44 protein-coding genes and 8 pseudogenes (2 of these 52 cut by a window edge) are annotated in these 57,671 nt (G+C 70.6%); 30 read left to right on the plus strand and 22 right to left on the minus strand.

Going from position 1 to position 57,671, the window contains the following annotated elements; all coding sequences use genetic code 11:
* The 5 genes from lanL to V4Y03_RS33530 all read left to right on the plus strand — a co-directional run.
* Positions 1–2,505, plus strand: partial view of a class IV lanthionine synthetase LanL gene (lanL, locus tag V4Y03_RS33510; RefSeq protein ID WP_332437708.1) — the 3' portion only. Its footprint begins 216 nt before the window's first position; only the last 2,505 of its 2,721 coding nucleotides appear in the window; its start codon lies off the left edge, out of view; the stop codon is at positions 2,503–2,505.
* A gap of 49 nt (positions 2,506–2,554) precedes the next feature.
* Positions 2,555–2,710, plus strand: coding sequence for a VenA family class IV lanthipeptide (locus V4Y03_RS33515; RefSeq protein ID WP_165962041.1), 156 nt, complete (start codon positions 2,555–2,557; stop codon positions 2,708–2,710).
* Positions 2,711–2,824: 114 nt separating this feature from the next.
* The gene (locus V4Y03_RS33520) at positions 2,825–3,913 is read left to right on the plus strand and encodes an ABC transporter ATP-binding protein (RefSeq protein WP_332437709.1); all 1,089 of its coding nucleotides are present in this window, start codon (positions 2,825–2,827) and stop codon (positions 3,911–3,913) included.
* Entirely contained in the window at positions 3,910–4,764 is an 855-nt protein-coding gene (locus tag V4Y03_RS33525) for an ABC transporter permease (RefSeq protein WP_332437710.1), read from the plus strand. Before V4Y03_RS33520 ends, V4Y03_RS33525 begins: the two co-directional genes overlap by 4 nt.
* A gap of 325 nt (positions 4,765–5,089) precedes the next feature.
* On the plus strand, positions 5,090–6,487 hold the full coding sequence (locus tag V4Y03_RS33530) for an APC family permease (protein ID WP_332437711.1): 1,398 nt from the start codon (positions 5,090–5,092) through the stop codon (positions 6,485–6,487).
* Between the two features lie 69 nt (positions 6,488–6,556).
* Here V4Y03_RS33530 and V4Y03_RS33535 read toward each other — a convergent pair whose 3' ends face one another.
* On the minus strand, positions 6,557–6,733 hold the full coding sequence (locus tag V4Y03_RS33535) for a hypothetical protein (RefSeq protein WP_332437712.1): 177 nt from the start codon (positions 6,731–6,733) through the stop codon (positions 6,557–6,559).
* A gap of 146 nt (positions 6,734–6,879) precedes the next feature.
* Between V4Y03_RS33535 and V4Y03_RS33540 the strand changes: the two genes are divergently transcribed.
* The 3 genes from V4Y03_RS33540 to V4Y03_RS33550 all read left to right on the plus strand — a co-directional run bounded on the left by V4Y03_RS33540 (position 6,880) and on the right by V4Y03_RS33550 (position 10,449).
* A complete protein-coding gene (locus V4Y03_RS33540) occupies positions 6,880–7,731 on the plus strand; it encodes a S1 family peptidase (RefSeq protein ID WP_332437713.1) in 852 nt (283 codons plus the stop codon).
* A gap of 538 nt (positions 7,732–8,269) precedes the next feature.
* Entirely contained in the window at positions 8,270–8,980 is a 711-nt protein-coding gene (uppS, locus tag V4Y03_RS33545; protein ID WP_332437784.1) for a polyprenyl diphosphate synthase, read from the plus strand.
* Positions 8,977–10,449, plus strand: a complete 1,473-nt coding sequence (locus V4Y03_RS33550) for an oxygenase MpaB family protein (RefSeq protein WP_332437714.1) — start codon at positions 8,977–8,979, stop codon at positions 10,447–10,449. Before uppS ends, V4Y03_RS33550 begins: the two co-directional genes overlap by 4 nt.
* Positions 10,450–10,887: 438 nt before the next feature.
* Here V4Y03_RS33550 and V4Y03_RS33555 read toward each other — a convergent pair whose 3' ends face one another.
* From V4Y03_RS33555 to V4Y03_RS34050, 4 genes and pseudogenes are all read right to left on the minus strand, one after another.
* Positions 10,888–11,547: a pentapeptide repeat-containing protein gene (locus tag V4Y03_RS33555; RefSeq protein ID WP_332437715.1), complete on the minus strand. Its 660-nt coding sequence runs from the start codon at positions 11,545–11,547 to the stop codon at positions 10,888–10,890.
* Between the two features lie 444 nt (positions 11,548–11,991).
* A pseudogene (locus V4Y03_RS33560) lies at positions 11,992–12,216 on the minus strand (IS5/IS1182 family transposase); the annotation flags it as partial.
* On the minus strand, positions 12,213–13,724 hold the full coding sequence (locus V4Y03_RS33565; protein ID WP_332437716.1) for an oxidoreductase: 1,512 nt from the start codon (positions 13,722–13,724) through the stop codon (positions 12,213–12,215). The pseudogene V4Y03_RS33560 and the gene V4Y03_RS33565, both read right to left, overlap by 4 nt.
* Positions 13,725–13,823: 99 nt before the next feature.
* Positions 13,824–13,963: pseudogene (locus tag V4Y03_RS34050) on the minus strand (IS5/IS1182 family transposase); the annotation flags it as partial.
* A 124-nt stretch (positions 13,964–14,087) separates the two neighbouring features.
* Between V4Y03_RS34050 and V4Y03_RS33575 the strand changes: the two are divergent.
* Together V4Y03_RS33575 and V4Y03_RS33580 are read left to right on the plus strand one after the other, a co-directional pair.
* Positions 14,088–14,171: pseudogene (locus V4Y03_RS33575) on the plus strand (RidA family protein); the annotation flags it as partial.
* Between the two features lie 181 nt (positions 14,172–14,352).
* Positions 14,353–15,000, plus strand: a complete 648-nt coding sequence (locus tag V4Y03_RS33580) for a hydrolase (protein ID WP_332437717.1) — start codon at positions 14,353–14,355, stop codon at positions 14,998–15,000.
* Between the two features lie 18 nt (positions 15,001–15,018).
* Here V4Y03_RS33580 and V4Y03_RS33585 read toward each other — a convergent pair whose 3' ends face one another.
* Entirely contained in the window at positions 15,019–17,781 is a 2,763-nt protein-coding gene (locus V4Y03_RS33585) for an ATP-binding protein (protein WP_443079920.1), read from the minus strand.
* Positions 17,782–18,201: 420 nt separating this feature from the next.
* On the opposite strand from V4Y03_RS33585, the gene V4Y03_RS33590 reads away from it, so the two are divergent.
* From V4Y03_RS33590 to V4Y03_RS33600, 3 genes are all read left to right on the plus strand, one after another.
* Positions 18,202–18,666 carry a MarR family winged helix-turn-helix transcriptional regulator gene (locus V4Y03_RS33590; protein WP_332437719.1) on the plus strand — a complete coding sequence of 155 codons (465 nt, stop codon included), beginning with the start codon at positions 18,202–18,204 and terminating at the stop codon, positions 18,664–18,666.
* A 187-nt stretch (positions 18,667–18,853) separates the two neighbouring features.
* Positions 18,854–19,402, plus strand: coding sequence for a dinucleotide-binding protein (locus tag V4Y03_RS33595; RefSeq protein ID WP_332437720.1), 549 nt, complete (start codon positions 18,854–18,856; stop codon positions 19,400–19,402).
* A 34-nt stretch (positions 19,403–19,436) separates the two neighbouring features.
* The gene (locus V4Y03_RS33600; RefSeq protein WP_332437721.1) at positions 19,437–19,871 is read left to right on the plus strand and encodes an ester cyclase; all 435 of its coding nucleotides are present in this window, start codon (positions 19,437–19,439) and stop codon (positions 19,869–19,871) included.
* Between the two features lie 68 nt (positions 19,872–19,939).
* On the opposite strand, the pseudogene V4Y03_RS33605 reads toward V4Y03_RS33600, so the two are convergent.
* Together V4Y03_RS33605 and V4Y03_RS33610 are read right to left on the minus strand one after the other, a co-directional pair.
* Positions 19,940–20,161 (minus strand): annotated as a pseudogene (locus V4Y03_RS33605) (FAD-dependent oxidoreductase); the annotation flags it as partial.
* Positions 20,162–20,591: 430 nt separating this feature from the next.
* Positions 20,592–20,801, minus strand: a complete 210-nt coding sequence (locus V4Y03_RS33610; protein WP_332437722.1) for a three-helix bundle dimerization domain-containing protein — start codon at positions 20,799–20,801, stop codon at positions 20,592–20,594.
* Positions 20,802–21,013: 212 nt separating this feature from the next.
* On the opposite strand from V4Y03_RS33610, the gene V4Y03_RS33615 reads away from it, so the two are divergent.
* The 3 genes from V4Y03_RS33615 (at position 21,014) to V4Y03_RS33625 (ending at position 22,872) form a co-directional block, all read left to right on the plus strand.
* Complete coding sequence (locus V4Y03_RS33615; protein WP_332437723.1) at positions 21,014–21,637, plus strand: TetR/AcrR family transcriptional regulator; 624 nt, start codon at positions 21,014–21,016, stop codon at positions 21,635–21,637.
* A gap of 134 nt (positions 21,638–21,771) precedes the next feature.
* Positions 21,772–22,239 carry an ester cyclase gene (locus tag V4Y03_RS33620; protein WP_332437724.1) on the plus strand — a complete coding sequence of 156 codons (468 nt, stop codon included), beginning with the start codon at positions 21,772–21,774 and terminating at the stop codon, positions 22,237–22,239.
* A gap of 57 nt (positions 22,240–22,296) precedes the next feature.
* Entirely contained in the window at positions 22,297–22,872 is a 576-nt protein-coding gene (locus tag V4Y03_RS33625; protein ID WP_332437725.1) for an NADPH-dependent FMN reductase, read from the plus strand.
* A 32-nt stretch (positions 22,873–22,904) separates the two neighbouring features.
* On the opposite strand, the gene V4Y03_RS34055 is transcribed toward V4Y03_RS33625, so the two are convergent.
* Positions 22,905–23,501, minus strand: a complete 597-nt coding sequence (locus V4Y03_RS34055; protein ID WP_443079921.1) for a molybdopterin cofactor-binding domain-containing protein — start codon at positions 23,499–23,501, stop codon at positions 22,905–22,907.
* Between the two features lie 178 nt (positions 23,502–23,679).
* On the opposite strand from V4Y03_RS34055, the pseudogene V4Y03_RS33635 reads away from it, so the two are divergent.
* Positions 23,680–23,754: pseudogene (locus tag V4Y03_RS33635) on the plus strand (TetR/AcrR family transcriptional regulator); the annotation flags it as partial.
* Positions 23,755–24,482: 728 nt separating this feature from the next.
* Here the strand turns inward: V4Y03_RS33635 and V4Y03_RS33640 are convergent.
* Positions 24,483–27,011, minus strand: coding sequence for a sensor histidine kinase (locus V4Y03_RS33640; protein WP_332437726.1), 2,529 nt, complete (start codon positions 27,009–27,011; stop codon positions 24,483–24,485).
* A gap of 171 nt (positions 27,012–27,182) precedes the next feature.
* Here V4Y03_RS33640 and V4Y03_RS33645 point away from each other — a divergent pair.
* A pseudogene (locus V4Y03_RS33645) lies at positions 27,183–27,318 on the plus strand (slipin family protein); the annotation flags it as partial.
* Positions 27,319–27,359: 41 nt separating this feature from the next.
* On the opposite strand, the gene V4Y03_RS33650 reads toward V4Y03_RS33645, so the two are convergent.
* The 9 genes from V4Y03_RS33650 to kdpF (V4Y03_RS33690) all read right to left on the minus strand — a co-directional run bounded on the left by V4Y03_RS33650 (position 27,360) and on the right by kdpF (V4Y03_RS33690) (position 39,547).
* Positions 27,360–28,382, minus strand: coding sequence for a hypothetical protein (locus V4Y03_RS33650; protein WP_332437727.1), 1,023 nt, complete (start codon positions 28,380–28,382; stop codon positions 27,360–27,362).
* 145 nt (positions 28,383–28,527) lie between these two features.
* A complete protein-coding gene (locus tag V4Y03_RS33655) occupies positions 28,528–31,071 on the minus strand; it encodes a sensor histidine kinase KdpD (protein WP_332437728.1) in 2,544 nt (847 codons plus the stop codon).
* Between the two features lie 47 nt (positions 31,072–31,118).
* The gene (locus tag V4Y03_RS33660) at positions 31,119–31,823 is read right to left on the minus strand and encodes a response regulator (protein ID WP_332437729.1); all 705 of its coding nucleotides are present in this window, start codon (positions 31,821–31,823) and stop codon (positions 31,119–31,121) included.
* Between the two features lie 104 nt (positions 31,824–31,927).
* Positions 31,928–32,611: a potassium-transporting ATPase subunit C gene (locus tag V4Y03_RS33665; RefSeq protein ID WP_332437730.1), complete on the minus strand. Its 684-nt coding sequence runs from the start codon at positions 32,609–32,611 to the stop codon at positions 31,928–31,930.
* 5 nt (positions 32,612–32,616) lie between these two features.
* On the minus strand, positions 32,617–34,761 hold the full coding sequence (kdpB, locus tag V4Y03_RS33670; protein ID WP_332437731.1) for a potassium-transporting ATPase subunit KdpB: 2,145 nt from the start codon (positions 34,759–34,761) through the stop codon (positions 32,617–32,619).
* Positions 34,758–36,422, minus strand: a complete 1,665-nt coding sequence (kdpA, locus tag V4Y03_RS33675; protein ID WP_332437732.1) for a potassium-transporting ATPase subunit KdpA — start codon at positions 36,420–36,422, stop codon at positions 34,758–34,760. Before kdpA ends, kdpB (V4Y03_RS33670) begins: the two co-directional genes overlap by 4 nt.
* Before the next feature lie 8 nt (positions 36,423–36,430).
* Complete coding sequence (gene kdpF, locus V4Y03_RS33680; RefSeq protein WP_317873036.1) at positions 36,431–36,520, minus strand: K(+)-transporting ATPase subunit F; 90 nt, start codon at positions 36,518–36,520, stop codon at positions 36,431–36,433.
* A gap of 409 nt (positions 36,521–36,929) precedes the next feature.
* Positions 36,930–39,461 (minus strand): ATP-binding protein, encoded by a 2,532-nt coding sequence (locus tag V4Y03_RS33685; protein ID WP_317873034.1) that lies wholly within the window; start codon positions 39,459–39,461, stop codon positions 36,930–36,932.
* Positions 39,458–39,547 (minus strand): K(+)-transporting ATPase subunit F, encoded by a 90-nt coding sequence (gene kdpF, locus V4Y03_RS33690; protein WP_317873033.1) that lies wholly within the window; start codon positions 39,545–39,547, stop codon positions 39,458–39,460. Before kdpF (V4Y03_RS33690) ends, V4Y03_RS33685 begins: the two co-directional genes overlap by 4 nt.
* A 949-nt stretch (positions 39,548–40,496) precedes the next feature.
* Between kdpF (V4Y03_RS33690) and kdpB (V4Y03_RS33695) the strand changes: the two genes are divergently transcribed.
* From kdpB (V4Y03_RS33695) to V4Y03_RS33705, 3 genes are read left to right on the plus strand one after another with little or no spacing between them, the layout of a single operon-like run.
* Positions 40,497–42,638 carry a potassium-transporting ATPase subunit KdpB gene (gene kdpB, locus V4Y03_RS33695; RefSeq protein WP_443079914.1) on the plus strand — a complete coding sequence of 714 codons (2,142 nt, stop codon included), beginning with the start codon at positions 40,497–40,499 and terminating at the stop codon, positions 42,636–42,638.
* The gene (locus tag V4Y03_RS33700; protein WP_332437733.1) at positions 42,635–43,180 is read left to right on the plus strand and encodes a GNAT family N-acetyltransferase; all 546 of its coding nucleotides are present in this window, start codon (positions 42,635–42,637) and stop codon (positions 43,178–43,180) included. The genes kdpB (V4Y03_RS33695) and V4Y03_RS33700 overlap by 4 nt, the downstream gene beginning before the upstream one ends.
* A 53-nt stretch (positions 43,181–43,233) precedes the next feature.
* Positions 43,234–43,782 (plus strand): hypothetical protein, encoded by a 549-nt coding sequence (locus V4Y03_RS33705; RefSeq protein WP_332437734.1) that lies wholly within the window; start codon positions 43,234–43,236, stop codon positions 43,780–43,782.
* Between the two features lie 15 nt (positions 43,783–43,797).
* On the opposite strand, the pseudogene V4Y03_RS33710 reads toward V4Y03_RS33705, so the two are convergent.
* Positions 43,798–44,571 (minus strand): annotated as a pseudogene (locus V4Y03_RS33710) (IS5 family transposase).
* A gap of 260 nt (positions 44,572–44,831) precedes the next feature.
* Here V4Y03_RS33710 and V4Y03_RS33715 point away from each other — a divergent pair.
* A complete protein-coding gene (locus tag V4Y03_RS33715) occupies positions 44,832–45,863 on the plus strand; it encodes an FUSC family protein (RefSeq protein WP_332437735.1) in 1,032 nt (343 codons plus the stop codon).
* A gap of 574 nt (positions 45,864–46,437) precedes the next feature.
* Positions 46,438–48,393 (plus strand): amino acid transporter, encoded by a 1,956-nt coding sequence (locus V4Y03_RS33720; protein WP_332437736.1) that lies wholly within the window; start codon positions 46,438–46,440, stop codon positions 48,391–48,393.
* Here the strand turns inward: V4Y03_RS33720 and V4Y03_RS33725 are convergent.
* Positions 48,326–48,592, minus strand: a pseudogene (locus V4Y03_RS33725) (amino acid permease); the annotation flags it as partial. The gene V4Y03_RS33720 and the pseudogene V4Y03_RS33725 overlap by 68 nt on opposite strands.
* A gap of 453 nt (positions 48,593–49,045) precedes the next feature.
* Between V4Y03_RS33725 and V4Y03_RS33730 the strand changes: the two are divergent.
* The 4 genes from V4Y03_RS33730 (at position 49,046) to V4Y03_RS33745 (ending at position 54,427) form a co-directional block, all read left to right on the plus strand.
* Positions 49,046–51,835 carry a cation-translocating P-type ATPase gene (locus V4Y03_RS33730; protein ID WP_332437737.1) on the plus strand — a complete coding sequence of 930 codons (2,790 nt, stop codon included), beginning with the start codon at positions 49,046–49,048 and terminating at the stop codon, positions 51,833–51,835.
* A gap of 475 nt (positions 51,836–52,310) precedes the next feature.
* Positions 52,311–52,502, plus strand: a complete 192-nt coding sequence (locus tag V4Y03_RS33735) for a hypothetical protein (protein WP_317873026.1) — start codon at positions 52,311–52,313, stop codon at positions 52,500–52,502.
* A 97-nt stretch (positions 52,503–52,599) separates the two neighbouring features.
* Entirely contained in the window at positions 52,600–53,469 is an 870-nt protein-coding gene (locus V4Y03_RS33740) for a JmjC domain-containing protein (RefSeq protein ID WP_332437738.1), read from the plus strand.
* Positions 53,470–53,524: 55 nt separating this feature from the next.
* Entirely contained in the window at positions 53,525–54,427 is a 903-nt protein-coding gene (locus V4Y03_RS33745; RefSeq protein WP_332437739.1) for a JmjC domain-containing protein, read from the plus strand.
* 786 nt (positions 54,428–55,213) lie between these two features.
* Here V4Y03_RS33745 and V4Y03_RS33750 read toward each other — a convergent pair.
* Entirely contained in the window at positions 55,214–55,363 is a 150-nt protein-coding gene (locus V4Y03_RS33750; RefSeq protein WP_443079915.1) for a pirin, read from the minus strand.
* Positions 55,364–55,797: 434 nt separating this feature from the next.
* Here V4Y03_RS33750 and V4Y03_RS33755 point away from each other — a divergent pair, with 434 nt between their 5' ends.
* The 3 genes from V4Y03_RS33755 to V4Y03_RS33765 form a co-directional block, all read left to right on the plus strand.
* Complete coding sequence (locus V4Y03_RS33755; protein ID WP_332437740.1) at positions 55,798–56,292, plus strand: Pycsar system effector family protein; 495 nt, start codon at positions 55,798–55,800, stop codon at positions 56,290–56,292.
* Positions 56,293–56,310: 18 nt separating this feature from the next.
* Positions 56,311–57,015: a Crp/Fnr family transcriptional regulator gene (locus tag V4Y03_RS33760; RefSeq protein WP_332437741.1), complete on the plus strand. Its 705-nt coding sequence runs from the start codon at positions 56,311–56,313 to the stop codon at positions 57,013–57,015.
* A gap of 110 nt (positions 57,016–57,125) precedes the next feature.
* On the plus strand, positions 57,126–57,671 hold the 5' portion of the coding sequence (locus V4Y03_RS33765) for a hypothetical protein (RefSeq protein ID WP_332437742.1). The gene runs 237 nt beyond the window's last position; 546 of the gene's 783 nt are visible here — the first part of the coding sequence; it begins with the start codon at positions 57,126–57,128; the stop codon falls past the right edge of the window.

The following is a 57,671-nucleotide window of genomic DNA, read 5'->3' on the forward strand; positions in this document are numbered from 1 at the left end:
CTCAAGGACGGCTCGGCGTTCAAGTTCGCCCGCTCGCTGGAGCAGGTGAGCGCCCTCAACACCCGTGCCACGCCCCGCGGAAGCTCGGGCAAGTTCATCACGGTCTACCCGGCCTCCGACGCCGACGCGGCCCGCCTCGCGCAGGACCTCCACGCGGTGACCGAGGGGATGGCGGGACCCCGCATCCTGTCCGACCAGCCGTACGCCCCCAACAGCCTGGTGCACTACCGCTACGGCGCCTTCGTCGGGCGGCGGCGCCTCTCGGACGAGGGGCTGATGGTCTGGTACATCGAGGACCCCGACGGCAACCCCGTGGAGGACAAGCGGACCGGCCGGTACGCGCCGCCGGCGTGGGCGGTCAGCCCCTTCCCCGACTCCGTGCCCGTCGCACCGCCGAAGACGGAGACGCCGCGGCGCCCGGTCGTGCTCGGCGGCCGGTTCTCGGTGCGGGAGGCGATCCGGCACACCAACAAGGGTGGCGTCTACCGAGGCACCGACGTCGGGACCGGCGCCCCCGTCGTCATCAAGGAGACCCGGCCCCACGTGGAGGCCGACGCCTCCGGCAACGACGTCCGCGACTGGCTGCGCACCGAGGCCCGGACCCTGGAGAAGCTCAAGGGCACGGGGCTCGCACCGGAGCCGCTCGCGATGTTCGAGCACGGCGGACACCTGTTCCTGGCCCAGGAGGAAGTGCCGGGGATCCCCCTGCGCAACTGGGTCGCCGAGCACTTCCGCGACACCGGCGCCGCACGCTACCGCACCGACGCGCTGGCCCAGGCCGGACGCCTGGTGGACCTCGTCGAGGCGGCCCACGCCCGAGGCTGCGTGCTGCGCGACTTCACCCCCGCCAACGTGATGGTCCGCCCCGACGGCGCACTGCGCCTCATCGACCTGGAGCTCGCCGTCCTCGCCGACGACGCCGCCCTCCCGACCCGCGTCGGCACGCCCGGCTTCAGTCCCCCCGAGCGCCTGGTGGACGCGCCCGTCTCCCCGACCGGCGACTACTACAGCCTCGGCGCGACGCTGTGCTTCGTCCTGACCGGCAAGGTACCGGCCCTGCTGGAGGAGAAGCCCGCCACCCGGCCCGCGGAGGACCGGCTCGGTGAGTGGCTGGACGCCTGCGCCGCCCCCCTGGAGCTGCCCGACGGCCTGCGCACGATGATCCTCGGACTGATGAAGGACGACCCCGCCGCGCGCTGGGACCCGGCCCGGGCGCGGGACGCGCTCCGGGAGAGCGGTACGAGGAGTGGCACCGAGAGGGGACGTGGCGAGACTGGTCGTACGGCCGCGGCTCGCAGCGGCCCGACGGGCACCGAAGCCACCGACACGGACACCGGCACCGACCCGGTCGACGTCGCCGTGGCCGGCATCGTGGAGCACCTCGTCGACTCCATGACACCCGACGACGACCTGCGGCTGTGGCCCGTGTCCGTCAAGGCCGGGGAGACCGACGCCTGCATCGTGCAGCAGGGCGCGGCCGGTGTGCTGTCCGTCCTGACACGCTACTTCGAGCTCACCGAAGACCCCCGCCTCCCGGAGCTGATCGCCACCGCGGGCCGCTGGATCGCGGACCGCACCGACACCCGCTCCACACGGCCCGGCCTGCACTTCGGCGGCCGCGGCACGGCCTGGGCGCTGTACGAGGCCGGGCGCGCCGTCGACGACCGGGCGCTCATCGACCACGCCCTGGCCCTGGCCCTCGCGCCGCAGGAGTCGACGCCCAGCCACGACATCACCCATGGCTCGGCGGGCAGCGGAATGGCCGCTGCCCACCTGTGGCACCGCACCGGCGATCCACGCTTCGCCGAGCGGGTCGCCGATGCCGCCGACCGGCTGGCCGCCGCGGCCCGGCGCGAGCCGTCCGGGGTGAGCTGGCCGGTGCCCGCCGAGGCCGTGGTCGAGGAGGCCGGCAAGCGCTACCTGGGCTTCGCCCACGGCACCGCCGGCATCGGCTGCTTCCTCTTGGAGGCCGCCGCCGTCACCAGGAACCCGGAGCACCGGGAACTGGCCCTGGCGGCGGGCGAGCTCCTCGTGACGCACGCCGTCACCGTCGGCGAGGCGGCCCAGTGGCCGGCCCAGGCCACGGACGTACCGACGGCACCGTACTGGTGCCACGGCTCCGCCGGCATCGGCTCGTTCCTCGTCCGGCTGTGGCGGGCGACCGGCGACGAACGGTTCCGTGACCTCGCCGTCGGTGGCACCCGAGCCGTGGTCGAGCGCGCCTCCCGCGCCGCCGTCACGCAATGCCATGGACTGGCGGGCAACGGCGACTTCCTCCTCGACATGGCCGAGGCCACCGGCGACCCCGCCCACCGGGCGCGGGCCGAGGAGCTGGCCCGCCTCATCGTCTCCGAACGGTCCCACCGCGGCAGCCACGTCGTCTTCCCCAACGAGTACGGGGACGTCTCGACGAGCTGGAGCGACGGATCGGCGGGAATCCTGGCGTTCCTCCTGAGGGTCCGCCACACACAGCCCCGGCACTGGATGGTTCAGCGACCGGTCTGAGCGGCAGGAGCCCCTGCCGCCACGTGTCACACAAGAGAAGGAGATTGTCATGGAGAACCAGGACCTCGAGCTGCTGGCCCACCTGCACGCCCTTCCGGAGACCGACCCGGTCGGCGTCGACGGCGACTCGTTCAGCGGAACGTGCGCGTGCGTCGGCCTGCTGACGCTCCTCAACACCATCTGTATCGGTATCAGCTGCGCGTAACACCGAAGCACCCCCCGGCCGGTGGTTGCCACGAGGCAGCCGCCGGCCGGAGCGGGCTCCGGCTCCGTGCGGACGACGCGGAAGAGGACGAGGAAGAGGACGAGGACGAGACCCATGCAGCCATCCGCAGGTGACGACGCACTCGCCGCAGCCGCCCTCCTGACCGCCGAGGTCACCGGCCCCCGCCCGGGGGAGTCTCCGCACGACCCCGGCCCCGACCCCGACCCCGGATACGCGATCAGCACGCGCGGTCTGGTGAAGAGCTACCCGGGCCCGGACGGGACCACCGTCGACGCGGTCCGCGGCCTCGACCTCGACGTGCGCCGGGGCGAGACCTTCGCCTTCCTCGGCCCCAACGGCGCGGGCAAGTCCACCACCATCGCCCTGCTGTGCGCCCTCGCCCGCCCCACCTCCGGTCACGCCACCGTGGCCGGCTTCGACGTGGCCACCCGGCCGCACGACGTGCGGCGCCAGGTCGGCATCCTGTTCCAGCACAGTGCCCTCGACCCGGACCTGACCGTCGAGCAGAACCTGCGCATCCACGCCCGGCTGTACGGGCTGCCCCGCCGCGACGTGCGCAGGCGGACCGCCGAGGTGCTCGAACCCGCCGGGCTGACCGACCGGCGGCGGTTCCCCGTACGCGCCCTGTCGGGCGGCATGCGGCGACGCCTGGAGATCGCCCGCCAGTTGCTGCACTCCCCGAGCGTGCTGTTCCTGGACGAGCCGACGACCGGGCTCGACCCGCACGCGCGCGCCGAGATCTGGGAGCACCTGCGGGCCCTGCGCGACCGGCTCGGCAGCACCCTCTTCGTCACCACCCACTACCTGGAGGAGGCGGAGAACTGCGACCGGATCGCGATCATCGACGGGGGCCGTCTGGTCGCGCAGGGCACGCCGCACGGACTCAAGGCGGAGATCGGAGACGACCGGGTGGTGTTGCGCACCAGTGACGACGGGCGGGCGCGGAAGGTCGTCGCCCAGGCGGCGCCGCCGGACCACCCCGTCACGGTGGACGCCGACGGCACGTGGCTGCGGGTGCCCGACGGCAGCGCGTGGATCCCGCGCCTGTGCGCGGCGCTGGAGGCGCACGGCATCGCGGTGCACGCCGCCTCCGCCACCCCGCCCACGCTCGACGACGTCTTCTTCCACCACACCGGCCGCAGCATCACCACCGCCCCCGCCGCGATCGGAGGCGGCCGATGACCGCCCTCACCCTCCAGGCGCCCGAGGCCACCGAGCGGGGGCGGTCGCCCCGGCTGCGTCACGAACTGCGGGCGATCCACGCCCTGGTCCACCGCGATCTGCTGCGCCTGGCCTGCCAGCGCTCCCACACCGCGCTGGTCCTGCTGCAGCCGGTGCTCTACCTCTTCGCGCTCGGCGGCGGGCTCGCCACCCTCATCCCCGCCGCCTCACTGGGCACCGGCTACCAGACGTACCTCTTCCCCGGCGTGCTCATGATGACGGTGCAGACCCCGGCCATCATGGTGGGGATCCGGCTGATCACCGACCGGCAGAGCGGCTACCTGCGTGAGCTCCTTATGGCCCCCGTCAGCCGCTCCACCCTGCTCCTGGGCAGCTGCGCCGGCGGCACCCTCGTCGCCGCGGTGCAGGGCGCCGTCCTGCTCAGCCTGGCCGGCGCGGTCGGCCTGCCGTACGACCCGGCGCTCCTGCTGCTGCTCCTCGGCGGCATGCTCCTGGCCTCGTTCGCCCTCACCAGCATGACCCTGGCGCTGTCGGTGACGCTGCGCAGCCCCGAGCTGTTCCACACGCTCCTCAGCCTGCTGATGATGCCCCTGCTGTTCCTCTCCGGCGCCTTCTTCCCGCTGGAGTCCATGCCGGGCTGGGCCCGCGGCCTGGCGACCGTCAATCCGCTCGCGTACGGGGTGGACCTGCTGCGGCGCTGCATCGCCCTGCGGGTCCCGGACCAGGCGGCCGTCGGCGGCATCGAATGGGCGGGTCGGCAGCCCCCGCTGCTCCTGGAGGCCGGGCTGCTCCTCGCCGTCGGAGGCCTGACCCTGCTGTGGGCCGCCCGCCGCTTCAGCCGTCCGGAGTGACCAGCACCCTCTCCCCGCACGCCCGCGCGGCCCGCCCGACCGGCGGGCCGCGCGGGCGTGCGGGGGTAAAGCGCGGGAAAAGTCCTGGTCGGACCGCTGCGGTTCCCGCACGGAGTGTTTACGGCGTCTTATCGCGTTCCTAGCGCCCTCGGGCCTCGTTCCGGCATCCTGGAACGACGGATTCCGCAGCGGGAGGGGCATTGACCTGCGGTTCCGCCCGAGCTTCCATTCAGGCCGGGAGCCACGGACCCCACTGACACCGGACGCCTCGGAGGCGATACCGCTCCCGTTCAGATACACCGCTCGCACCGATCGGAACCGCCTGATGACGGACACCCTCAGCGCACCGCACGCGTTGGCCCCCCAGACCGGCCCCGTGCCGCAGAAACTCAAGCGCTCCATCGGTGTCGTGGGCGGCACCCTGCTCACGCTGTCGTGCGTGACACCCGCCTCGACCCTCTTCGTGGTCGTCCCGGACCTGTTCGACGGCGTCGGCACGTACGCGGCCCTGACCATCGCCATCGGCTCTCAGCTCTGTATCGGCGTGGCGTTCTGCTACTCCGAGCTCGGCACCCTGATCCCGAGCGCGGGCGGCGAGTACGCCATCGTCTCCACCCTCGCGGGCCGCCTGGCCGGCTGGCTGGTCTTCGTACTGTCCCTGCTGGTCGTGATGATCGTGCCACCGGTGATCGCCATGGGGACCGCCGACTACCTCGCGCCGCTCGTGCACATCCCGGCCCCGCTGGCCGGCGCCGGCGTCATGGTCCTCGCCACCCTCGCCGGTCTGCTCGACCTGCGGGCCAACGCCTGGATCACCGGCATCTTCCTCGTCCTGGAGGTCGTCGCCGCCGGCATCGTCGCGATCCTCGGCTTCTCCCACTCCCAGCGGGGCGTCGGCGCCCTCGTCCACGGCCAGGTCGCGTCCGCCGGCGGCGGACACTCGCTCGTCACCGGCGCCATGGTCGTGTCCGGCCTCGCCATCGCCCTCTTCGTCACCCAGGGCTTCTCGACGGCCGTCTACCTCTCCGAGGAGCTGGAGAACCCGCGCCGCACGGTGGCCCGCACCGTGCTCGCCACGCTCGCCATCTCCACCGCCGTGATCCTGGTGCCCGTCGTCGCGATCACCCTCGGCGCCGGCGACCTGGAGACCCTCACCGGCGGAGACATCAGCGGCATGATCGCCGCGTGGTCCAACTCGGCCGTCGGTACCTTCATCAGTCTCTGCGTCGCCCTGGCGATCATCAACGCAGGCATCGTCATGGTCATCCAGAACTCCCGCGTCCTGTTCGCCTCCGCCCGCGACAAGGCCTGGCCGGAGCCCGTCAACAACGCCCTGTCCCGGCTCGGCCGCTTCGGCTCCCCGTGGGTGGCCACCCTGGCCGTCGGCGTGCCGGGCGCGGCCCTGTGCTTCGTGAACCTCGACACCCTGTACGGCGTCACCGGCGTCTCCGTCACCGGCATGTACCTGCTGGTCGCGGTGGCCGCCCTGTTCAGCCGCCGGGGCGCGCACCGCGAGATCGCGGCCTGGCGCATGCCGCTGTGGCCGGCCGTGCCGCTCCTGCTCATCGGCGTCCTCGCGTACGTCCTGTACATGCAGGACACCAAGTACCTGGTATGGACCGGCGGCATCACGGCCGCCGCCACCCTCTACTGGGCCCTGTACCTGCGCCCCCGGCGGGACACCCGCTGGCTGGTCAGCATCCCGGAGGACGAGCAGCTCTGACCTCCCCGAGGTCCCCGAAGGCCGGGACGGCACCAGCCGCCCCGGCCTTCGGCGTCAACCGGTCCGGCCTCATGGCTCGGACGGGCCGCCTCGCCGGCCGAAGCGACCCAGGGTGGCGGTGAGGGTGCCGGCGACGACAGCGGGCTGAGCGGGGGCGCGCGGGACGGGCCGCTGGTGCGCGGCCGTCATCAGCCGCACGCGCTGGGGTTCACAGGAGAGCAGGAGGCCGACCGTGAATTCCGCCACCGCATCGATGAGTCGTCTGACGGACGGGGCTGAGGTGATGGTGACTCATTTCCGTACGCCCTCTTGTGGGTTGGTGCCGAGCTTCCAAGAATGCACATGACAACCGGAGGATCTTCGGTTGCATGTCATCAGAGGGGAACCCCCACATGAAGAAGCCTCTCGTCGGCGCCCTGCTCGCGCTGTTCCTGACCGGAGCGACCGCGGCCCCGGCCATGGCGGCCGCGCCGCAGGCTCCCGCGGCCAAGGACCGGGCCACGGCGGCCGTCGCCGTCGACTTCGCCGGCACGGTCGCGCTCAGCAACTGCTCCGGCTCGCTCGTCCGCATGCCGAGCTCCCAGCCGAACGACCCCGCGCTCGTCCTCTCCAACGGGCACTGTCTGGAGACCGGCATGCCGGGGGCCGGCGAGGTCGTCAAGGACGTGCGCTCCACCCGCTCGTTCTCGCTGCTCAACTCGGCCGGCACCAAAGTCGCGACGCTGCGCGCCAGCAAGATCGCGTACGGCACGATGACCGACACGGACATCTCGATCTACCAGGTGACCAAGACCTACGAGCAGATCCAGAGCCTGTACGGCATAGGCGCCCTCACCCTCAACGACGTCCGCCCGACGCAGGGTTCGTCGATCAAGGTGGTGTCCGGGTACTGGAAGCGGATCTACAGCTGCAACGTCGACGGCTTCGTCTACCGCATGAAGGAGGGCGACTGGACCTGGAAGGACTCGGTCCGCTACACCTCCTCCTGCAACACCATCGGCGGCACCTCCGGCTCGCCGGTCATCGACACGACCACCGGCAAGGTCGTCGCCGTCAACAACACGGGCAACGAGAGCGGTGAGAGCTGCACCGTGAACAACCCGTGCGAGATCGACGAGAACGGCGCCGTGACCGTCCGCCAGGGCATCAACTACGCCCAGGAGACGTACACGATCGTCCCGTGCGTCGGCGCGGGCAACGTGATCGACCTGAACCGCCCGGGCTGCACCCTGCCGAAGCCGTAACGCGGTAACGCCGTACCGCGCGTCACGGCACCGCCCGCCCGGTCACTCGGAGACCGGGCGGGCGAACGCGTCACCGCTCTCCGGCCTCAGCCGAACATCCACATGCGGGTCCCGCGGATACAGGCCGGACATGCCAGATCGCCTGTCCCTCCGGACATCGCCCACGTGCAGGAATCCCCGGTGCCGCATCGGACGTAAGCCCCAAGGGTGACAGCCACCCGATTCCGCCGGCCAGGCCCCTTTCACATCGTCAGACTCGCGGGAGAGAACGCGCCGGTGGGGCGTGGGCAAGGCAGGGGCGGCGAGACGGGTGGGCGTGACCGAGCGCGGTATGACTGGTCGGGCCGCTCCGGACGGGGCGGGGCCGGGCGGGACGGACCACAGCGTTCCGCGCGCACGCGCGGTGACGGAGGGCCGGCTGGGCGGGCGACAGCACGGTGAGGAGCCCGGCGGGCAGCGGCAGGGCGACCAGCTGGGCCGGGAGCGGTGGGTCGAAGGGCCGGGCGAGGAGCGTCGGGGCGACGGGCCGGCGTGTGCGGTGCCGCGGCACGTGGCCTGTGTGATGGACGGCAACGGCCGTTGGGCGCAGCGGCGTTCGCTTCCCCGTACGGCGGGCCATCGGGCGGCGGAGGCCACCGTCATCGACATCATCGAAGCCGCGCGGACGGCCGGCGTGGAGTGGCTCAGCCTGTACGCCTTCTCCACCGAGAACTGGAACCGTCCGGGCACCGAGGTCGACTACCTGATGCGTCTGGTCCGCCGGGTCGTGCGCAAGCACGCGCCGCTGCTCCTCGCCCGCGGCATCCGCTGCCGTTTCCTCGGGGTCTCCGACTTCCGCATCCCCCGTGAACTGGCCCGGGACTTCGACGACCTGACGACGCTGACGGACGACAACCGGGGGATGACGCTGACCGTCGCGTTCGACCACGGCGGGCGCCGGGACATCGTCGAGGCCGCACGGTCGCTGATCCGCAGCGGGACGCCCGCCGACGAGGTGACCGAGCGGCTCTTCGCGGACCACCTGCCGTTCCCCGACACCCCCGACGTGGACCTCGTCATCCGCACCTCCGGTGAGCAGCGCATTTCCAACTTCATGCTCTGGCAGGTCGCCTACGCCGAGTGGGTCTTCCCCGAGGCGCTCTGGCCGGACTTCCGGGCCCCCGACTTCCTCGCCTGCCTGCACGCCTACCGGCGCCGCGACCGCCGCTTCGGCGGCGTGCCGCCCCAGACCAACGGAGAACCATCATGACGACCGGAACCACGCAAACAGCGCCTGACGAGGCAAACCTGTCCGGCCCGGAATCACAGTTCCATGCCCTCTTCGACGACCCGCGCTGGGCGCTGGCCATGATCCGCGCCACCGTTCTGGAGGCCGCTCACCCGCAGATCGGCGCCGCCCTCGTCGACAACTCCACCTTCATCGCCCACCCCTGGCGCCGGCTCCGCAACACCTTCCTCAGCATGCGGCGCATGTTCGACGCCGACCCCGCGGTACGCGAACGGGAGGCCGCGCGGCTCAACCGGCTGCACACCCGCATGAGCGGCTCCGACTCCCGCGGTCGCGCCTACGACGCCATGGACCGCTCGACCCGCGCCTGGGTGATCGCCACCCTCTTCGAGAGCGGCGTCACCATGTGCCGGCTGAGCGGCCAGCCACTCGACCAGGACACCATGGAACGCATGTACGCCGAGTACCGCTCGTTCCTCGCCGCGCTCGACGGCGACGCCTCGGAGCTCCCCGAGGACCTCCACGAGTTCTGGCGGTACTTCGACCGGGTCGTCGAGAACGAACTGGAGAACACCGAGGCAGCCCGTGTCATCCTCTACCGGCTCTTCGACCACCTGCCCGCCCCGGCCCTGCTCGACGGCGCGCCGACGCTGTGGGCGGCCGGCCGGACCGTCGCCGGTCCGCTCCTCGGCGCGATCACCGTCGCCTCGCTCCCCGAGGCGTACCGGCGCCGGGCCGGCCTGCCGGAGATGCCCGGCGCCCCGACCCTGATGCAGGGCGCCTACCTGGCCGCCGGGCTCGCCCGTTTCCTGCCCGGGGGCTGGATCAACGCCGAGAGCATCATCGAAGTCCTGTCGCTCCGGCCCGGCAGCGACGACCCCCGCGCCCGGACCGTGACCGCCCTGCGCGCCCGGATGAAGCGGGCATCGGCCCTGCTCCGCCTCCTGACGCCGCTGGGCGGCGACACCGACCCTGACCCCGGCCCGGTACCTTCCGCGGCCACGGGCGAGGGCCGACGCTCGGCGGAGGAGTTCTTCCGCCAGGTGCTGGACCAGACCGGCGACGGCTACCTCGACTGGCCTGACCTCGCCGCCATGGCCCGCGAACTTTCCACCCGCCTCGACCTGGACGAACCCGAGGAGACCCGGCTCTACGACGCCTTCGCCGCCTGGTGGCGCGAGCTCCAGGCCGCCCTCGACACGGACGGTGACGGCCGCGTCAGCATCGAGGAGTACGCCGCCTCCGTCCCCTCCCTCGCCGGACCCGCGCTCATCCGCGTCGCCGAGGTCCTCTTCGACGCCACCGACAAGGACGGCAGCGGGACCGTCGACGCGGACGAGTACCGGACCCTCTTCCGCACCGCCTTCCACCGCGACCTCACCGCGACCGGCGGCGCCTACAGCCGGAGCGCCTTCGTGGGCGACTTCCTCTCCTTCATGTCGGGCCGCCGCACCAGCACCCCGTACGACCCCCTCCTCGCCGATGCCTGACGCGCTTCGCTTGGATCACCGGGCAGGTGCCCCGCTTGGCCGGTAGAGCAGGTCCTCGTACGGCAGGAGTAGCCCAGCCACAAGCTTGCCGCCGCGCTTCCCTGACTCCGAGACGGATCCACCAGCACCGATCGACACGGCTTGAAGCGCAGGTGCACGCATGAGGCCCGGATGGGGGTACGCCGTCGCGCGGCTCAGCATCACCACCGCCACCGCGGCCCTTTACCTCGTTCCCGTCGCCACACTGGGCACTTCCGGCATCTGGCTCGGCGACCGCCCCCGGCCGGCAGCGGTCATAGGCGGACTCGTCTTCATCGCCGGTCTCCTCCTCAACAAGCGCCCCCGCGCGACCACTGCTGGCCCCCCTGCCCCCGCTCGATCTCACACTCCCGAACGGAATGAGCCGCACAACGGGCTCGGGGGCATGAGGCTGTGGGGTCAGGCGTCCTTGACGGTGAGGCCGATGTGCTGGGCCAGGGCCGGGGCGAGGTCGAGCAGCTGGGGAGTGCTGATGGTGGCACCCTTGAGGGCTGCCACGCCGGAGTTGATGCCCAGTGCGGTCGCCTCGCTCAGGTCGACTCGGGTGAGGGTGGCTTTGGTGAGGTCGACTCCGTCGAGCGTCGTTCCTGGGAAAGAGACGCCGGTCAGGGTCGCGCCTGCGAAGTCGACGTCGCGCAGCAGGCAGTCGACGAAGGTGACGTTCGCCAGCTGGGCCGCACGCAGGTTGACCGAGTCGAACTTGCAGTGGTGGAAGACGGCGCGGCGCATCTGGGTTCCGTGGAGCTGGGTGCCGGCCAGGAGGCTGGAGAGGCATTCGGTGTCCAGCCAGGTGCTCTCCGCGAGGTCACTGCCCACGGTGCGGATGTTGTGCATCCATACGGTGTCGAAGCGTGCGCGCCGGAACCGGCCGCCGGTGAAGGTCACCGAGGACAGGGCCGACTCGCTGAAGCGGGTCATGCCGCCGTCGACGTCGTCGAAGGCGCGGTCGTCGATGTGGAGCCACTCGTAGACCTCCTCCCGCTCCAGGTCCCCGGTGAACGGTTCGAGGCGATGTGCATAGGGCAGGGCGGGCAGGTCGTGGGGGGCGGGTACGCGCATCGGAGTCCTTCCGGGGCAGGTTCAGGTCACGCCTGAAGCGGCCCGGTCAGGGGCCGCCTGGGGTGCAGGGGGATGTCTTCATGCTGACCCGGGCCCGCGGGTTCCGCCTAATCGCGTCGCAGGCGGGAATCGCGGTACAGGACCGCGCGCTCACCGACTCCACAAAAACCCAAACGTCGCATACGGGATGAATCACTGCTGTGGCGTGATGACTCCTGCCGCCCCCGAAAACACGGCAGCGCCGTCCTGCATCCCGCACACGGAGGCAACGCACCTGCTCCACAAGCCGGTTGGTTCACCAGGGTGGCAGTCCGGGGGGCGAACGTCCGCCGGCCCCCGGACTTCCCTGAGATTCATTTTGCGCCTCAGGCCCGATTGTCCCGCTACGAAGATCGCGCGCGGGCCGTCCTGGACAAGCTCGGCGGCTAGGTCCTGATTCTCGGATCACGTGCGGAGCCAGATCATGAGTGCTGCGAGTGTGGCGGTGCCGAGGTAGATGTAAGCGCGTTTCTCGTAGCGGGTCGCGACGGCCCGAAAGCCCTTGAGGCGGTTGATGGTGCGTTCGACGGTGTTGCGCTTCTTGTAGCGCTCGCTGTCGAAACCGGTAGGCCGACCTCCTCGTGAACCTCGGTTCCTCCGATGTCTCTGCTGGTCGAGCCGTTCGGCTAGTTCTTCTGCAGGGTGCGGGTGACACCCGCGATGACGGCTGTCGTCAGCATCCAGCCGAAGGCGATCAGCGAGTAGGCCAACCATTGGAGAAGGTCATTCGACCAGTACCACCCCGTGCGCTGCCCTAGCCCCCCAATGGGGATCAAGAGGTCAAGTGTGTAGACGAGAGGCTGGAACGGGGCGCCTTCGCCCTGCTTCACCGGCGTCGGAGACTGCGTACGGAAGGCCAGGGTGCCCAGCAGGGTCAGTATCAGAAGCCACACGCCTGCCAGCCATGGTCGGTAGCCGTAGCCTACGGTCACATCGAGCAGGTGCCCCCAACCGCGTGCCGGCGGAGACAAGGTGAGGCGCCGGTGACGCTGTTTGATCAGGAGCACGCGCCGGGCGTCGTCGTCGTGGCCGATCTGTCGGTACCAGCCCGCAAGTTCTTCGTACGGCTGAGGGGAATAGCCGGGATTTCGACGGATCCACGCCAGGCGACGTGCAACGTCGTCCCTCGCGAGCGTTCCGCCGTCGCCTTCTGCGGATGACGCGTCTCCGAATCGGATGGAGCCGTATCTGAACCCGTCCAGCAGCACCTTCTCCGGCCAGCTCTGCTCGCTGTCCTGGAACCAGGCGGCCTGCGCGAACCGGAGATCAACCGATCCTGAGAGCGGTGCGGCGGCCCTGAAGTCGAAGTCCGCCACTTGCATCGCGATGCAGTCCAGGGCGATGCTGCCCCCGTTCAGACAGGCCCCGTCGAAGGTCAGCAGACCTTCTATACGGGCCCTTCGCAGCCGTACCTCTCCTTGTGCGGTAAACCCTTGGGAGCAGTCCACGGTCGAGGCGACCACGCCGCCTGCGGCAAGTGCGACGCCTCCGGCGTTCTCTAGCCGTGCGGCTTGCAGAAACAGGCCGCTGGGTATGTGCGCGCCGGGCAGTCGTAGCCCACCTCGTGTCGTGAGCCGTTCGCCGAAGACGCCGCCTTCCAGGATCAGGCTGCCCGCGAGCACCGCCCACTCTCCAGGACCGGAGATTCTGGCATCTGTGAGCAGCAGATTTCCGGCCACATGAGCGTTGGCGAGTATGAGAGGGCCGCCTTCGAGGGCCGGCCGTCTCAGGTCCAGATCGCCCCCGATTCGGGCGAGCTCAGCGTCGATCCCGGGGACCCAGCTGTCCGTGATCGCAATCGTCCGGGTCGTGGCGCCATGCACGTTCACTGCCTCGTCCAGTCGGCAGCCCTCAAGTGAGAACGTGTGGCAGATCTCCGTTCCTGACAGGTCGAGACGGCCGGTGATACGTGCCCCGGCGAGCCGGAGGGCGGCGACGGCGCCAGACCGATCGTGGTTCCCGCCGAGCAGCAGCGTCGCCACGACGGCTGCGCGGACAGTGCGTTCGGGGCCCCACTCTTCACCCACAGCGGGGTCGTCGGCCTCGGGCATGCCCGTGCGTAGATCAACTCGATGCCCCTCAGGAAAGGCATCCCACAACGCGCGCTCCGGCGGGGTCAACTCGCTATATGACAGCACTCGTGCAGAGTAGTGACCTCCTCGCCCAGTGCCTGGAACACCGCATCTGATGACTTCAGGCGTCGCCAGCAGATGAGGGCGCGTCCAAGGGCGGGAAACGGCTTCATGGATGTCGTCAGGTATCTCCCATCGGTCCGAAGGCGGCGGAACCAGTGCAGGTAGGCGAACGCACGCTCGACAACCCAGCGCCTGGTACCCAGTCCGGAGCCGTGCTCCGTACCCCGCCTGGCGATCACCGGGTTTCACGCCGAGAGCCCCCGGGGCTGGACGTCGGCCTCGGTCCACTCAGCCAGGCGGCGCCAGGGTCCGGCGCTCCACGCTCGGCAACAACGTCTCGAAGATCATTCTGTTAGGGGTTCTAAGGCAACCGGCACGCTGATAGGCGTAGCGGCCCTCGACGTACCCGAGCACCTGGTCGAGGTGGAGGCCACCGCCGTCATCGGCTGAGCAGCGGCTCCGAACCGGGGCACACGCGCTGTCCCTTCGCCTCCGGGACGGCAGGGCAGGGTTCTACGTAAGCGCGACTAGGTAGCCGTCGCCGACGCGAGGCGGCGCTCCGCGGTGGGAACTTCGGTTGGGCGAGGGGCCGATCGGCCCCTCGGGAACCAGCGAGACCGGAGACTCACACATGGCAGCCAACGGCGTCACCTACACCGGCCTGGACGCACTGCTCACGCCCGAGAGGTCGGTACTCCTGTTGATCGACCACCAGGGCGCGCAGTTCGCGGGGATGCACAGCATGGACCCCAACCTCGTGGTCAACAACGTGACCGCGCTGGCGAAGGGCGCCAAGCTGTTCGAGGTGCCAACGATCCTCAGCACGGTCGTCGAGGACCGCGGCGGGCGGATCATCCGGCAGATCCAGGACGTCTTCCCGGACCAGAAGCCGATCGACCGCACGACGATCAACACCTGGGAGGACCAGCGGGTCGTCGACGCCGTCACCGCAACCGGCCGCAAGGACCTCGTCATAGCCGGCCTGTGGACGGACATCTGCCTCGCCTTCCCCGCGATCCACGCGCTGGCCGACGGCTACCGCGTCTACGCGGTGACCGACGCGTCCGGCGCGACGACGGTCGAGGCGCACGAGCGCGGAGTCCAGCGCATGATCCAGGCCGGCGTCATCCCGACGACCGCCGGCACCGTCGTCTCGGAGTGGCAGCGCGACTGGGCGCGCGAAGCCACCGTCCCCGGCATCAGCCAGATCATGTTCGACCACGGCGGCAGCTTCGGCACCAGCCTGGCCTGGGAGCTTCAGCTCCTCGGCCGGAAATGACGCACCGCGCTCGTGCCGTCAGGTCGTGAGCGGCAGGTCCCGCAGCTGTCGGCGCGAGGTGACACCGAGCTTGCGGAAGATGTTCCGCAGGTGGGCGTCGATGGTGCGCGGGCTCAGGAACAGCTGCGTGCCCACCTCCTTGGACGTCGCGCCCGTGGCGACCAGCCGCGCGATCTGGAACTCCTGCGCGGTGAGGCGGGTGGGCGCCTCACCGACCCGCTTCCGCGCTCGGGCGCCGGTCGCGGAAAGCTCCCTGGCGGCCCGCGCGGCGAACGCGGCCGCCCCGAGCGCGGACAGCTGCTCGTACGCCGCCTGGAGCTCCAGGCGCGCCTCGGTGCGCCGGCCCTCGCGGCGCAGCCACTCGCCGTACAGCAGCCGAGCACGCGCGAGGTGCGGAGCGCCCTCACTGCGGACGAGACGTTCGATCGCCTCCCGGTACAGCTTCTCCGCGGCCGGCCCCTCGGTGAGCAGGGCCCGCGAGCGCAGTTCGGTCCCGAGCGCCCACGCCGATCCGCTGGCGGCAGTGCGCTCGGACAGGTGCCTCATCACGGGCTCCGCGAGATCGGGGCGCCCCGCGTGGGCCGCCGCCTCGATGAACTCCACGGGCATCCAGGCGTAGAAGCTGATCTCGTCCAGTTCGCCGGCCGCAAGGCACGTCGCCAGGGCGGCGTCGTAACGGCCCAGACCGTTGAGCAGTACTGTCCGGGCGTACTCCGTCGCGCTGAGGAGCCGTCCTTCGCCGCGTGCTTCGGCGTCGCGGGTGGCGATGTCGCCGAGCCTGGTGGTGCGTTCCTCGTCGCCGCGCCACGCGGCGACGGTGACGTCGACGTGAAGCATGGGCGGGGTGCCCACTTCCGCCGCGATCGCGTGCGCCTCGTCGACCAGTGCGTCGGCGTCGGTGAACTCGCCGGCGTGGACGTGGGCGAGGGCCCGGTAGCTCAGGGCTACGGGCAGTTCGGCGAGCATGCCCGCGCCGCGCACCAGCTCAAGCTGGCGGGTGGCCAGCTCCCGCCAAGCCGCGTCGTCCCACAGGTCCATCGCGGGACCGCAGGCCGCCCATAGCTGGCCCACGTCGTACGCATCGGCGCCCGCACCGCCCCGGTAGACGTCCACGGCCCGCCGCAGGTCGGGCACGGCTGCCACGTACCCGTGCCTGACCTGGGCGGTCAGCCCGTCGAGCAGCAGGTCGAGCGGCCTCGGCCCGGGCGGGGTGGGATTGAGGGCACAGGCGGTCTCGGCGATGTCCCGCATGCGGTCGGCGGGCGCGAACCGGCCGACGAACACCGCTGCGGCGAAGGCCTCGAGGAACGTCTCGCGGGCCGCGAAGGTGTCGAGCGGTGCCATGAGCCGCGCCGCTCCGAGCAGTTTCTCGACAGCGGCATCGTCACGGTTCCTGTCGAACGCCATCCGTGCGCGCAGCGTGGCCACGGTGGCCCTCTGGAGGTCGTCGAGCGGTCCGGCTTCCGCCATGGACAGCAGGGACAGCGCCGATTCGGCACCGCCACTGTCCCGCTTGGCGCGCGCGGCCCCGACGGCTCGTACGGAGCGTCGAGCGGGATCCGGGGTCAGATGGACGGCCTTCTCCAGGAAGGCCGCGGCCGCGGCGACGCCACCACGGACCCGGGCCCGCTGCGCCGACCGCTCCAGCGCCGCGGCGACGTCCTCGTCCGGCTTGCGCGCGGCCTGAGAGGAGTGCCACGCCTTGCGGTCCGGCTCCGTGTCCGCGACGGCCTCGGCGAGGGCGCGGTGGGCCGCACGGCGGTCGTCGAGCGCGGCGGACCGGTAGACGGCCGACCGCACCAGCGGGTGGCGGAACCGCACCCGCCCGCCGATGGCCAACAGCCCGGACTCCTCGACGAGCGTCGCCGCCTCGTCGGAGACGCCCAGTCGCTCGGCAGCCGCGCCGAGGAGGATCGGACATCCGGTCGGCTCGGCCGCCGCGATCAGCAGCAGTGTCCTTGCCCCAGCGGGGAGTTCGGCCAGTCTGGCCCGGTAGCTCGCTTCCACCCTGCTGGAGGCGGGGGAAGCGGCCGGCAGTGCGAATCCGCCCGCGAGGTCCGCGCCGTGGGGCAGTTCGAGCAGGGCCAGCGGATTTCCGCGCGCCTCGGCAAGTATGCGGTCGCGTACAGCGGCGTCGAGAGGCACATGGATGCGCGAGGTGAGAAGACGGCGGGCGTCGTCGTCCGCCAGGCCGCGCAGCCTCACCTCGGGGAGACACGCCAGTTCGGGGAGGCCCGCCTGTTCGTGGCGTTCGCTCGCATCGCGCTCGGCGAGGAGCAGCCCCACGGGCTCGGCCTGGAGCCGGCGCGCGACGAAGGCCAGGGCCTGGGCCGACGCCTGGTCGAGCCAGTGCGCGTCGTCGACGACGCAGAGGACGGGCTGTTCGGCCGCGGCCTCGGAGAGGAGGTTGAGCACCGCCAGGCCCACATGGAAGCGGTTGGGCGTCCCGTCCCCGATCCGCCCGAACGCCGCGTCGAGAGCCTCGCGCTGCGGCGCCGGTAAGCGCTCCTGCCAGTGCAGGGCGGGCCCGCAGAGCTGGTGGAGTGCGGCGAAGGCGAGCTCCGACTCGAACTCGGCGCCGCCGGCACGCAGCACCTTCAGGCCCGGTGCCGCCAGGGCATCGTCGATCAGCGCCGTCTTCCCGATCCCCGCCTCTCCCCGTACGACAAGTGCGCCGCCACGCCGGGACCGGATGCCGTCGATCAGCCGGTCGACGGCATCCGACTCGCTCCGTCGGCCGATGAGCGCGGGTCGTTCGCCTCCCGGACCCGCTCCCCGGATCCGCGTCAAAGGGCCCGTCCCATGCCCGCACCGACGCCGACCGGCGGTGCCACACGAGAGGGGACCGGCGACGGCACGCAGGCCCTGTCGCCCCGGACGCCAGAACTCGCGGGTGTGCTGCCGAGCCGGCCGTCTGGGCGGGTTCTGCCGACGCGAACGCGTGACCCCCGTGCGAGTTTGGCCATGAGACTTCCTCTCGATTGCCCGGATGCGGCGCGAGCCGGCACTCGGTGAGATTCGCATCGAGCTTGTTGACGTGTCAACAAGCCAGGGTGGTCTTGGCTCGGTCGTCGCCTGCACGCCGAGCGCCCTCGGATACACCACCCGGCCACCGCCGCATCCGGACACCGCGCGATGCCGCGGACGGGCCTCCGGCTACGATCTCCGCACCATCGGACCCGCACCCGGAAGATTGGCCTCATGAACCCACCACGCTGGCTGAACGAGCGTGAGGCGGCTGTCTGGAAGCAGTACCGGGACCTGCAGCGCCGACTGCAAAGCGTCATGGACAGGCAACTCGCCCGCGACTCCACTCTGTCCGGGACCGAGTACGCGGTCCTCGTCCCCCTGTCCGAGTCGCCGGGCGACGTCCTGCGCGCCAGGGCGCTCCGGGCGCAGTTGGGCTGGGAGCGCAGCCGGCTGTCGCATCAGGTCAGCCGGATGGAGACGCGCGGTCTGGTCGTCCGCGAGCCGTGCGAGGACGATGCGCGTGGCTCGATGGTGCGCATGACCCCCCGGGGCCGGGACGCGCTCGAGGCCGCCGCACCGCGGCACGTCGAGACGGTCCGCCACTCTTTCTTCGACCCGCTCTCCCCCGACGAGGTCAACACCCTGGGCGTGCTCTTCGGCCGGCTTCTCGCCTCGCTCCCGCGCGACACGGACTGACCGCTCCCCCGTCCGCCCGCTCCCATGGCCGATCATGGCCCGGTGCTCGCACGGGCGGTGCGGCGCCGTACTCGATCACGCCGTCGGCAGACCCTACGCAACCCCGTTGCCTAGGCGACCTTCACCGACGCGAGTCGGCCGACTCGCTGCGAGTGTCCGTCGTGGCAGACCTACGCGAGGAGTCGGGATGAAGATCACCGTTGTCGGACGAGGGCACGTCGGGGGCGGACTGGCGGGCCTGTGGGAGAAGGCCGGCCACGAGGTGACCGGTCTCGGCCGCGACGGCGGAGACGCGGCCGGCGCCGACGTCCTGGTGGTCGCGGTACCGGGCCCGGCGATCGCCGAAGCACTGGCACGGGTGTCGGGGCTGGCCGGACAGGTGACCATCGACGCCTGCAACCTCTACGGGCCACGGGACGACTCCTTCCCGTCCCTGTCCCACCAGGTGAAGTCGATCGTCGGCGGACCGACCGCGAAGTCGTTCTCGACGAACTTCGCCGCGATGTACGACCGGATCGCGGCGCAGCGCGTACGCCCGAGCAACCTCTTCGCCGCCGAACCGGCCGCGCGGGAGACGACCGAACAACTCATCAGGCACGCCGGGCACGACCCGGTCTTCGTCGGCGACCTCGACCCCGGTGCCCGCCTGCTCGAAGACAGCTCGGCGCTGACCCGTGCGGTGGCCGGACAGATGGGCCCGTTCTTCTACCGCTACGGGTCCCCCGGCGAGCTCTGAGCCACCAGCCCCCCACTCCCCACGAAGGAACCCCATGCGCGAGAGCGATCCGAGCGACGCAGCCAAGGCGGTCGTCCGCCGCAACACCGAAGAGGTACAGGGCGGCGGTGACTTCGCCCTCTTCGACGAGCTGTTCGCCGACGACTTCCTCGACCACACGCCGCAGCCCGGCCGCACCGCCGACAAGGCGGGCGCGCGCGAGCTGTACCAGGTGCTCCGCGAAGCTTTCCCCGACTTTCGGCCCGTCATCCATTGGCAGTCCGCCGACGGCGACCTCGTCACCACGTACAAGACGTATCACGGCACCCACAAGGGCGAGTTCTTCGGGATCGCGCCCACCGGCAGGCTGATCAGCTTCGACACCGTGGACGCCATGAGGGTGCGTGACGGGAAGATCACCGAGCACTGGGGCGTCGCGAACCTGTTCTCGCTCATGCAGCAGCTCGGCGGCCTGCCCGCCATCGGGTAGCGGGCCCCGCCACCGGCCCGGACGGCCCTATGACCACGTCCGATCAGACGGTGTCCGCCGGCGCGTCGGTCGGCTTCGACGAAGGAGATGCCGCTGTGGACAGGCCTCGCGTCGGAGAGCAGCGAGCGTACGCGCGACCAGGCTCCGTCGGCACCGACGAGCAGGTCCGTGGTGACCGCCGTGCCGTCGGCGAACGTCACCTCATGTCGACCGGCACCGAGCGGCCGAGCGCCGGTGGTCATACGGCCCCAGCGAACGGTGGCCTCGGGTTCGGTGAGCTCGCCAAGTAGGCGGACAAACTCCAGCCGGAACTGGGTACCCTCGGGCGACATCTGTGAGGCGGCGAGGCCCTCGGCCGGGGACAGCACGGCGGCATCCGCGCCCATCCGCGATGCGCTCACATGGGCCAACAGCATGATGACCGCACGCGGCGCGGATGACACCGAGCCCGGTCAGGGCCCCGGAACCGGCGTGTGCAGCATGCCGTTGAGCAGCATCTGGACGCCCCGCTTCTGGCGTGTCCGCGGAGTTCCCGACAGCAGTCGGGAACCGAGCGCGGCCACGTGCGGAGTGCGATCCCCTGAGGCGTTCTCCAGGGCGTCGGCGAGCGTGCTCCAGTCCTCGTCCGCGTGGGGGGACGCCCGAGATAGCGGGAGGATCGCCGGAGAGGGGCTCGAAGCCGGAGGCGAGATCGTTGATGCACCGGCAGGTAGCAGACGCCTACTCCTGCTCCGCCGCCGAGAGGAGGTCATGGGCACGACGTTCCATCAAGACGGGAAGGTAGGTGCGCACGCGGGCGTAGCGGAGGTCCGCGTAGGCGGTGCGTACCGCGCCCCGGACGATGCGGGGATCCAGGCCGGGGAAGGCTTTCAGGAGTCGTTCGGTGACGTGGAGGAGGAGAGCGACGGCATCCTCGGTTTCCTCCGGCATCGGGGACAGCCTTCCTCCGTGCGACGGGACCTCCCCTCACTGTGACGCACCCCGCCCAGGTGGCAAGCCGGCGTTCGGTCGACTCAGGATCGTCCACCGGACTGGACAGCCTTCCCGGCACCCGGCGAGGCCGCCCACGTCACGCCGAGAGCTATACATCCGGTTCAGGCGACTGCTTGACATTGAAGTCAAACAGTCGCTTGACTTCAATCGTGAGGCCAGAAAAGACGGACCTTCGCCGTAGGGCCGGTCAGCGAACGCGCGACGACCTGTTGGCCGCCGCTCTCGAGCTGCTGGCACAACGGGGACAGGGCGGGGTGACCCTCCGCGAGATCACCCAGAACGCCGGAGCCAACGTCGCAGCGGTGAGCTACCACTTCGGATCACTGAAGGCGCTGTGCGACATGGCGATCGAGCATGCGCTGGACCAGTACCTTGACGCACAGATCCGGGAACTCGAAGCTCTGGCGGGGAGTGCGACCCTGAGCGAGCTGGCCGAAGCGTTCGCACGGCCGATGATGAGCGCGCTCGTAGCCGGGGGGCCGGCTCTGGCCGTGATGCGGACCGTGGCGCGAGTCGGGATCGATCCGCCGGAAGGGTGGGAGAGGCTGACGGGGAAGTTCGAGCAGGCCCGACGGCAGGCGCTGCGGGTACTGGCGGCCAACCTTCCCGAGGTCGACGAGCGGGAGCTTGTCTTCCGCACCCGCTGTGCCGCCGGCCTGCTGAACTGGCTCGCGCTGGCGCCGATCGGGACCGAGCTGGCCGCCGAGCCCTCCGAACGGGTCGAGCGCATGCTCATCCCAGTCGTGGCCGGCGCATTTCGGGGAGCCCCGTAGCCCCTGAGGCCACCGAGCAGAGCGCCGTGGCACGGCACGCGCAAGAATTCAATCATTTGCTTGACATGAGGTCGCCGCCACGAGCATCATTTCAATCAAGGGTTTGATCAGTCTCTCTCGAGTGGGAGGACATCGTGATCAGCGACGCGGAAGCCGTGGTCCGGGCGGCGTACGAAGCGGCCGAGGGCAGCGTCCTGGACGTGCAGGGCTTCATGGACCTGTTCGCCGAGGACGGCGTGTTCAACAACGTGGTCGCCGGCGAGAGCTACCGGGGTGAGCACCTGGGCGACCTGGTCGCCTTCATGGGAGCACTGGCCCCCGACGTACACCGTGAACTGCACCGCATCCACGTCATGGGCAACGTCGTCGCCGTCGAGCTGACCATCGAGGGCACCTTCACCGGCCCGTTCGAAACCCCCGCCGGCACCGTACGGCCGACCGGCGCCGGACTCGGCATCCCCACCGCCGACTTCTGGTACGTCGAGAACGGAAGGATCAAGGAATTCAACTGCTACGTCGGGCTCAGCGTCATGCTCGCCCAGCTCGGGGTACCGCCGGACTTCGCCGCCGCCGTCACGGCGTCCCCCGTCGTCCCGAGCTGACCTTCCAGGCAGCGCGTGTCCCTGAGATTCCGGGAACCGCAAGAAGGCAGGCAAGCCATGCTCACCATCGGCATCATCCTCGGCAGCACCCGGCCCCACCGCGTCGGAGACCAAGTGGCGCGATGGGTTCACGAGCACGCCTCACGCCGGACCGACGCCCGCTTCGAGCTGATCGACCTGCGCGACCATCCCCTCCCCCTTCTCGACGAGCCGTTGCCGCCGTCGCTCGGACGGTACGAGCACGAGCACACCCGGCGCTGGGCCGAGACCATCGCCGCGTATGACGGTTTCGTCATCGTCACCCCCGAGTACAACCACGGCATCCCCGGCGTACTGAAGAACGCCCTGGACTACCTCTACGCCGAGTGGAACAACAAGGCCCTCGGTCTCGTCTCTTACGGCGTCGCGGGCGGCGTGCGGTCCGCCGAGCAGCTGCGCCTGGTCGCCGCCGAGCTCCAGATGGCCGACGTGCGCCAGCAGGTCACGCTCTCGCTCCACACCGAATTCGAGAACTTCAGCGTGTTCAGGCCCGCCGACCACAACCTCCGTGCACTGGACACCACGCTCGACCAGGTCGTCGCCTGGACCACGGCGCTCGCACCCCTTCGGGCCACCGCAGCCGTCACGACATGAGCCTCTCGGCCAGGGACGTATCACCCCTCGGTTCACGGCCTGATGGGAAGGTCCGTCAGGCGTGTGCCGGTGGCGTTGAAGACCGCGTTCCCGATGGCGGCCGGGACTCCCACGATGGTGATCTCCCCCAGCCCCTTGACCCCGATGGGGTCCACCAGGGGGCACTCGGTGTCGATGAACGCGGCGTCCAGTTCGGGAACGTCGACGTTGACCGGGACCAGGTAGTCGGCCAGGCTCGCGTTGATGATCCGGCCGTCGCGGTGGTCCGTGACCGTGCCCTCAAGCAGGGCCATCCCGATCCCGCCCACCACACCTCCGATCGCTCCCCGTTGACGGTCAGCCCGACCGTCGACGTCGTCTCGGCTCCCGCCGGGACCAGGCCCGGGGCAACGCCGGACGCGGACCGGGGAACCGGCAGGGTCAGCCCCACGGCAGTCGTGGACACCACCAGGAATCGCCGTCGGCCCATGGCGAACGCCCAGGGCGGCGAGCTCTGTTCTCCCCTGCATCCGCTGATGAACGTGTCGTTCGCGCTCGAGGGCATCCTGTTCGCGACCGGCGTTGTGCTCCTGCCCCGCCTCGTCACAGGTCGCGCCCGGCGCGCCTTCATCGCCTTGGCCGTCGCGCATGGCGTGGCGATGGTGCTGGTCGGACTGTTCCACGGTGGCTGCTGTGGAGCGCTGTCACGGGCACCCTGCTCCTGGCCGGCCCCCTGCGCCGCACCTCGACGACGGAAAGCGTCCCGGCATGACCCCGGAGCCTACGCGCCCGCTGCGAGCGGACGCGGAACGGAACCGCCGGCTGATCATGCGGACAGCTGCCCGGCTGTACGCGCAGTGCGGGGCGACCGTCCCTCTCAACGAGATCGCGCGCGAGGCGGGCATCGGAGTCGGCACCGCCTACCGCCGCTTCCCCAACCTCCAGTCGCTGATCGACGCCCTGTTCACCGAACGGTTCACCACCTTCCTCGACCTGGCGTCGGCATCCGCCCGACAGCTCGACGCTGGACAGGCACTGCGCCACTACCTCATGGAGGCGGCGGCGCGGCGGGCCGGGGACCGGGCGATTGAGGTCGTCCTCGCCCACGCGAGTGTGGAGGCGGAACCGATCGCCCGCATGCGCGACGAGCTCGCCCGGCTCGTCGAGGGTCTGGCGGAACGGGCCGTCGCGAGCGGCGCGGCCCGTACGGACTTCGCTGCCGCCGACGTGTACGCCTTCCTGCACATGGTCGGCGCCGTGGCCGACCGCACATACGACATCGCCCCCGACGCCTGGCGCCGCTACGCCGAGGTCCTGCTGATCGGCTTCGGCCTGGCGCCGGGCCCCGGCGCACCTGTCCGCCATGACCGGCGGCCAGGTGCGCCGGACCTGGCCCAAGCCGATGAGCTGAGCAGGGGCCGGGGCACACCCCATCTCGCCGGACAGAGCTCGCGGGCCCACATCGGGTACCGGGGTCGACGTAGAGCGCCCGGGCCGCACGCGCTCCGTACCGGCCCGCGGTTCCGGCGCTTCGAGCAGAGCGCCTACGGCGTCCACGCGCAGGGGGACTTCGGCATCGGTGCCGACTTCGTGACGGATGCAGATGGGCCGCGTCCCGGCCCGCCGAGCCGCTACGGCGCAGGACGCGCCGCGTGGGGCACCGCTGCCGGAAGAGTGAGCGCCATCGCGAACCGTGGGCCGGGCGTCAGGGAGTCCAGGGTGCCGCCCATGGCCTCGGTCAGATCGCGGGCCAGTCGCAGGATCACGCTGTCCGTCGGTGGGCTCGCGGTCGTCATCGGCGCCGCACTGCCGGTCCCGGGTCCGGTCCCGTCCCCCACTCGTATCACCAGCCGACCGGACCGTACCTCGGCGGTCAGGCGGGCGGGCTCCTCGGGCGGGGTGCGGCGCAGGGCTTCCGCTGTCAACGCGGCCAGTACGCGGGTGAGCACCGCCGCGTCGGCGATCGCGTCGGGGAGGTGCTCCGGCAGGGTGCAGCGGATCCTGTCGCTGCCGGGGCCGAGGGTGTCCAGGACCGCGGTCAGCACCTCGTCGAGGTCGACCGGGCGCAGGTAGAGATCGAGGGACTCGGCGCGCAGGCGGCTGAGGTCGTCGAGGTCGGTGACGAGCTGAGCGGCACGACGCACCGATGACCGGGCCGTTTGGAGCAACCGGCCGTCCTCCTCGGCCGACGGCCGGGCGTTCGATGGGGCGGGATCCGAGAGACGCCGCAACGCCTCCTCCGCAGCATGCAACGGGGCCCGCAGATCACGGCTCGCCGCGAGAAGCAGCGAGGCCCGTGTGTGTGCTGCCTCGGCGCGAAGGCCGGTCTCGGCCGCCGCGACGGCGAGCCGCCCGTGCGCGTACGCCATGCCCAACTGAGCGGCGCACGCGCGGAGTACGAGTTGGTCGTCGCTGCTCATGCTGCGACCGCGCGCCGCCAGCGTCACTCCGTCGGGGGCGAAGCTGTCCACGGGCGTCTCGACATCCGCGTCGTACGGACGTTCCGGCGGGTTCTCTCCGGCGGCGGCGACGACGGACCAGCGCGGCTCAGCCGGGTGCTCGGTGTCTTCCTTCAGCAGACTGACGGCGTCCAGACCGAAGTCCTCCCTGACCTGTTCGAGAAGAGCCGGCAGGTCCTGGCCGCGTATGAGGGCGGTGGCCAGCCTGCTCAGTGCGCGTGCTTCGGATCTCGCACGAACCGCCTCGTACGTGCGGCGCGCGGCCGTCCCCGCGGCGGAGCCGACCACGATGGCCGTGACGCCGAAGACCAGCAGAGCGAGGACGTCCGAGGTGTGCTGCACGTTCAGGGAGTGCAGGGGCACGGTGAAGTAGTAGTCGGCGAGCAGTCCCGCCGCCACCGCGGAGATCAGGGCGGGTACCAGCCCGCCGACGAGGGCGACCACCACGACGGTCAGGAGGTAGAGCACAAGGACGAAGGCGAGGTCCACATGGCCGCGCAGAGCGACCAGCAACGAAGTGAGCGCCGGCAGCGCGATCGCGGCCAGCAGCACCGCGCCCCGGAAGCGCCGTGGTCCGGTGGCGTGTGTCGGGTGCGGCAACCGCAGGGGCGAGGACGGCCCGGCGGCTTCTTCGTGGGTCACGACGAGCACGTCGATCGGGCCCGAACGCCGGATCGTGCGGTGTCCCACGCTTCCGTACAGGAAGGTGGAGAGCCGTCCGCGCCGGCTGGCGCCCAGGACGATCTGGGTGACGTTCTCGGCCTCCGCGAACTGCAGCAGGGTCTCGGGGAGGTCGTCGCCGGTCGTCTGGTGGTAGCTGCCCCCCAATGACTCCACCAGCGCACGCTGGGCGGCGAGGGCGGCCGGGTCGGCGTGGACGAGTCCGTCGCTCGGCACGACGTGCAGGGCCAGGAGCTCGCTGCCCGGCGTACGGGCGGTGACCCGGGCCGCGCGGCGGATCAGGGTCTCGCCCTCCGGGCCGCCGGTCAGGGCGACCATGATGCGCTCGCGGGTCTCCCAGGGAGCGGTGATGCCGTGCTCGGCACGGTAGCGCTGAAGCCCTTCCTCCACACGGTCGGCGAGCCAGAGCAGGGCGAGTTCCCGCAGGGCCGTGAGGTTGCCGACGCGGAAGTAGTGGGTGAGGGCGGCCTCGATGCGGTCGGAGGGATAGATCTCTCCGTGCAGCATGCGGCGGCGCAGAAGCTCCGGTGGAAGGTCGACCACCTCGATCTGGTCAGCGCGGCGCGCGACCTCGTCGGGCAGGGTCTCGCGCTGCGGGACGCCGGTGATCTGCCGGACCACGTCGCCCAGCGATTCCAGGTGCTGGACGTTGAGGGTGGTGACGACGTCCGTCCCCGCCTCCAGCAGTTCCTCGACGTCCTGCCACCGCTTGGCGTGGCGCGAGCCCGGTACGTTCGTGTGGGCCAGCTCGTCGACCAGGGCGACCTGCGGGCGCCGGGCGAGCACCGCGTCCAGATCCATCTCGGTGAAGGCCGCCCTGCGGTGGGTCATGGTGCGCCGGGGGATCGTCTCAAGACCTTCGGCCATCTCGGCGGTCGGCCGGCGTCCGTGCGGCTCGACGAATCCGGCGACGACATCTGCACCGGTCGCGCGCAGCCGCTGCCCCTCCTCGAGCATGGTGTACGTCTTTCCCACGCCCGGGGCGGCCCCGAGGTAGATCCGCAATCGTCCTCGCGCCATCGGGGGCTCCTACCGATACGCCATGCCCACGCGCTCTCCCTCCATCATGCGCGCCCGGCCCCCGTCACGCTCCGACACCGGTGCGGACACCGACTACTTTGACGTGCTCCTGACTTCAGAACCGCATCCACGTGGCCCGCTCGGCCGGCCTGACCTGTGTCGAACCGCCTTCTGATGATCGACAGCCCCCCGGCCGGCCGGGGCGTCCACATCGACCGGGCCGAGATCAAGGACGTACAGCTGCCGGAGTCGCTGAAGCGGTCGATGTCGCGAAGACTCCGAGGGGCACCGCGACCGAGCAGCCCGACCCGGCGGCGGCCGGTTCGACGTCCTTGTCCTCGTGCCGGCTCACACGGGGCAGCCGTGGCGGGCCGTCGACGCGGCCGCGAAGCTGCCCAGCAACTCCTGGACGTCGGTGGGCCCGAGGTCCCGCCGGCCGTCCTTGCCGCCGGACGGGCGGATCAGTTTGACGTACGCGGTCCCGAGGGCGCCCTTGCAGGTGAGGGTGCGCGTGGTGTCGCCCTCGACGCTGCCGGGGTAGCGGCCGTCCAGGTACATCTCCTGTTCGGCGGAGGGTCCGTAGTAGGCGGTCAGCTCCGCGAGTGTCTTCTCTCCGCGCTTCAGCGCGCAGGCCTCGGTCAGCGCGCGGCCGGCCGGCTTCTCGGAGACCGCCGTGACGCCCAGCCGGGTCAAGGTCGCGGCGTTGACCGCGCCTTTGCAGGTCCCGCTAGCGCGGGCGGGCGGAACTTCGCGCCATTCGCTCAGGTCCACCTCGGACGGGCGTGTGCCGAGCGCTCCTTCGCAGTGGAAGCGGCCTGCCGTGTTCCGGGCCGTCTCCGTAGCGAGCCGGGCGACTTGGAGGAGTTGCTCCTGCGTCAGGTCCTCGACTTCGGCCATGGCCTCGGTCAGCACGAGGAGGCCCTTGCCGGGCAGCGCGGCGCAGTCGACGAGGACCGCCGCCTCGGGCCGGCGCCGGCCGACGAACGAACCGTTCCACCCGTACCCGACGGGCGTCGCGGAGGCCTCCCCCGCCGCTCCGCTGGCCCGGTGAGCGGCGGCGGGGCGGATCTGCAGCCTCAGCGTGGGCCCCGAGTCCTGGCCGCGCGCCGTGACCGAGCACCACTCCGTGTCGTATCCGACCCATTCACCGGTGTGCCCGCGCGCTTCCAGCTCGGCACCGGCGAAGAACGTCCGGGCCTCGTCGACGGCCAGCGACCCCCGGCAGCTGTCCCCCAGGTCGTCGCCGGACGCCGTGTCCCCGGCGAGTCCGAACCAGACCGCGCCGCCGGCCGCCGCCACCGCCAGAACGGCGGCGAGCACCTTCACCCTGACCGTGCGCGTCTTCCCACGCGAGTGCTCGGATTCGATCACCGCACTCCCCCTTTCCTGTCCGCCCGGACGGACTCACCACTCCCCCGCGCCGAGCTCCTTCTTTCCTTCGCGATCACCACGGTAGGCAACTGATCCAAAAGGCACCACGATTGATCATCCAGCCCTTCGGTTCCCTACCGAGTGGTCATGTCGGCTCGGTCGTCGCGTCGGGGTGGAAGGGCGGGGCGCCGTCCTCCATGCGGAGGCTGATGGTCATGGTGAGACCGCCGCCGGGGGTGTCCTCCGCCGTGACCGTGCCTCCCATGGCCTCGACGAAGCCGCGGGCGACCGCGAGGCCGAGGCCCACGCCCGCTCCGCGTGGGGCGTCACCGTAGCGCTGGAAGGCGCCGAAGATGCGGTCCTTGGCCTCGTCGGGGACGCCCGGGCCTCGGTCGACGACGCGGAGTTCGACGCGCTCGGCGATCGCGCTGGCAGCGACGAGGACCGGTGTGCCGGCGGGGCTGTACTTCACCGCGTTCTCGACGATGTTGGCGACGGCCCGCTCCAGCAGGCCCCGGTCGACGACGACCATGGGGAGGGTCTCGGGGATGTCGAGCTCGACGCTGTCGTCGGGCACGCCCACGAGCGCCATCGGGACGACCTCGTCGAGGTCGGTCTGCCGGAGCACGGCGGTCACGGTCCCGGTCTCCAGGCGCGAGACGTCCAGGAGGTTCCCGACGAGGTGGTCGAGCCGGTCGGCGCCCTCCTCGACGTTCGCGAGCAGGTCGGCGCGGTCCTCCTCCGACCAGTCGACGTCGTCCGAACGCAGCGAGGAGACGGACGCCTTGATGCCGGCCAGCGGGGTGCGCAGGTCGTGGCTGACGGCGGCGAGGAGAGAAGTGCGGATCTTGTTGCCCTCGGCGATCCGGCGGGCCTCCTCCGCCTCGTCGACCAGGCGCTGCCGGTCGAGCACGACCGCGGCCTGGGCGGCGAACGCGCCGAGCACACGCCGGTCCTCGGCGGGCAGGACGCGGCCGGTCAGGGCGAGCGCCAGGTGGTCGCCGACCGGCATGTCGACGTCGGCGTCCTCGGGGCGGCCGACCGGGCGGCCGGGGCCGACGACGGCGACGCAGGCCCACGGCTCGGTGTCGTCGCGGCGCTCCAGGAGCGCGACGGACTCCATGGCGAAGGTCTCCCGGAGACGTTCGAGCAGGGCGTCCAGGCCGGTCTCGCCACGCAGCACGCTGCCCGCGAGGAAGGAGAGCGTCTCCGCCTCCGCACGCAGACGTGCGGCCTGGTGGGTGCGGCGGGCGGCCAGGTCGACCACGGAGGCGACGGAGATCGCCACGCCCACGAAGATCACCAGGGCGACCACGTTCTTCGGGTCGGCGATCGTGAGTTCGTGGATCGGAGGGGTGAAGTAGTAGTTGAGCAGCAGCGATCCCACGGCCGCCGAGGCCAGGGCCGGGCGCAGGCCACCGAGGAGCGCGGCGGCGACGGTGAGGGCGAGGAAGAGCAGGACGTCGTTCGCCAGGCCCATGTCGGGGAGGGCACCGCTGAGCAGCAGGGTGAGCAGCACAGGTCCGGCGAGGCCGACGAGCCAGCCCCAGATGGTGCGGGACCGCCCCAGTTTCGCGCGGCGGGCGACCGGCAGACCTCGGCCCTTGGCCGCCTCGTCGTGGGTGACGATGTGGACGTCGAGGTCGGGCCCCGACTCGCGGGCGACGGTGGCGCTGACGCCGGGGCTGAAGGCGTACTGCCAGGAGCGGCGGCGACTGACACCGAGGACGATCTGGGTGGCGTTGACCCCGCGGGCGAACTCCAGGAGTCCGGTGGAGATGTCGTCGCCCACGACGTGGTGGAAGGTCCCGCCCAGGTCCTCGACCAGGGTCCGCTGGACCGCCAGCTCCTTCGGGGACGCCGAGGTGAGTCCGTCGCTGCGGGCGATGTAGACGGCCAGGACCTCGCCGCCCGCGCCCTTCTCGGCGAGCCGGACGGCGCGGCGGATGAGGGTGCGTCCCTCGGGTCCGCCGGTCAGACCCACCACGATCCGTTCCCGGGAGCCCCAGATCTTCGAGACACGGTGTTCGGTGCGGTACTCCTGGAGGTACTCGTCGACCCGGTCGGCCGTCCACAGCAGCGCCAGCTCGCGCAGGGCGGTCAGGTTGCCGGGGCGGAAGTAGTTGGACAGGGCCGCGTCGACCTTGTCCGGCTTGTAGACGTTGCCGTGGGCCATGCGGCGGCGCAGCGCCTGCGGCGACATGTCCACCAGTTCTATCTGGTCGGCGCGGCGTACCACCTCGTCCGGGACGGTCTCCCGCTGCCTCACCCCGGTGATCGACTCGACGACGTCGCCGAGCGACTCCAGGTGCTGGATGTTGACCGTGGAGATGACGTCGATGCCGGCCGCGAGAAGCTCCTCGACGTCCTGCCAGCGCTTGGCGTTCCGTGAGCCGGGGATGTTGGTGTGGGCCAGCTCGTCCACGAGCACGACGGCGGGCTTCCTGGCGAGGACCGCGTCCACGTCCATCTCGGTGAAGACCGTGTCCCGGTACGCGATCTCCTTGCGCGGCATCGTCTCCAGGCCGTGCAGCATCACCTCCGTACGCGGCCGGCTGTGGTGCTCGACGAAGGCGACGACGCAGTCGGTGCCGCGCTCCACCCGCCGGTGGGCCTCCGAGAGCATCGAGTACGTCTTGCCGACGCCCGGTGCCGCGCCGAGGTAGATTCGAAGCTTTCCGCGTCCCATGGTGTCGTTTCTCGTCGATGTCGGACAGAGCGTGTGCGGGCGAGGCGTCACGCCTCGAAGCGGTATCCCATGCCGGGCTCGGTGATCAGATACCGGGGGTGTGAGGGGTCCGCCTCCAGTTTGCGGCGCAGCTGAGCCATGTAGACACGCAGGTAGTTGGTCTTCCTGCTGTAGCTCGGTCCCCACACCTCCTTCAGGAGATGCTGCTGGCTGATGAGGACGCCGGGGTTGCAGATGAGGATTTCCAGCAGGTGCCACTCGGTCGGGGTGAGCCGGATATCGCGGTCACCGCGCCGGACCTTCTTCCCCACGAGATCGACCGTGAATTCGTCGGTGGTGACCAGGGCGGCGGCCACCACTCCGGTGCTCTGCCGCGCGTGCGCGGGCGACCCCTCGATCCGGCGGGTGGCCGCCCTCAGCCGTGCGAGCAGTTCGTCCATGCTGAACGGCTTCGTCATGTAGTCGTCCGCACCCGCGTCCAGCGCGCGGATCTTGTCCTCGGACCCGCTGCGGGCCGAGAGCACGAGCACCGGTGCCCGGTTCCAGCCGTGCAGCGCCCGGATGAGGTCGATGCCGTCCATGTCGGGCAGCCCGAGGTCCAGGAGGATCACGTCCGGTTGCTCGGTGGCCGCGAGCCGGAGCGCGGTGGCGGCGTCGTAGGCCGCGTCCACGTCGTACTTGCGCGCTTTGAGGTTGATCATCAGAGCACGCGCGAGCTGCGCGTCGTCCTCGACGACCAGGACCCGGGTCATCGGTGTACTGCCTTTCGTCGTGAGCATGGCGTCGGATGCGGCGTCGGGAGCCGGCGGCCGGGGCGTCCCGGACCGCCGGCTCCCGTGCGTCGGGCGTAAGGCCATCAGCCCTTGGCCGCCGCGAGGTTCTTCAGCGCGATGTTGAGCTGGAGGACGTTGACCCGGGGTTCGCCGATGAAGCCGAGGATGCGGCCGTCGGTGTGGTCGGCGACCAGCTTCTCGACCTGCTTGACGTCGAGGCCGTTCTTCTCCGCGACGCGGTGGACCTGGAGCTTCGCGTACTCCGGGGAGATGTGCGGGTCGAGACCCGAGCCGGAGGAGGTGACCGCATCGGGCGGCACGTCGGAGGGCTTCACCTTGTAGTCGGCGGTGGAGTTGTCCTTGACGACGGCTGCCTTGGCGTCCGTCACCCACTTGATCAGGTCGGCGTTGTCGCCCGATCGGTTCGTGGCGCCGGACAGGATGATCGAGTACTGGGTGTTGACGCTGTTGCTGCCCAGGCCGTTGGACGGACGCGGCTGGAACCACTTCAGGTCGGGGACCACCGCCTCCTCGGCGTCGTCCGGGTTCTTCTTCGGCAGGTTGTAGTTCTGGCCGATGAGTTCGGAGCCGACGACCTTGCCGCTGCCGTCCTTGACCTCGGAGCCGTTCGCCCGGCCGGGGAAGGCGACTTGGGCGATTCCGGTGACGGCCAGCGGGTAGAGCACGCCCGTCACCACGGTGAGGACGAGGAGGGCGCGGAGTCCGGCCCAGAGCAACCGTCCTGCGTTTCCTGCGGAGTTGTTCATGGTGGTCAGCCGATTCCGGGGATGAGGGAGAGGAGCAGGTCGATGATCTTGATGCCGATGAACGGGGCGATCAGGCCGCCGAGTCCATAGAGGCCGAGGTTGCGGCGGAGCATCGAGTCGGCGCTGGAGGGCCGGTAACGGACGCCCTTCAGGGCGAGCGGGACCAGGGCGATGATGATCAGCGCGTTGAAGATGACGGCGGACAGGATCGCGGACTCCGGCGAGGCCAGACCCATGATGTTGAGCTTGTCCAGCGACGGGTAGGCCACCGCGAACATGGCCGGGATGATCGCGAAGTACTTCGCGACGTCGTTGGCGATGGAGAAGGTGGTCAGCGCGCCTCGGGTGATGAGGAGTTGCTTGCCGATCTCGACGATCTCGATGAGCTTGGTCGGGTTGGAGTCGAGGTCGACCATGTTGCCGGCCTCCTTCGCGGCCGACGTGCCCGTGTTCATCGCGACACCGACATCGGCCTGGGCGAGGGCGGGGGCGTCGTTGGTGCCGTCACCGGTCATCGCGACCAGCTTTCCGCCGGCCTGCTCCCGCTTGATCAGCGCCATCTTGTCCTCGGGCGTCGCCTCCGCGAGGAAGTCGTCGACACCCGCCTCCTCGGCGATGGCCTTCGCGGTCAGCGGGTTGTCACCCGTGATCATGATCGTCTTGATGCCCATGCGGCGCAGTTCGTCGAACCGCTCCCGCATACCCTCCTTGACGACGTCCTTCAGGTGGATGACGCCAAGGACCCGGGCGCCCCTGTCGTCCTTGACGGCCACGAGCAGCGGGGTGCCACCGGCCTGGGAGATGGCGTCGGTCAGCTCCCGGGCGTCCGGGGCGACCGTGCCGCCCTGCTCCTCGACCCAGGCGATGACCGAGCCGGTCGCGCCCTTACGGGTCTGCTTGCCGTCCACGTCCACGCCGGACATGCGGGTCTGGGCGGTGAACTCGATCCAGGTGGCGTGCGCCAGTTCGCCCTGGTGGCGTTCGCGCAGCCCGTACTTCTCCTTGGCGAGGACGACGATCGAGCGGCCCTCGGGTGTCTCGTCGGCCAGCGAGGACAACTGGGCGGCATCCGCCAGTTCGGCCTCGGTGGTGCCCTTGACCGGGACGAACTCGGCGGCCTGGCGGTTGCCCAGCGTGATGGTGCCGGTCTTGTCCAGGAGCAGCGTGGAGACGTCGCCCGCGGCCTCGACCGCGCGGCCCGACATCGCCAGGACGTTGCGCTGGACCAGGCGGTCCATGCCCGCGATGCCGATCGCGGAGAGCAGCGCGCCGATCGTCGTCGGGATCAGGCAGACGAGCAGGGCCGTCAGCACGATCATGGACGTCTGCTTGTCGGCGCCCGCGTAGATCGCGAAGGGCTTGAGGGTGACGACGGCCAGCAGGAAGACGATGGTGAGGGATGCCAGCAGGATGTTGAGGGCGATCTCGTTAGGGGTCTTCTGTCGGGACGCGCCCTCGACGAGGTTGATCATCCGGTCGATGAACGTCTCGCCCGGCTTCGTCGTGATCTTGATGACGATCCGGTCGGACAGCACCTTCGTACCGCCGGTGACGGCCGAGCGGTCGCCGCCGGACTCGCGGATGACCGGGGCGGACTCACCCGTGATGGCGGACTCGTCCACGCTGGCGACGCCGTCGACGACGTCTCCGTCGCCGGGGATGATGTCGCCGGCCTCGCAGACCACCAGGTCACCGATGCGGAGCTCGGTGCCGGGGACCCGCTCCTCGTTACCGCCGATGAGGCGGCGGGCGACGGTGTCGGTCTTGGCCTTGCGCAGGGTGTCGGCCTGCGCCTTACCGCGGCCCTCGGCGACGGCTTCGGCGAGGTTGGCGAAGATCGTGGTGAGCCACAGCCAGGCGGTGATCGCCCAGCCGAACCAGTCCCCCGGGTTCTTGATCGCGAGCCCGGTGGTGACCACCGAGCCGACCAGGACCACGAACATCACAGGCGACTTGACCATCACGCGGGGGTCGAGCTTCCTGATCGCGTCCGGGAAGGACTTGACCAGCTGCTTCGGGTCGAACAGACCGCCGCCGACGCGGCCGGGGGCCTGGTGCCCGCCGGACAGGTCGCCGTGCGGCGCCTTGGTCGTCGTGGCGGTAGACGGCTGGTTCACAGCGTCCTCTTGCTTCTCTCCGTCGATGTTCATGCCGCGAGCCCTTCGGCGAGCGGGCCCAGCGCGAGGGCCGGGAAGTAGGTGAGACCGGTGATGATCAGGATCGTGCCGACCAACAGGCCCGTGAACAGCGGCTTCTCGGTACGCAGCGTGCCCGCGGTCTCAGGAACGGGCGCCTGCTCGGCAAGGGATCCGGCCAGCGCGAGCACGAACACCATCGGCAGGAACCGGCCCACCAGCATCGCGATGCCGATCGTCGTGTTGAACCACTGCGTGTCCGCGTTCAGGCCCGCGAAGGCGGAGCCGTTGTTGTTGGCACCCGAGGTGTAGGCGTAGAGGATCTCGGAGAAACCGTGCGCGCCCGAGTTGGTCATCGAGTTCGCGGGCGTGGGCAGGGCCATCGCCACGGCGGTGAAGCACAGCACCAGCGCCGGCGTGACCAGGATGTAGAGCGCGGCGAACTTGATCTCCCGCGTGCCGATCTTCTTGCCCAGGTACTCCGGGGTGCGGCCGACCATCAGCCCGGCGATGAACACCGCGATGATCGCCATGATCAGCATGCCGTAGAGGCCGGAGCCGACACCGCCGGGTGCGATCTCACCGAGCTGCATGCCCAGCAGGTCGATGCCGCCGCCGAAGCCGGTGTTGGAGGAGTGGAAGGAGTTCACCGCGCCGGTCGAGGTCAGGGTGGTGGCGACCGAGAAGATCGCGGAGCCGCTGATCCCGAACCGGGTCTCCTTGCCCTCCATCGCCCCGCCGGCCAGCTCGAACGCCGGGCCCTTGCCCGCGAACTCCGTCCACAGCATCAGACCCGTGAACACGAGCCAGATGGTGGCCATGGTGGCGAGGATCGCGTAGCCCTGCTTGATCGAGCCGACCATGCGGCCGAAGGTCCGCGTCAGCGCGAACGGGATGACCAGGATCAGGTAGATCTCGAAGAGGTTGGAGAGCCCGTTGGGGTTCTCGAAGGGGTGGGCCGAGTTGGCGTTGAAGTAACCGCCGCCGTTCGTGCCCAGCTCCTTGATGACCTCCTGCGAGGCCACCGCCCCGCCGTTCCACTGCTGAGTGCCGCCCGAGAACTGGCCGACCTCGTGGATGCCGGAGAAGTTCTGGATCGCGCCGCAGGCGACCAGGACGAGAGCGCCGATCACCGCGATCGGCAGGAGGATCCGTACGACACCGCGGACCAGGTCGGCCCAGAAGTTGCCCAGCTCCCCCGTACGCGAACGGGCGAAACCACGTACCAGCGCCACCGCGACGGCGATGCCCACGGCAGCCGAGACGAAGTTCTGCACCGCGAGGCCGCCGGTCTGCACGACGTGGCCCATGGCCTGCTCGCCGTAGTACGACTGCCAGTTGGTGTTCGCCACGAACGACGCCGCCGTGTTGAACGCCTGGTCCGGGTCGATCGACACGAAGCCGAGCGAGCCGGGCAGCGAACCCTGAAGCCGCTGCAGCAGGTAGAGGAAGAGGACGCTCACCGCGGAGAAGGCGAGCACCCCGCGCAGGTAGGCGGGCCAGCGCATCTCGACGTTCGGGTTCGCACCGATCGCCTTGTAGATCCACTTCTCGGGCTTGAGGTGCTTCTCCGAGGAGTACACCTTGGCCATGTGGTCACCGAGCGGCCGGTAGGAGAGACCGAGAGCGACGACGAGGGCGAGGAGCTGGAGGATTCCAGCCAGGACGGGACTCATATCCGTACTCAGAACCTCTCCGGCTTGACGAGGGCGAGGACGAGATAAGCCAGCAGGCCGATGGCGACCACCAGACCGACGATGTTCTCGACAGTCACAGCTTTGCCACCCCCTTGGCGACGAAAGCCACCAGCGCGAAGATCGCGATCGTGGTGACGACGAAGGCCAGGTCGGCCATCGTGAGCTCCCGGATGTGTGTGGATGAGACGAGCGGTCCGTCGGACCTGTTTGAGGAAAGCGCATTTCAGCCACGACACCGTCGCCGTTGACGTCCCCCTAACGTGTACTGCTGCCGTCTTTACACATCCCGTACGTGCCTTCGTCCTGGGTCAGTCCGTTTCCTCTCCGACCGGCGCCTTCAGCAGTCGGTTCAGCTCCTTCCCGGCATCGTCGTACCCGGCGTCCGAGATCCGTTGCGGCTCGCGCAGGTCGCCGGTCGCAACGGCGCACCGCGTGAGCAGGAGCCCGGCTCGCACGGATCCCTCGCAACCACCCGACTCCGTCGGCTCACCGGGCCGCCGTCGTGGCTCCGTCGATGCCACTCGTCTCCAGCGGTGCGCAGGGCAGGCTGAGGACCATGGTCAGGCCGCCGCCCGGGGTCTCCTCCGGGGAGAGTGTGCCGCCCATGGCCTCCGTCAGGCCTCGGGACAGTGCGAGGCCGAGCCCGACGCCCGTGGTGTTGTCGGTGTCGCCGAGGCGCTGGAAGGGCTCGAAGGCCCGTTCCTGGACGTCGGGGGGCAAGCCTGGGCCCCGGTCGACGATCCTCAGTTCCACCCGGCCGGCCAAGGTGCTGGCGGTGATCAGGACCGGGTGCTCGGGCGGGGCGAAGCGGGTGGCATTGGCGACCAGGTTGGCCACGACCCTTTCGAGGAGGGGCGGATCGGCGAGGACCGCGGGGGTGTCCTCCAGGCTGCCGACCGTCGGCGGCCGGGAGCCGGGCGGCAGGGTGCCGAGGGCCGAGGGGATGACCTCCTCCAGGGCGGTGGGCCGCAGTGACAGGGAGAGGGCGCCCGCCTGGAGGCGGCTCATGTCGAGGAGGTTGTCGATGAGGTGGGCCAGTCGGGCCATGGAGGTGTCGGCGGTGTCGAGGAGTTCCTGCCGTTCGTCCTCGGTGAAGTCGACGTCGGGGCTGCGCAGCGAGGCGACGGCGGCCCAGCCGCTGGCGAGCGGTGTGCGCAGGTCGTGGCTGACTGCGGCGAGGAGCGCGGTGCGCATGCGGTCCGCGGCCCGTACGGGTTCCACCTCGGCGGCGGCCTCGGCGAGCCGGTCGCGCTCGACGGCGGCGGAGACGTGGGCGGCGAAGGCGGCGAGGACGCGGCGGTCGGAGGAGGACAGGAGCCGGCCGCGCAGGACGAGGTGCAGGCCGCCGTCGACGGCGACCCCGGTGGTGTCCATGCCGTCGTCCGGTCCCGCCTCCCGGACGGCGGCGAGTTCGGCCGAGTCCATGAGCTCGGCCGACGCCATCCCGAAGGCCTCCTTGGCCCGGCTGAGCAGGGCGGAGATCGCCTCCTCGCCACGGACGATGGAGCCCGCGAGCGAGGACAGGGTTTCAGCCTCGGCGGTCGCACGCGCGGCCCTGCGGGAGAGGCGTAGGGACCGGTCGGCGGCCGCGGCGACGACACCCGCGACGACGGCGAAGACGACGAGGGCGAGGACGTTGTCGGGGTCCTGGAAGCTGAACTGCCCGATGGGCGGTATGAACCAGTAGTTGAGCAGCAGGGAGGCGGTGCACGCGGCGACGAGCGCGGAGGCCACACCGCCGATGCACGCGACGCCCACCACGGCGAGGAGGAAGAGCAGCGCCTCGCTGGTGAGGTTGAGCGTGCCGCGGGCGCGGTCGAGCAGCAGGGTCAGCAGGACGGGGAGGACCAGTCCGGCGACGGGTCCGGCGACGAGCCGGGAGGTCGGCAGGGTACGGCGCCTGGAGGGCAGAAGGCGTCCCCGCCCGGCCCGCTCGTGGGTGACCATGTGGACGTCGATGTCACCGGAGAGCGCGACGATCGTCTCGCCGATGCCCGGCCCCGTGAGGAACCGTTCCAGCCGCCCGCGCCGGCTGGTGCCGACGACGAGCTGGGTGGCGTTCTCCGCACGGGCGAAGTCGATCAGAGCCGTGCGCACGTCCTCGCCCACGACCGTGTGGTAGCTGCCGCCCAGGTCTTCGACGAGCCGGCGTTGGCGGCCGAGGGCGGCGGCCGAGGCGCCCGCGGCCAGGGCGTCGCTGCGTGCCACGTACATGGCGAGGAGTTCGCCGTGGGCGGTGCGGGCGGCGATGCGGGCGGCCCGGCGGATCAGGGTCTCCCCCTCGGGCCCGCCGGTGAGCGCCACGACGACCCGCTCGCGGGTCTCCCAGACTCCGCCGATGCGGTGCTCCGACCGGTAGGCGCGCAAGGCGTCGTCCACGCGGTCGGCGACCCACAGCAGGGCGAGTTCGCGCAGAGCGGTGAGGTTGCCGATACGGAAGTAGCGGGCGAGAGCGGCGTCGACCTCACCGGGCGGGAGTATGTCGCCGTGGGCCATCCGGCGGCGCAGTGCCTCGGGCGCCACGTCGACGAGTTCGATCTGGTCCGCGCTGCGCACGACCGTGTCGGGGACGGTCTCACCACCGGGCAGTTCCGTGATCCGCTCGACGACGTCGCTGAGCGATTCGAGGTGCTGGATGTCCAGAGTGGTGACGACGTCCATGCCTGCGGCGAGAAGTTCGGCCACGTCCTGCCAGCGCCGTTCGTTGCGGCAGCCAGGGGCGTTGGCGTGGGCGAGGTCGTCGACGAGGACGACCTCGGGGCGGCGGCGCAGCACCGCGTCCAGGTCGAGCTCCCGGCCCCGGGGCGCGATCCGTTCGAGCCCTTCGAGCAAGGTCTTGGTGTACGGCCTCCCGTGGCACTCCACGAGCCCGGCCACCACGTCCGTACCGCGCGCTGCCCTGCGGCGGCCCTCGTCGAGCATCCGGCAGGTCTTGCCCGCGCCACGGGCGGCCCCGAGGTAGACCTTGAGCCGGCCGTGGCGGCCATGGGCCGCCTCGGCGGGGTGGCGGGCGTTCAAAACTTCTCAGGTTTGATGAAGGCGGCCACCAGGTAGCCGACCAGCGAGACCGCGACGATCAGGCCGACGATGTTCTCGACGCTCATGTTCCAGACTGCCCCTTCGACTGCGCGGCATTTCCTCGGAGGTGTGCTCGTGTCGCACGCACCCTTCGGAGGAAACGTCTCTCGCCGGCTCCTGCGCAGACACTTTGACGGCTCTCTGGCGTGCCGGGCCGTGATGCTGACAGGCTCTTGACGCGATCCCTACGGGCGTTGTCCGCGGTCCGAACACACCTTCCGGCAGGCCGAGAGGTGCGTTGTCCGCGGTCCGAACGCACCTTCCGGCAGGCGGAGAGGTCGAGAACGGGCCGGGGTGCCGTTCCAGGAGTGCGTGTCAGAACTCCCGGGACACCCCGGCCCGTGGTCGGCCCGGCCGTGACCCCCCTCTGGGTCACGGGCCGGGCGGGGCCCCCTGGCCGGACGGCCGTCGCATGGCGTTGGGCTTCAGTCGGGGCCCCGCCCCCCGGCTGTGCCCGGCACCGGCGCTGATGGTCACGCGCCTGCCGAGCTCGCGGTCGTCCGTCCCCCCGTGCCGGTCAGTCTTGATCGGACAGCCGTCGAAATCGATCGCCGTTGACGCGACGCTGACGCGCCGCACGTGGTTCCTGACACCGTCTTGACAGACGGGAGGCCGGGCGCAAAGAAGCCGTCAGCACCCGGGGCGGGACCGTCAGAGAGGCGTCAACGGGGCCCGGCACCAGCCGAATCGGGGACTAGATTCGTCAACCGCCGCTCACCGCCGAGGACGTCAGTGGCTCGACCATCCTCGACGAAGGCCGCTCGGCGCATGCCTCCCATCCGCATGCGCCGAGCCGGGCCGGCGTCCTGCCGACCGCCGTACATCTTCGGGTGTTCGGCAGGACGCCGCCCCCTCTCCTTCCCGTTCCTCCGTCCGCTCGTCCATCCGGCGCACCCGGCACTGCCGGTGCGTCCTGCCGGTCCAGCCGTCGCCCGCCGTCCCGGGCGGCGGCTCCTTCATGAAGGTCCTGACTCCATGAATCCCGCCGCTCCAGTCCAGCAGGCGCCTTCCTTCCCGCCCACCGCACATCCACCACGGCGTAGACGCAGCGTGGAGGGCGGGTTGCTCGACCCCGCCCAGATGCTCAGCTCGTTCCCCGACGCGCTCCGCAAACTGCATCCACGGCATCTGATCCGCAATCCGGTGCTGTTCGTCGTCGGGGTCGGCTCGGTCCTCACCACCCTGTCCGCGGTCGTCAACCCGTCCGTGTTCACCTGGGTGATCAGCGCCTGGCTGTGGCTGACGGTCGTCTTCGCCAACCTGGCCGAGGCGGTCGCCGAAGGGCGAGGCCGGGCACAGGCCGAGTCGCTGCGAAGGGCCCGTACGGACACGGTCGCACTGCGGTTGAGGCACTGGCGGTACGGGACCGATCTCGACCGGGCGGAGACGGAGGCCGTGGCCGCCACGGATCTGAAGATGTTCGACTTCGTGCTCGTCGAGGCGGGTGAGCTGATCCCGGCCGACGGCGATGTGGTCGACGGGGTCGCGGCGGTCGACGAGTCCGCCGTCACCGGCGAATCGGCCCCGGTCATCAGGGAGTCGGGCAGCGACCGGACGGGAGTGACGGGCGGTACGACGGTGCTGTCGGACCGGATCGTCGTACGGGTCACCTCGCGCCCCGGCCACTCCTTCATGGACCGGATGATCGCCCTGGTCGAAGGTGCCTCCCGGCAGAAGACGCCGAACGAGATCGCCCTGAACATCCTGCTCGCCGCACTCACCGTCGTCTTCGTCCTGGTCGTGGTCGCCGTGCAGCCCATGGCCACGTACGCGGGCGCCGCTCCCTCCACCACCGTCCTCGTCGCCCTGCTCGTGACGCTCATCCCGACGACGATCGGCGCGCTCCTCTCGGCCATCGGCATCGCAGGCATGGACCGGCTCGTACAGCGCAACGTCCTCGCCATGTCGGGACGGGCGGTCGAGGCCGCCGGAGACATCACCACGCTCCTCCTCGACAAGACGGGGACCATCACCCTGGGGAACCGTGAGGCCGCGGACTTCGTCCCGCTACCGGGCGTCGAGGAGGCCATGCTCGCGAACGCCGCGCAACTCTCCTCGCTCGCCGACGAGACTCCAGAAGGCCGCTCGGTGGTCGTACTCGCGAAGGAGCGGTTCGGGCTGCGGGCCCCGGCCGAGGGCGAGCTCGCGAACGCCCGGTTCGTGGAGTTCAGCGCGCAGACCCGGATGAGCGGCATCGACCTGCGCTGGGACAACGGCGCTGTCTGCCACATCCGCAAGGGGGCGACGGCGCAGGTCCTCGCCTGGGTGGAGATGTACGGCGGTACGGTGCCGGGCGAGGCGCGTACCTGGAGCGACCGGATCGCGGCGGCCGGCGGCACCCCGCTGCTGGTCGCCGTCCACGACTGGGACGGCCCCCGCGTCCTCGGGATCGTCCACCTCAAGGACGTGGTGAAGGACGGCATCAAGGAGCGCTTCGCGGAGCTGCGCCGCATGGGCATCCGTACGGTGATGATCACCGGCGACAACCCGCTGACCGCACGCGCCATCGCTCACGAGGCGGGCGTGGACGACTTCCTCGCCGAGGCCACCCCCGAGGACAAGCTCGCCCTCATCAAGAAGGAGCAGGAGGGCGGGAAGCTGGTCGCGATGACCGGCGACGGCACCAACGACGCCCCCGCCCTCGCCCAGGCCGACGTCGGCGTGGCGATGAACACGGGCACGTCGGCAGCGAAGGAGGCCGGCAACATGGTCGACCTCGACTCCAACCCGACCAAGCTCATCGAGATCGTTCAGATCGGCAAGCAACTCCTCATCACACGAGGCGCGTTGACGACCTTCTCGATCACGAACGACGTGGCGAAGTACTTCGCCATCATCCCCGCGATGTTCACCGGCGCCTACCCGGGCCTCGAAGCGCTCAACATCATGGGCCTCCACAGCCCCACCTCGGCGATCACCTCCGCGATCATCTTCAACGCCCTGATCATCGTGGCGCTCATTCCGCTCGCGCTGCGCGGCGTCCGCTACACGCCGGCGTCCGCACACGACCTGCTGCGCCGCAATCTGCTGCTGTACGGCCTCGGCGGCCTGGTCCTGCCGTTCGTCGGCATCAAGGCCATCGACCTGCTCGTGTCGATGATTCCGGGACTCGGGTGAATCCCCGTCAGGGCACCATCCTCGGCGCCGCGTTCGAGCGCCTGCACCCCTGGGACCGCATGCTCTACGCGCACCAGGCGACCGGTGCTCCGCCGCGCCTGCCGCGCGCGGTGACGGTACGGCGGCTCCGTTCCGAGGACGGCCCGGCACTCGCCGCCATGGACCCCTCCATGAGCTGGATCCACGCCACGTGGGGCGGCCCCTCGGGCCTCGCCTCCTCCGGGCAGGGCTGGGCGGCCTTCCGCAAGGGCCGTGTCCTGGCGCTGGCCTGCACACGCTTCGCGGGAAGCCGGTACGAGGACGTCGCCTGCGCCACCGCTCCCTCCGAGCGACGCCGGCACCTCGCCCTCGCCTGCGTCCAGGGCCTGACCGACGACGTCATCGCCCGGGGCAGAACCGCCACCTGGAGCTGCTCCCGCGCCCATCGCGCCAGCCGCCTCCTGGCCTGGACCGCCGGCTTTCGCCTCGTCCGCGAGTACGTCCACCACACGACCAGGCCCGTGGCTGTCAGCAACCCGTCAATTCTGCGGGCGGCTGCGTGAACGGGGCGTAGCGTTCGGCGGGCCGGGCGGGCCGTGGGCCTAGCGTGAGCACCATGAAGCCGCTCCGTCGTTTCGCCCGTCCCGTACCGGGCGTCCCCGGCGACATCCTGTCCGACGTGGGATGGCCGGGAGAGGCCCGGTCCGCCGTGGGGCTGGCCGTCCTGCTGCTGGCGGCGTCGCTGACCGTCGACGCCGGCACACACGGCCTGACGTGGCTGCGCACCGCGGGATTGATCGGCTTCGCGTCGGGGCTCCTGGTGATCCTGCTTCCCGCGCGGGTCACCGCCACACCGGACCTGCTGATCGTACGGGGTCTGTGGGTGACCAGGACGGTCCGCACCGACCGGCTCTCGGCGATCGCCTGGCCGCCCGGAGGCACCTCGCAGCGCGTCATCCTGAGGGATGCGGAGGGCGGGCGAGCCGAGGTCGACCTGCGGGTCCTGTCCGCCAACCCGGCGCTCTGGCTCCGGCTCGAGGCCGGCGCCCGGGCCTCCTCGCAGCGCGGCACGCTGAACCACGACACCAGCGATCTGGCCCGGCTCTCCCTCTACATCCACCGTGAGACGGCGCGGTCGGTCCTCAAGGTGTCAGGGATGGGCTAGGGTCTGTCTCTTCGATCACGAGCGGAGCCAGATGGTGATGGCTGCGAACGTCACGGTGCCGAGGAAGACATGGCCGCGCTTGTCGTATCGCGTTGCCACACCTCGAAAGCCCTTGAGCTTGTTGATCGCTCGCTCCACGACGTTGCGCTTCTTGTACCGCTCCTTGTCGAAGCCGGGAGGCCGACCGCCGTGCGAGCCGCGCTTGACGCGGTTCGTCGCCTGGTCGGCCTTCTCCGGGATCACGTGCCGGATACCCCGCTTGCGCAGGTAGGCCCGGGTCCGGCGGTTGCTGTACGCCTTATCGGCACTGACGCTGTCCGGTCGCCTGCGGGGCCCAGGCTCTCACCTGCCGCACCACCTCCGCCAGGTGGCCAGCCAGGCCCTTCCACGCCGGATCGATCTGGCGTTCCACCACCGCTGCCCCCTTAAGGACACGGGCGGAGGCGCTGTGCGAGCCCCGGCGGCGTGCTGATGGGCGCGCATCACCGTGGAATCGACCGAGATGTCCCAGTCGATGGTGCCCTCGGCGTCCGCGACGGCCTGCACCTGCTGGAGAAGCCGCTCCCAGGTCCCGTCGGCCGACCACTGCACATGCCTCTTGTGCACGGTTTTCCACGGACCGAACCGCTCTGGCAGATCACGCCACTGCACGCCGGTCCGCACCCGATGCAGGACCCCGTTGATCACCTGCCGGTGGTCCCGCCATCTGCCACAGCGTCCGTTGATCACCGGCAGGAGCGGCGCCAGCCGCTCCCACTCACTGTCGGTCAGATCCCCGCGGCCAGTCATATCGAGCCAACGAGTCAGATGATCGGAGAGGCATGGTTCGGGGCAGGGCCAGTGGCACCCCAAAACGACAGGGGCTGCGCAGAAAAGGAGTTCTTGATAAACAATCTGCGACCGCGGCGACCACGCCGTGCGCGACCTGCCCGCACCTGGATGCGTCAGTGGCGTTCGCCGGTCTGGGATGCCTGGTTGCGTAGGGTGACCGCAGCGCCGGGCAGGCAAGTGAGCCAGACCCTGGCCCCGGACGTGGGAAGGGTCGTGTGGTGGGCGAGGCTGAGCACGGGGACGTACCGAACGGCCGGAAGCCGGACGCGGCAGCGGCTCCCGCCAAGCAGTCGGGCGCCCATCGGTGGCTGCACATTCTCGGCGCTGTCGTAGTGGGGATCGTGCTGCCGGTCGCGGTGGCCGGGATCGTCGCCGGGCAGCTGGGTGCCCGGGCCGTGTTCCTCGGCCTGCTCCTCGGCGTCGTCGGGGCGAAGCTCGGCGGAACCCGCCGCATGCTGTACCTCGCCCCCGCGGCGGGGGTTGCGGTCGGCCTGGGCGCCCTCACCGCCTACGACTGGTGGTGGGTGGCGCTCCTCGCGGTGACCGGCGCCGTGGTGGGGGCCGGGATCGGCTTCGGCTGGCTCCCGCCGCTGCTGACGCTCGCCTTCGCCGCCACGTTCGCGGCACCGACACCGTCCGGCACCGACGCGCTGATCTCCGGGATCATGGCGGCCCTCGGTGTGGGCTACGGCATCGTGATCGCCCACCGCTTCGGCACCGCCCCTGTCATCGAAGGCGACCGCCTGCCCGTCAAGGTGGCCGCCGTGGTGGCGCTCGTGTTCGGCGCCGCCCTCGGTGCCGCGGCCGCACTCGGGGTGGCGCTCGGGTGGACCGAGCCCTACTGGGTGCCGGAGCCGATCATCATCCTCGCGCTGTACATCGTCACAGGAAAACGCGAGCGGATCCGGGGCAAGGCCATCGGCACCGCCGCCGGCGCCGCTGCCGCCCTGCCCGTGGCGATCCTCGCCCCGTCCGTCTGGGTCACCTCGGCCATCGCCACCGTCGCGTTCATCGCCGCTCTCACCCAGGCCAACAGGTACTGGCTCATGTACGGCCTCTACACCTTCGCCGTCGTCCTCGCCCTCACCTCCCCCGGCCAGGTCGCCGTCGAAGCCGAACACCGCGGCTTCGAAATCCTCGCAGGCATCGCCATCCTCGTCATCGGCCTCGCCGTCGTCCACGCCATCGGCGACCGCCTCCTGCGGCACAGCCCACAACCCGAACTCGCCACCAGCAATCAGAGCAGCTAACGGCTGCCCACACCTCGCTCGCCCCTCCTGGGCAGCAGTCACCCTCGCAGTCGGCACCATCTGGAGCAGCTCATGATCGGGGAGACACGGCCTAGATCCTTCTGCCCGTCGAGCGCTAGGGCCTGTCGGTCCACGTCCCAGATCCGGCCTTCGACCCGCAGCGGGCCGTCGGGTTCCAGCCTGGGCAACGGACCGCCGGCGGGCGCCGGACCGCGCCATAACGGCAGCCGCGCAGGTCGAGGGCCTCGGTGAGGTCCTCCCGTATTCGCGCGATGAGCTCGTCGGCCGAGCAGCCGCCCGACCTCTCGACATGGCGTGCAGCCGCTCCAGATCCTGCGCGTCCGAGACCGCGGCCGTCATGGCGACCGCGTCCCGGAGTGACGTCCGCGTCTACGGCCTCCTCCGTGTACGGCTCAAGGCTGCCCCGCGAGCGAGACATCCGACGCCCGACCGGGCCATCTTGATGCCTTCCTGAAGCGCGGCCGGGGGTCTGCGACGGGTGTCCTGCTTAGGCTTGCCCGGCCGTCCGCACGACGGTCGAAAACGATCGCCTACGAACACACGGGGACAACCGATGGCCACCACGAACGATGCTCGCACCGCCCGATTGCGAGCGTGGATGCTGGAAGGGCTGTCCGACATGGGCAAGGGCAAACCCTCCCGCCCCAAGGAACCGGCCCCGGACGCCGGGCACAAGGGTCAGCGCTGGTGGCGGGTGATGTGTCTGACGGGTGTCGACTACTTCTCGACCCTCGGCTACCAGCCGGGCATCGCCGCCCTGGCCGCCGGCCTCCTCTCCCCCGTGGCCACGATCGTGCTGGTGATCGTCACCCTGGCCGGCGCCCTGCCGGTCTACCGTCGGGTGGCTGAGGAGAGCCCCCATGGCGAGGGCTCGATCGCGATGCTGGCGCGCCTGCTGTCGTTCTGGAAGGGCAAGCTCTTCGTCCTCACCCTGCTGGGCTTCGCGGCGACCGACTTCCTCATCACCATCACCCTGTCGGCCGCCGACGCCTCCACCCACCTGGTGGAGAACCCGCACCTGGAATCGGCGCTGCACGACAAGCAGGTGCTGATCACGATGATCCTCGTCGCGCTGCTCGGCGCGGTGTTCCTCAAGGGCTTCCTGGAGGCGATCGGAGTCGCCGTCGCCCTCGTCGGTATCTACCTCGCGCTGAACGTGGTCGTCGTGATCACCGGCCTCTGGCACGTCCTCACCGAGGGCCATGTCGTCACCGACTGGACCACCGCCCTGACCGCCGAGCACGGCAACGTCTTCGCGATGGTCGGCGTCGCCCTGCTCGTCTTCCCCAAGCTGGCCCTCGGTCTGTCCGGCTTCGAGACCGGCGTCGCCGTCATGCCGCACGTCCAGGGCGACCCGAGCGACACCGAGGAGAAGCCCGTAGGCCGCATCCGCGGCGCCAAGAAGCTCCTGACGACCGCCGCGCTCATCATGAGCGTCTTCCTGATCTGCACCAGCTTCATCACCACCGTCCTCATCCCGCAGAAGGAGTTCGAGTCCGGCGGCAAGGCCAACGGCCGCGCGCTCGCCTACCTGGCCCACGAGTACCTGGGCAACACCTTCGGCACCATCTACGACATCTCGACCATCCTCATCCTGTGGTTCGCCGGCGCCTCGGCCATGGCCGGCCTGCTCAACCTGATGCCGCGCTACCTGCCCAAGTACGGCATGGCCCCGCACTGGGCGCGCGCCGTGCGCCCCATGGTCATCGTCTTCACCCTCGTCGCGTTCCTCGTGACGTGGATCTTCGACGCCGACGTCGACGCCCAGGGCGGCGCGTACGCCACCGGTGTCCTCGTCCTGATCTCCTCGGCGGCCATCGCGGTGACGATCGCGGCGCGCAAGGCCGGCCAGCGCGGCTGGACCATCGGCTTCGGCATCATCTCCGCCGTCTTCCTCTACACCACCGTCGTCAACGTCATCGAGCGTCCCGACGGCGTGAAGATCGGCGCCTGCTTCATCGCCGGCATCATCCTCATCTCCCTCCTCTCGCGCCTCGGCCGCGCCTTCGAACTACGCGTCACCCACATCGCGCTCGACGACATGGCCGAACGCTTCATCCAGGACGTCTCCCGCCGCACCCCGCGCTTCATCGCCAACGAACCGGGCGACCGCGGCGCCGACGAGTACCGGGCGAAGAAGGACCAGATCCGCTCCGACAACGACATCCCCGGCACCGAGGACTTCGTCTTCGTCGAGGTGACGATCACCGACCCCTCCGAGTTCGAAGCCGGACTCACGGTGAAGGGCGAGGTCCTCCACGACCGCTTCCGGGTCCTGACCGTGGAGAGCTCCTCCGTCCCCAACGCCCTCGCTGCCCTGCTCCTCCACGCCCGCGACCTGACCGGCACCCGCCCGCACATCTACTTCGAGTGGACCGAGGGCAACCCCTTCGCCAACTTCCTCCGCTTCTTCCTCTTCGGTCAGGGCGAGATCGCCCCGGTCACCCGCGAGATCCTGCGCGAGGCCGAGTCCGACCGGGACCGGCGCCCCCGCGTCCACGTCGGCTGACGCCGTACCCTTCGCAAGGATTCAACCGGGGCCGGCAGATCGCCGCGTCGGTGTCCCGGCGGACCGCCTGGGCGACGACCGCGCCCCGCTGGTTCTGCGGCAGCCGCTGCCACAACCGCTCCGGCTCCGCTTCCGGTATGGGCACCGTGCCCCGGGTGTCGGGGCGGGCCGCGGCGAGTTCCCGTACGTACGCCGTGATCGCGGGCACTCTGACGTCGGCGGGGATCACAGTGCGGTCATTCGAGTGGCTGCGGGACAGCGGGAAGGCGGGCATGTGCGGATCTGGCTCGACAGCCAAGGGCGCGTCACGCCGCCTCCCTTCCGCCCGGAGGTTGCCATGTCCGCCCGCCTGACCACTGGCATTGCTGCTGCGGGCGCCACGGCCCTGGCTGGGGCACCCTCCTCGCTACGGCCGTGACCGGGGCTACGGCGGCCTCGTCGTGGCCGCCGCCCGTTCGTCTCGGCCCTCCCTTCGGTTCTGGCCTCGGCGGCGCATCGGGTACCGGGCGCAATTCGCGGTGGCGGGGAGAGGCGCGCACGCTGGAGGTGGGTGATCGAAGAGGACTCGGGAGGTGGCGCGGCGATGCGGTGCGAGACGTCGGTCCGCCGGGCCGGTCGCATGCGACGCGCCCTCGCTTCGGAGTGAGGCGCGGTGTCCGCCGAGTTCGGGGAGCCGGAGCCGGCCCTGGGGCGGCTGGACCCGGAGGAGCGGGCGGAGCTGCTGCTGCGGGACCTGCGCAGTTCGCGGGACGGGCTCACGTCGCGGGAGGCCGCCCGGCGACTGGTGCATTACGGGCCCAACATGCTGCGCCGCCGTGGTGGGCGGCGCTGGCCCCGGGAGCTGGCCCGACAGCTCACCCATCCGCTCGCCCTGCTGCTGTGGGCGGCGGCGCTGCTGGCGTGGTGGGCGGGGATCGTCGCGGTGGCGCTGGCCGTCGTGGTGGTGATCGTGGTCAACGCCGCGTTCGCGTTCGTGCAGGAGATGCAGGCCGAGCGGGCGGTGGAAGCGCTGGCGGCGTACCTTCCGGAGCGGGCGAAGGTCCTGCGGGACGGGCAGGAGCAGGTGATCGAGGCGGACCATCTGGTTCCCGGGGACGTCCTGGTGGTGGAGGAAGGAGACCGGATCTCGGCCGACGCCCGGCTGATCGCGGGCGGGGTCGAGGTCGACCTGTCCGCACTCACCGGCGAGTCGATGCCCGCCTACCGGTCCGCGGATCTGACCGATGTGCGGGTGCCCTTGCTGCAGGCCCGGGATCTGGTGTTCAGCGGAACCGCGTGCACGGAGGGCGACGGACGGGCACTGGTCTTCGCCACCGGCATGCACACCGAGCTGGGCCGGATCGCCGCGCTGTCCGAGCGGGTGGAACGCGAGATCAGCCCGCTGGAGAGCCAGGTCAGACGAGTGGCCTGGCTGATCGCTCTGATCGCGGTGGTCACCGGCCTGGCGTTCGTGCCGGTGGCGGTGTTCGGGGCGAAGCTGCCGCTCCACGACGCGGTCGTGTTCGCGGTCGGCCTGCTGGTGGGCAACGTCCCCGAGGGACTGCTGCCGGTGATCACCCTGGCGCTGGCCCTGGGCGGGCGCGAGCTGGTGCGGCGCGGGGCCGTGGTCAAGCGGCTCAGCGCGGTCGAGACACTGGGCTCGGCCGACGTGATCTGCACCGACAAGACCGGCACCCTGACGGAGAACCGCATGCACGTCGCCAGGGTGTGGACCGCCGCCGGGGACCAGCGGCTCCCCGACAGCGACAGCGACACCGGCACCGCGCAGGGCGGGGGCGGGGGCGGCGACGTGGTCCTGGCCGCCCTGGCGGCGGTCATGTCCCGCTGCAACAACGCCCAGCCCGCCGCCCCCGGCAGCGCGAACGGCCCGATCGGTGACCCCACCGAGCTCGCCCTGCTGGAGGCCGCAGCCCGTCTGGGCCACGACATCAGCCCTTCGGACCGGGAGCAGGGACGTCGCCGGCAGTTCCACTTCGATCCGGTACTCAAGCTGATGTCCACCGTGGACGAGCGTGATCACGGGATGTGGGCCGACACCAAGGGCGCGCCTGAGGCCGTGGTGCAACGGTGCGACCGCGTCCTGCAGACGGACGGGAGCACGCACCCGCTCACCGATCACCTGCGCCGTCAGGTGGAAGAGCAGGTGGATTCCCTGGCCCGGCGGGGTCTGAGAGTCCTGGCCCTGGCCGAGCGCCGCCTGGATCCCTCCGCACTGCCCGAAACCCGCGCCGAAACCGAACAGGACCTGACGCTGATCGGCCTGACGGCCATGGCCGACCCCCCGCGCCCCGAGGTGGCCGAGGCCGTCACGCACTGCCACAACGCCGGCCTTCGCGTCATCATCGTGACCGGCGACCACTCCCTGACCGCCACGGCGATCGCCCGACAGGTCGGCATCGGCGGCGAACACCCCACGGTGGTCACCGGCGAGGAACTCGACCGGATGAGTGAGGACGACCTCGACCGGCTGCTGCGACACGGCGGCGAGCTGATCTTCGCCCGTAGCTCGCCCGAGGCCAAGCTACGGATCGCCGACGCGCTGCGCGCCGAGGGCCACACGGTCGCCATGACCGGCGACGGGGTCAACGACGCGCCCGCCCTGCGCCGCGCCGACATCGGCGTGGCCATGGGCCGATCGGGCACCGATGTCGCCCGCGAAGCGGCCACCATGGTGCTCACCGACGACAACTTCGCCACCATCGTCGCGGCCGTACGAGCCGGGCGACAGATCTACGACAACATCCGCAAGTTCATCTGCTACATCTTCGCCCACACCACCCCCGAGGTCACACCGTTCCTGGTGTTCGCCCTGGGCGGCGGCGCGATCCCGCTCCCCCTGACCGTGATGCAGCTGCTGGCCTTCGACGTCGGCACCGAAACCCTGCCCGCCCTCGCCCTGGGCCGGGAACGGGCCGAGCCCGGCCTGATGGACCGCCCGCCGCGCCCGCGCTCCGAAGGCGTCATCCGCGGCCCGATGCTGCTGCGCGCCTGGCTCTTCCTCGGCGTCATCTGTGCCGTGCTGCAGATGACGGGGTTCTTCGCCGTCCTGATCCACGCCGGCTGGCACCTCGGCGACCCCACCGGCCCCGGCACGCCCCTTCACCACGCCTACCGCCAGGCGACCACCATGACGTTCCTGGGCATGGTGGCCGGACAGATCGGCACCGCCTTCGCCGCCCGCACCGACCACGCCTCCCTGCGCTCCATCGGCGTGTTCACCAACCCCCTGCTGCTCTGGGGCATCGCCTTCGAACTCACCCTGGCCGCCGTGTTCATCTACGCCCCGCCCTTCCAGGACCTGCTGGGCACCGCCGCACTCACCCCCGCCATGCTCGCGTTCGTCATCCCGTTCCCCTTCCTGGTCTGGGGCGCCGACGAACTGCGACGCTGGCTGCTCCGCCGGCGCACGCCGGTCCCGGCCGCCGAGCACCCAGCCCGGTAGCGGGCCGACCGCCCGCAGGCCCGCACCACGGGCGGCGACTCGGACCCGACGAGTTCGCCGGTCGGGCAGAAGCCGCTCACGGCTCCCGCGGTTTCCGTATTCATCGGTGCGGCGACGGCATCGCCTCGCGCGGGGCCGGAACTCCGGTGAACGCCTCGAAGACCTTGCCAGGGGTGTCCACGTCCTGCGTAACCACCGGCCGCCCCAGAAGTGGTGGCCTTCAGCCGGGTGTCCGGTGTCTGGGGTCTGGGGTCCGGTGTCTGGGGTCTCCCCAGGCCCGCCAGGGCCGAGGGGACGCATCGCAAGGCGCCGGCCGTGGATAGGCGCGTCAGAGATCCGTCAGTGGCGTATGGAGTACGTCAGCGCCGCTTCTCCTCCGTACGCGGGCCGATGCAAGATCATTCTCGGCCTCGGAACCGGGGCCGAGTGAACACCCGTGCGCGGTGGAAACCGCTGCCGGGGAAGAGGAGTGGTCATGTCGAATTCCCAGGCCGTAGAGCCGTCGAAGCGCGCGGAGATCTCCAAGCGTGCCGCGCTGAGTGTGGCGGCGCTCGCCGTCGCCGGAGGGGCGTTCTTCGTGCCGTCGGTCGGAGATGCAGCCGCGTCCCCGACCGACGGCACGAAGATCGAGGCCGCGTGCCCGGAGTGCTTCCCCGACGTCATGTGACCGGCTGACCAATGCGCACGCGAGTGTGCGCGAGCACGTCCGGGACCCGCCGGTGCCTACCGGCACCGGCGGGTCCCCTCAGGGAAGGGCCGAAACAATGGACTGGCTGGAGCGGTGCGTACCGGATGCGGAGCAGCTCCTGGGTACGTACTGGCGGAAGGAACCGGTGCTTCTGCGGCCGCGGAACCCGCCGTTGGAGGTGCTGACACTCGCGGACGTGGACTCGCTCCTGGACGCGGGGCTGCTGCGCGTTCCGTACGTCGGCCTGTACACCGCACAGGGGAAAATCGCCGACGAGCGTTTCTGTCCGACGCGCGTCGTCACCGGGAGCCCTGCCCAGGGGTACGTCGACGCGGCAGCGGTCCGGCGACTGATCGACGAGGAGCGGGCGACCCTGCAGTTCCGCTACGTCGACCAGTGGCATCCCCCGGTGCGTGAACTCACGAGGGGCGTCGCCGAGCGGCTCGGCCGACTTGTCGAGGCGTTCTTCTTCCTGAGCCGTCCCGGCCGCCGGGGTCCGGTGCACCGGGACGACGGGGACCTGCTGGCCATTCAGCTCAGCGGTGCCAAGCACTGGCAGGTGTACGCGGGTCCGGCCGACGGCGACTGGGCGCCGGTCCGCGAGGAGAATCCAGGAGCGCCACTGCTGGACACGGTCCTGGAGGCCGGTGAGGTGCTGTACGTACCGAGAGGCTTCGCGCACACGGCCACGGCCGTGGGCGACTCCTCGTCGGCTCATCTGACGGTGGTCATGAGGGAAGCCGGTGCGGAGCACCTGCGCACCGCACTGCTGACGCGGATCGTCGACGGCCTGACTCTGCCGAGCCGCCCACTGGACGATGACGCCCTGCTGCGCACCGCGGCCGACCTCCTGGACCATCTGGGCACGCGGCTCGACGCGGTCACCCCGGAGGATGTCATCGGCCAGGCACGGCCGCGTGCGTACAGCAACCGTCAGACCGTCTGATCAGGCCGACGGCATGGAGCGTGGAGAGGCAACGATGGACCCGCTTGCACGATTCGTGGACGACGAGCAGGTGTTTCACCGCACCCTGTGGCGCCGCACACCCGCCGTACTGCACCCCCGCACACCCCCGATGGAGACACTGACGGTCGCCGAGCTGGACAGGATCCTGGACGCGGGGCTCCTCACCACCCCCTACGCGACGCTTGTGCGCGAGGACGGCCCTGTACCGGAGGAGCGTTACTGCTTCCCCCGTGTCGTCCAGGGCGGGATCGACAACCGTTACGTGGATGCCGGGGCGGTGCGCCGGCTGATCGGCGAGGAAGGAGCCGTGCTCCTTCTGCGGTACGTCGACCAGTGGCACGCCGGTGTACGGGAACTGGCCGATGGGCTCGCAGAGTGCTTTCAACGCCAGGTGGAGGCGTTCTTCTTCCTCACCCCGCCGGGGACCCGGGGCCGTCCTGTGCACCGCGTCGACGCCGACGTACTGGCCGTGCAGATACACGGCTCGGAGCGGTGGCGTGTGTATCCGGGGCCGCTCGACGGGAACTGGCAGCCCGAGCGCGTGGACGGCGACCCGGGCGATCCGCTGCTGGACGTGGTTCTGCGTCAGGGCGAAGTCCTCTACGTACCGAGAGGGTTCGCGTATGCGGCCGAAGCCACCGGGGGGAGCGCCTCCGCTCACCTCTCGTTCACGGTCCACGAGGCCGGTTCCGCCCACTTGTACGCCGTTCTTGAGGCACTCTTGATGGACGGCGACGGTTTGCCCGCCCGGCCCAACGATGACGCAGCGCTGTCCGGAGCCGCGAGCGACCTCATCGCACACTGCCGCCGCACACTCGCCGGCCTCACGCCGGAAGAGCTGGTGCATCTGGCCCGGGGCGCGATGCGCCGCGAACAGCACCCCGTCGGCGGCACGTTGAGCGCACTGCTGGATGACCCGGTCGTGAGCGCGAGGTAGGCGCGGAGACGGAGGCGTTGGCCTGGTCGGGTTCGGCTTCACTGCGGGTTTGCCCTCGACCCACTCGAAGCAGGCACAAGGATCCCCCGGTCCCTCGGAGGGGTTCTGCGTCCACGTGGCGATGTCCGCGCGCAGCCGCTTCTGGGTCCTGGCACGGGAGATCTCGGAGAGATCGGGCAGGACATCGGGCGCCGCCCAAGCGGTTCGCCCGCTCCGGCGGCGCGGGCTGCTTCTTCCCTGACTCGGACTGGCCGGATCCGCTCCCAGTCGCGGGGACCGGAGCTCAGCCCGCTGTGTCCGGATCCCCGTGCCGGCGCGGAACGAACCCCGCGTCGGCACAGCCGGGACGCCGGTTCCCGGCCTGCCTGATCAGGGCGTCGCCGGGGGCCGTCACAGCCTGCGGGCCCGCGGCTTCGCCCGGCCCTGAGCCGCCCGGTTCGCTCCTGCCCACGCGGCCCGTGCCTCGGGCCGACCGGATGAGCGAGCCGAGCCGCGTCCGCGACCGCACCCCAGCTTGCGGTACTCCCGTGTCAGCACGCCCTCGACGGTCTTGGCGCTCGGGAACATCCGCGCCGCCACCTCGCGGTTGGTAGCCCCATCGCCGACGAACACCGCGATCCGTTCCTCTGCCGATGTCAGTGCCGAGAACAGGCGTCGGCCGCACACCGCACCGGCTGCGGCGCTGCGAGGGGCGGCGAAGCCGTCCCTCGCGGCGCCGGACGGAACGTCGGAGACATCGCCGGGCGAACCTCCTTCAGACACCAGCCACGAGGAGGAAATCCCAGGTCAGCGCACTCGCCCCCGCGCCTTCAGCTGGGTCGGCGGGACCTCCGGGGCGTCCAGCCGCTCGCCCTCGTAGCCCTTCACCTCGCCGAAGCGGGCCCCCCGCATCCACTCCTCCCTCGCTTCGCGGATCTCCTCGTCCGTGCGGCCCACGAAGTTCCACCACCACTTTATCCGTCAGCGTTTCCGCAGGTCAGAGGCGTCCTAGTCCATCAAAGTCAGCAAAAGTCAGCATTGGAGTGCCAGGACGTCCGGGGGCGGCGCGACGCCCAGGTGAGAGCCGAAGGACTCGCCCGACAACTCGAGCGGGGGGGCGAGGACGGCCGCCTCCAGGAGCGACTTGGCCATGTGGTGGCCCGTCGTCCTGGTTGCGGACGGCACGTACGGCGTCGGCGGGCAGGTCGAAGGTATACGGCCCTTCGGGCAGGGTCAGGCCCCAGGCGGTCAGGACGCGGTCGGACTCGTCGCCGCCGTTCCACCACGTTCAGGCCAAGATGTCCGCCGTGCGTTTTCGGACGGCCGCGCTTGCGCAGCCTTCAGCGCAGCACCAGTGAGTAGTCAATCGCTGTACCCAGGGGGATGTCACCGTGCCGACTGAGCCGACCGAAACAGCGTGGAAGATCCAGTCCGCCGTCGCGGATGCGACGGCCAAGGCGGACTCGAAAGCCGCGCTCGCCTTGACCCTGCAGTCCACCACGCTGGCCGTACTGAGTCTGCTGGCGAGTTCCCGGCGGGCAGCGGGCGGGTTCGAGTCCGCTGCGTCGCAGACGCTTTTGTGGCTCGGTGTCGTACTCATCATGGCGGGTGTCTGTTGTGCCGCGTCGGCTGTTTCTCCCCGGCTCGGCAAAGAGCGGCGAGGGCCAGAACCGGATGGCGACTTCCTGTACTTCGGACACCTGCGGCTCATGGAACCCGCCGCATTGGAAGGCGTGCTGCGCAACACAGACCCACTGCCCTCGCTTACCCGACAGGTGGTGGTGATGAGCGAGATCGCCTGGGCCAAACACCGCCGGGTGCAGTGCTCTCTCGTCCTGTCAGTCGCGGGCTGCGGCTGCTTCGCCGTGGCCACCGCCTTCGCGTGAGGGCGAGGAGGTGTCACGGTGAACTTCCTTTCCCTCGTGTCTCCTGAGGTATGGCGCGACTTGCTCGAACGCGGGCATCGGCGCACCTACCGGAGCCAGGCGGTGCTCCTTTCACAGGGCGAGTCGCCCGACGGTGTGATCGCGCTGGTCGACGGTCTCGTCAAGGTAGTGCAGGGCAATGAGGCTGGGGACAGTTTGACATTGATGCTCCGCGGCCCCGGCGAGGTCCTCGGTGAGATGGGTGTGCTGCTCGACCGGCCGCGTTCGGCGACCGTGACAGCGGTACGCCCCTGCACGGGTGTCGTCATGGCTGCGCACGCCTTCCGCGGATATGTGGCCCGGCATCGCCTGGAGCCTGTCGTGTACCGGCTCAGCGTGGACCGACTGAACACTCAGGAGCGTCTGCGCGCCGACCTTGTTCACCTGCCGCCGCCGGCCCGCCTGGCACGGGTGGTCGTTCATCTCGCGGACGAGGTGGGGCACCGTGATGGGACTGGCGGTGTCGTCGTCGAACTCGGCATACCCAGGGAGGATTTGGCCACGATGGCGGGCATGAGCCGGTCATCGGCATTTGCCGCCCTCGCGCGTCTCCAGTCCGACGGCATTGTCACGCTCGGCCGTCGGCGGCTCGTTGTCAGAGATCCTGCCCTGCTGAGGGCCGCAGCCCAGGACGATGGGGTGGGTGACGGCGACCGACCGCCGCGCGGAGCTCCTGTGATGTGACGTGCGGCACGCCCGTACCGTCCAGCGCTGGACGGTCGGCTCCCCGCTCCTCGAACAGGCTGGTGCTCTCCCCGCCGCATGGGCGGGGAGAGCTACGAGAGGAGCGGCGCATGCTGCCGTCATGGGAGCCCTTGTGGCCCTACCGGGCCGTGCTGGCCGTCGACGCCAGGGACTTCGGATCACTCGACAGCAAAGGGATGCAGCGAGTCAACGCCGACATCCCACCTCTGCTGGCCCAGGCGCTGAGCGCCAGCAACGTCAGCGCGCATTGGGAACGGCGCGTGTTCGGCCAGCACACGGGCGACGGTTACGTCGCCGGCATGGACCCCGAGGTCTTGCCCGCCCTGGTGGGGCACTTCCCCGACGCACTGCGCCAGGCGCTCTCCCGTCGGCGAGCCGAGAAGCCGCACCTCAAGCCCCTGCAGCTGCGGGTCAGCATCCACGTCGGCCCGTTGCCTCAGAGTGGTCTGGGCGTGCCCATGGTGCACACCCACCGGCTCCTGGACGACAAGGCGCTGCGGGCGGTGCTCGAGCGCGGACATCCCGAGATCACCAACACCGCCGTGATCGTCTCCCAACGGGTGTACGAGGACGTCTTCGACAGCGGCTGCGTCAACGACGACGTACTGCCGGCGCACTTCCACCGGCATCTGGTG

Origin of the sequence: Streptomyces sp. P9-A4 (assembly GCF_036634195.1) — a bacterium.
In the GTDB taxonomy this organism is placed as follows: domain Bacteria; phylum Actinomycetota; class Actinomycetes; order Streptomycetales; family Streptomycetaceae; genus Streptomyces.

Bases quoted from the DNA above. Each gene is read 5' to 3' on its own strand.
- V4Y03_RS33550 (WP_332437714.1), top strand. From the start codon at position 8,977: ATGACGACCGGAACCACGCAAACAGCGCCTGACGAGGCAAACCTGTCC.
- V4Y03_RS33720 (WP_332437736.1), top strand. From the start codon at position 46,438: ATGGCCACCACGAACGATGCTCGCACCGCCCGATTGCGAGCGTGGATG.
- kdpF (WP_317873033.1), bottom strand. From the start codon at position 39,547: ATGAGCGTCGAGAACATCGTCGGCCTGATCGTCGCGGTCTCGCTGGTC.
- V4Y03_RS33595 (WP_332437720.1), top strand. From the start codon at position 18,854: ATGAAGATCACCGTTGTCGGACGAGGGCACGTCGGGGGCGGACTGGCG.
- V4Y03_RS33580 (WP_332437717.1), top strand. From the start codon at position 14,353: ATGGCAGCCAACGGCGTCACCTACACCGGCCTGGACGCACTGCTCACG.
- V4Y03_RS33520 (WP_332437709.1), top strand. From the start codon at position 2,825: ATGCAGCCATCCGCAGGTGACGACGCACTCGCCGCAGCCGCCCTCCTG.
- V4Y03_RS33625 (WP_332437725.1), top strand. From the start codon at position 22,297: ATGCTCACCATCGGCATCATCCTCGGCAGCACCCGGCCCCACCGCGTC.
- V4Y03_RS33640 (WP_332437726.1), bottom strand. From the start codon at position 27,011: ATGGCGCGAGGACGATTGCGGATCTACCTCGGGGCCGCCCCGGGCGTG.
- kdpB (WP_443079914.1), top strand. From the start codon at position 40,497: ATGAATCCCGCCGCTCCAGTCCAGCAGGCGCCTTCCTTCCCGCCCACC.
- V4Y03_RS33555 (WP_332437715.1), bottom strand. From the start codon at position 11,547: ATGCGCGTACCCGCCCCCCACGACCTGCCCGCCCTGCCCTATGCACAT.
- V4Y03_RS33600 (WP_332437721.1), top strand. From the start codon at position 19,437: ATGCGCGAGAGCGATCCGAGCGACGCAGCCAAGGCGGTCGTCCGCCGC.
- V4Y03_RS33735 (WP_317873026.1), top strand. From the start codon at position 52,311: ATGTCGAATTCCCAGGCCGTAGAGCCGTCGAAGCGCGCGGAGATCTCC.
- V4Y03_RS33740 (WP_332437738.1), top strand. From the start codon at position 52,600: ATGGACTGGCTGGAGCGGTGCGTACCGGATGCGGAGCAGCTCCTGGGT.
- V4Y03_RS33590 (WP_332437719.1), top strand. From the start codon at position 18,202: ATGAACCCACCACGCTGGCTGAACGAGCGTGAGGCGGCTGTCTGGAAG.
- V4Y03_RS33515 (WP_165962041.1), top strand. From the start codon at position 2,555: ATGGAGAACCAGGACCTCGAGCTGCTGGCCCACCTGCACGCCCTTCCG.
- kdpA (WP_332437732.1), bottom strand. From the start codon at position 36,422: ATGAGTCCCGTCCTGGCTGGAATCCTCCAGCTCCTCGCCCTCGTCGTC.
- V4Y03_RS33655 (WP_332437728.1), bottom strand. From the start codon at position 31,071: ATGGGACGCGGAAAGCTTCGAATCTACCTCGGCGCGGCACCGGGCGTC.
- V4Y03_RS33525 (WP_332437710.1), top strand. From the start codon at position 3,910: ATGACCGCCCTCACCCTCCAGGCGCCCGAGGCCACCGAGCGGGGGCGG.
- V4Y03_RS33705 (WP_332437734.1), top strand. From the start codon at position 43,234: ATGAAGCCGCTCCGTCGTTTCGCCCGTCCCGTACCGGGCGTCCCCGGC.
- V4Y03_RS33530 (WP_332437711.1), top strand. From the start codon at position 5,090: ATGACGGACACCCTCAGCGCACCGCACGCGTTGGCCCCCCAGACCGGC.
- kdpB (WP_332437731.1), bottom strand. From the start codon at position 34,761: ATGAACATCGACGGAGAGAAGCAAGAGGACGCTGTGAACCAGCCGTCT.
- V4Y03_RS33540 (WP_332437713.1), top strand. From the start codon at position 6,880: ATGAAGAAGCCTCTCGTCGGCGCCCTGCTCGCGCTGTTCCTGACCGGA.
- V4Y03_RS33610 (WP_332437722.1), bottom strand. From the start codon at position 20,801: ATGCCGGAGGAAACCGAGGATGCCGTCGCTCTCCTCCTCCACGTCACC.
- V4Y03_RS34055 (WP_443079921.1), bottom strand. From the start codon at position 23,501: ATGCGCGACGGCCAAGGCGATGAAGGCGCGCCGGGCGCGACCTGTGAC.
- V4Y03_RS33665 (WP_332437730.1), bottom strand. From the start codon at position 32,611: ATGAACAACTCCGCAGGAAACGCAGGACGGTTGCTCTGGGCCGGACTC.
- V4Y03_RS33660 (WP_332437729.1), bottom strand. From the start codon at position 31,823: ATGACCCGGGTCCTGGTCGTCGAGGACGACGCGCAGCTCGCGCGTGCT.